This is a genomic window from Burkholderia sp. RS01 (assembly GCF_039748055.1).
Classification (GTDB): Bacteria; Actinomycetota; Actinomycetes; order Actinomycetales; family Micrococcaceae; genus Arthrobacter.
The window spans coordinates 113,286-170,956 of sequence record NZ_JBDLAK010000009.1 but is presented as its reverse complement, the minus strand read 5'-3'; the positions used below and the strand labels follow the sequence as shown (position 1 = coordinate 170,956).

The window sequence follows — 57,671 nt, the reverse complement described above, 5'->3', positions numbered from 1 at the left end:
CCGGCTGCCGCGCCTTTGTCGCGGAAGTTCACCATGATGTGCCCCGCAATGTGTGACGGCTGGGCCGCCGCATTGCTCGGGAGTGCGTTGCTTGGGGCTACGGCGTTGCTCGGGGCAGCGAACGTGATTGCGCCACAGCCTATGACTACCGCCGCGAAACTAGCTATAACGATTCTCTTCATGGGGAGTATCTTGCTTCAATCTGCACTGGCTAGATAGTGACTTCCGGAAAGTTACCCCCGCGGCCTGCCGTCATTTACTGCTAAAGGCACCTGGGCTGGTAGGCCGGATCAGCGGGACCGGACGCATTACCTAGCGCGTGGGCCACAATCTGGTGCACCACGGGGTCGTTCGGCGTCTGGTCGTGTTCGAAGACATCGGCCGGGCACTTGTCTTGGATGGTGATGTTGGTGACCTGCCGCGCGGGGCCGTTAAGGAACTGGCTGTTGTAGGGGACCACCACTTCGTCGTGGACCGTGGAGACGACGGTGTAGGAGGGCCCCGCAACAGTGTCCCCGATGGAGTTGAGCTTCTGCATGAAAGCCGACCCTGCCTGCTGGTCGGCGCAGGCGGCACAGCCCAGGCCGGTGTAGTTCGGATCCGGGACAACGCCCGGCGACGGGACGATCACACCTTCGGTGCCGTGGTTGGAGGGTGCGATACCAATGAGGTGATGAACATACTTGGCGCCGCCGAGAAAGCCCATGTAGTAGCGGGGCATCATGCCGCCTTGGCTGTGGCCCACGAGGTCCACCTTCTTGGCGCCAGTGGCGCTGCGGACCGCATCCACGAATGGCGCCAGTTCCTGCGCAGACTTGGCCACCGGGGCGGTGGCATACACTCCGTTCGTCTCGCCGTAGTTGAGGGCGAAGACGCAGTACCCGGCGCTCTTGAGGTGGGGCGACAGGGTGGACCAGTTCTTCTCCATGCTCTCGAAGGTGCCCGGCACCAGGATGACCGGATAGGGATGCGCGGCCGTTGGTTTGCAGGACCAGTCGTTGGCTCCCGGCGGGGAAATCTCAACGAGGCCTGCTTGGGCTGGAGCCGCAGCCAGGGACAAGGCAATGGCGGCGGCAGCGGTAACGGACAGGGCTCTGGTGAGCAGCGACATGAAAACCTCTTTGTTCGTGTGTCGGGGGCCGGGGGCAGGAGCAAGACCTAGTTCAGCGTCTGAGCCAGTGCTTGCCCCGGGTACTCAAATGTAGGCAGCCCGGAGTCCGGTACGGCCATGATTTTGCACGGATGTGCGCGGAAATCGGCTGTCTGGCGAAGCCTGTCTGGCCTGACGTGACTCTCCGGCCTAACCCAAAGCTACTGGTCAGTAGCTTTTATCGCAGGACGGCGGCCAGGGAGAACCGCCAGACGCATCTGCACAAACGTGCAATGCGGGTATGGCACTCAAGCAGGTCAGGGAACGTCGGATGTTGCTGCCGAGGAATTCTCCGGCGAGAGCAGGAATCCATGGAGCAGCGAGGCCGTGCCCTGCAGGTGATCCAGGGCAGCGCGGTAGGCGCCGTCCGCATCGCCGCGGAGTATGGCGTCGATGATTTCCTGATGCTGCCGGTTGGAATGCTCAAGGTTGGGCTCCAGGAACGGGATGCGGTCCAGAAGGTCACTTACCCGTGCACGCGCGTCTGCAACGGCGGCAACCAGGCTTGGCGATCCACTCACCTCTGCGATGGCCACGTGGAACCTCGCATCCTTCGGCCTGTACAGTTCCGCGGGTGCCCCTGCCACGTCAGCGAGGGTGTTCAGCAGATGGCGCCTCTGCCCGGGAGACAGCATGGCCTGCGCGGCCAGCGATGCTGCGGCCGGTTCCAGCACGGCGCGGTAGGTTAGAACGTCATTGACCTCCGCAGGGTCGAGGCCTGCAGCGCCCCTCAACTCCCCCAGCCTCCGCGCCGAGACGTAGGTTCCGCCGGACCTGCCGCGGCGGACTTCCACGTAGCCGGCCTTTTGGAGCTCCGCCAGGGCGTCGCGCAGCGTTGCCCTGGATACTCCCAGCAATTCCGAGAGCTCGCGCTCGGCAGGTAATTTGTCACCCACGCCGAAAAGCCCCAGCTTGATGTTCTGGAGCAGCCGTTCGATGGTTTCCTCGAAGGCGTTCCCATGCCGGACCGGCCGTATGAGCCTAGTGGGGACCCCAAGCAATGCCTCTTCCATAACCCCATCCTAGCGCGGTCTAATAACAGGCCTATGATTCACCCGGTTTTAGGCGTAAGCCTGGCCCATTTCGGTGAAATTCACCATCACCCTTGACTCCTTGCGGTGATGTGCACCACACTGGCAAAGGGCTTTTGGACTAATTACAGACCATTAAGACCCTTGAAAGAAGGGAAATCCCATGTCATTACGTCCCTCGGAGCAGCCCGTCAACGACGACCAAGGCTACCTCCATCACCGTCAACTCAAACGTGGAGCGGCCGGATGGGTCCTGCTGGCAGGGCTCGGAGTCGCCTATGTGATCTCCGGAGACTTCGCCGGCTGGAACCTGGGCCTGGCCCAGGGCGGCTGGGGCGGCCTGCTCATCGCATTCATTCTGATGGGCATCATGTACACGTGCATGGTGTTCGGTCTGGCCGAACTGTCCTCCGCCCTGCCAACCACCGGCGCGGGCTACGGATTCGCACGCAGGGCGCTTGGCCCGCTGGGCGGCTTTGCCACCGGAATGGCCGTGCTGATCGAATACGCTGTTGCACCGGCCGCCATCGCCACCTTCATCGGCGGCTATGTCGAAGCCCTGGGGCTGTTCGGCCTCACCAACTCCTGGCCGGTCTACCTTGTAACCTTCGCTGTTTTCGTCGGAATCCATCTCCGGGGAGTTGGCGAGGCACTGAAACTCATCTTTGCGATCACCACGATAGCCGTCGTTGCTTTGGCGGCGGTGGTCGTCGGCCTGGTACCGCACTTCAACGCGGCAAACCTCTTCGATGTTGTGCCGGACGGTTCGCCGACGTCCAGCGCGTTCCTCCCCATGGGCATCGGCGGCGTGGTGGGTGCCCTCGTATACGGCATCTGGTTCTTCCTCGCCGTCGAAGGCGTTCCACTGGCAGCGGAAGAGACCGCCGACCCCAAAAAGGACATGCCCCGCGGCATCATCGTCGCTCTCCTGGTGCTGGTGATCTTCGGAGCCCTGATGCTCGTCCTGGTTCCCGGTGCGGCCGGATCAGGCGCGATGGGTACCTCAAGCAACCCCCTCCCGGAAGCGATCCGCCGGGCTTATGGTGGCAATACGATCCTCGCCGACTTTGTGAACTATGCAGGACTGGCAGGGCTAGTGGCCAGCTTCTTCTCCATCATCTATGCCTACTCCCGGCAACTGTTCGCACTGTCCCGCGCAGGGTACCTCCCCAAGTGGTTGTCATTGACGGGTAAGAGGCGTACGCCGTATTGGGCGCTCATCGTTCCCGGCACCCTCGGATTCGTCCTGGCTGCCGCCACGGGCAACGGCGCCCTGCTCATCAATATCGCGGTTTTCGGGGCCACCGTCTCGTACGTGCTATTGAACCTGTCGCACATAGTCCTGCGGGTAAAGGAACCAGACCTTCCCCGGGGATACCGGACCCCCGGGGGTGCCGTCACCACAAGCATCGCCCTGGCCCTGGCTGCCGTTGCCGTCGTTGCCACCTTCGTGGTCGATGTACTGGCTGCGTCCATCACCGCCGCTGTGTTCGCGGCTGCGCTGCTTTATTACTGGTTCTACAGCCGCCACAGGATTGTGGCCGGCGCACCCGAAGAGGAGTTTGCACAGCTCGCGGCAGCCGAAGCCGAACTCAGCAACTGATTCACGCTCGCCGGCACTGTCCGGCGGAGAGCACGGATCACGTCCAACACCCCGATCGAAGTTATGGAAATCAAATGACCAATGAAATCGCAGTGAAAGACTCCCCGGCAAGGCTGACCGTCGAGGAGCTGAAGCAGAAGGTTGCCTCAGGTGAAATCGACACGGTGGTCGTAGCCATCACCGACTCGCTGGGCCGGTTGCAGGGCAAGCGCTGCGGCGCGAGGTCCTTCCTCGAGGACGTCCTCGGACATGGGGCCGAAGGCTGCAACTACCTCCTTTCCGTCGACGTGGAAATGAACACGGTCGATGGATACGCAATGTCGTCCTGGGCAAACGGCTACGGTGACATGGTCATGCGGCCCGACGTCAGTACGCTTCGGCTGGTGCCGTGGCTGGCGGGCACGGCGATGGTCCAGTGCGACATCCTCTGGCTTGATGGCCGCCCCGTCACCCAGTCGCCGCGGCAGATCCTTCGTGCCCAGATCGAACGCCTCGAGGCCCTCGGATACCGTGCCCACATCGGCACGGAACTTGAGTTCATCATGTTCGACGACAGCTACGAGCAGGCATGGGACAAGCAGTATGTGGGGCTGAAGCCGTCCACCCGCTACAACGTCGATTACTCCCTGCTTGCGACGGCCGGCCTCGAACCGGTCATCCGCGACATCCGCAACAGCATGGAAAGCGCCGGGCTCGTCGTCGAATCCTCAAAGGGTGAGTGCAACCACGGCCAGCAGGAAATCACCTTCAGGTACGCAGAAGCGCTCCAAGCCTGCGACAGCCACGCGTTCTACAAGAACGGTGCCAAGGAGATCGCGGGCAAGCACGGCAAAAGCATCACGTTCATGGCCAAGTACAACGAGCGGGAAGGCAGTTCCTGCCATATCCACTTCAGCCTGACGGACCTGGACGGCAATCCGGTGCTTGCAGGTGACGGTGAGCACGGCTTCAGCCCCCTGATGGAGCATTTCGTCGCGGGCCAGCTGGCAGCCATGAAGGAACTCTCGTACTTCCTGGCGCCAAACATCAACTCGTACAAGCGCTTCGTCGAGGGCAGCTTCGCACCGACCGCCATCGCGTGGGGCCTGGACAACCGCAGTTGTGCACTGCGCATCGTGGGGCGCGGCGCCGGCCTCCGCGTGGAAAACCGGGTGGGCGGCGGTGACGTCAACCCGTATCTGGCCGCGGCAGCACTGATTGCGGCAGCCATTCACGGCATCGAGAACGAGTTGCCCCTGGAGCCCGTCATGGCCGGGAACGCCTACGAGTCCACTGCCGACCGGATCCCGACGACGCTTCGTGACTCGCGCTCACTGCTGGTCACCAGCGAAATCGCCCGCAAGTCCTTCGGCGACGAAGTGGTGGACCACTATGTGCACGCGGCCGACGTCGAGCTCAAGGCATTCGACAGTGCAGTCACAGATTGGGAGCACAAGCGTGGCTTTGAACGTCTCTGATTCCTACCGGCCGAGAATCGGCCTCACCACCTACTACCAAGAGGCCGCCTGGGGAGTCTGGAAGGCCGATGCGGCCATCCTGCCCGGAACCTATGTACAGGCAGTGGTCGCTGCCGGCGGCACGCCGGTTCTGCTGCCGCCGGTAGGCACAGACTCCACAATCGTTGACCTCCTGGACGGGCTCATCATCGCGGGGGGAACCGACGTCGGCCCGGAGCAGTACGGCGCGGAGCCCCATGAACTGACCCGCTCCCAACCGGCGAGGGACACCCATGACATCGCCCTGACCAGGGCGGCGCTGGCCACAGGGCTTCCGCTGTTTTCCATCTGCCGCGGCGCCCAAATCCTCAACGTGGCCCTGGGAGGATCCCTGATCCAACACGTCCCGGACGTCAATCCGGGCGCAGCCCGGTACCAGCCGGCGCCCGGAGTGTTTGGCAACGTCGAGTTCACCACCGCGCCCGGCAGCATCAGCGAAAGCCTGCTCGGGCCACGGGCCAGCGCCCCCTGCTACCACCACCAGGCCATGGACCGGATCGCGGATGGACTGTCTGTGACGGCGGCGTCGCAGGACGGAACCGTACAGGCACTCGAGACGACAGCAGGGGGATGGGTGCTGGGAGTGCAGTACCACCCCGAACAGAACCCGGAGGACCTGCGTCTTTTCAGGGGATTTGTTGAAGCAGCCCGCAACTACCGCCAAGTACGAACGGAGAACCTAGTCGATGTCCACCAGCACGTTTGACGTCCTGAACCCGGCCACGGAAGAGATCATTGAAACGGTCCCGCTCGCCACACTGGAAGAAACGGACCGCGCCATCGAAAAGGCCGCCGTGACCTTTGAAACGTGGCGCAACGTCTCACCCGCCGACCGGGCACTGCTGCTGCGCCGCTTCGCCGCTGCAGTGGATGCCGACCTTGAGAACCTCGCCCAACTCGAAGTGATCAACGCCGGCCACACCATCGGAAACGCCCGGTGGGAGGCAGGAAACGTCCGGGATGTCCTCGCGTACTATTCCGGCGCACCCGAACGCCACACGGGCCAGCAGATACCTGTTGCCGGAGGCGTCAATGTCACCTTCAACGAACCCTTGGGTGTTGTGGGAGTTATCGTCCCGTGGAACTTCCCGATGCCCATTGCCGCGTGGGGATTTGCTCCGGCGCTTGCAGCGGGCAACACCGTCGTCCTCAAGCCTGCCGAGCTGACGCCGTTGACCGCCCTGCGCCTCGGGCAGCTGGCGCGGGAAGCCGGACTGCCCGACGGCGTGCTCCAGATCATTCCCGGCAAGGGATCCGTCGTCGGTGAGCGCTTCGTCACACACCCGGCTGTGCGCAAGGTGGTTTTCACCGGTTCAACGGGCGTCGGCAAGCGGATCATGGCCGGCTGCGCTGAGCAGGTTAAGCCGGTGACGCTGGAGCTGGGCGGCAAGAGCGCGAACATCATCTTTGCTGACGCAGATCTGGAGGCGGCCGCAGCGGCAGCCCCTGGCGGGGCCTTTGATAATGCCGGCCAGGACTGCTGCTCCCGGTCCCGCATCCTGGTTCAGCACGATGTGTACGAACGGTTCCTCGAACTGCTTGAACCTGCCGTCAAAGCGCTGAAAGTCGGGGACCCCCGCGACGAGGACGTGTTCATGGGGCCGCTGATTTCCGCCGCGCAGCACCGCGCCGTGGCAGGCTTCGTGCCTGATGGCGCGCCCGTCGCATTCCGCGGATCGGCGCCCGAAGGCAAGGGGTTCTGGTTCCCGCCCACCGTCCTGACTCCGTCCCGCGAGGACAGGGTGATGCAAGAGGAGATCTTTGGCCCGGTCGTGGCAGTAGTCCCCTTCAAGGACGAAGCTGACGCGCTCCACCTGGCCAACGACACCATCTACGGATTGTCCGGCTCCATCTGGACCAGGGACATCGGACGCGCACTGCGGGTTGCCCGCGGACTGGAATCCGGAAACCTGTCCGTCAACTCGCATTCATCCGTCAGGTACTCCACGCCGTTTGGCGGATTCAAGCAGTCAGGCCTGGGCCGTGAGCTGGGACCTGACGCCCTCAACGCCTTCACCGAAACCAAGAACGTTTTCATCTCCACCACCGCCTGAACACAAGACGAGGAAAAGCAAAATGATTGAAGTCATCTCCAACCGACTCAAAGGCCGCAGCGCAGTCATCACCGGCGGCGCAAGCGGAATCGGACTAGCCACCGCACGTCGGTTCGCATCCGAGGGGGCGCACGTTGTGATCGCCGATCTCGATCCGACCGCCGGGCAGCGTGCCGCCGAAGAAATCGACGGCCTCTTCGTCAAAGTGGACGTCACCAGCGAGGAAGAGGTCAAGAACCTCTACGCCGTGACCAACGAAACCTACGGCAGCGTGGACATCTCGTTCAACAATGCCGGCATCTCTCCGGCGGACGACGCCTCCATCATCGACACGGGCATCGACGCCTGGCGGAGGGTGCAGGAAGTGAACCTCACGTCCGTGTTCTACTGCTGCAAGTACGCCCTGCCCTACATGCAGGCGCAGGGCAAAGGGTCCATCATCAACACGGCATCCTTTGTCGCGGTAATGGGCGCAGCCACGTCCCAGATCTCGTACAGCGCCTCCAAGGGCGGCGTCCTGTCGATGAGCCGTGAACTCGGGGTCCAGTTCGCCCGCGAGGGCATCCGGGTAAACGCCCTGTGCCCCGGCCCCGTCAACACGCCCCTGCTGAAAGAGCTTTTTGCCAAGGACCCCGAGAAGGCCGCCCGCCGGCTGATCCATGTTCCCCTCGGCAGGTTCGCCGAACCTGAAGAGCTGGCCGCTGCCGTGGCCTTCCTTGCCAGCGATGATGCGTCATTCATCACCGCCTCCACCTTCCTCGTCGATGGCGGCATTGCCGGAGCCTACGTGACCCCCGAGTAGGCAGCGAGTTCACGCTGAGGGCCACGCTGGGCGTGGCCCTCAGCGCTTTAGTGGCGCACCGGTGCCGCGGTCAGGCGACCGCCGCACCCACGGCAGCGGGCGCCGGGCTGCTCCGGGTAGTCCAGGTACCGTCCGCGGAGGTCGCAGACGGTCTGGCCGCGGCCCGGCCCAAAAGTGGTGTCGACGTCGACACGCACCGCCGGGGCGACGGCGGCTTTGACGCCGCCCACCGCGAGCGCGGCGGCGAGGGGGTCGTGCATGGCGGAGCAGGCACGGCCGAAGATGCCTTCGTAGAACCGGAAGTAGTGGCCGAGCATCGCCCCCAGCGCCTGCGGAACCGGGTGGCCGGCGGCCAGCAGCTCCTGCCGGTGGCTTTCCTTCAGCACGTTGGACATGGTCACGTCCAGCGGCACCAGGGTGATGTTCCAGTCGGCGGCGAAGACATCCGCGGCGGCCTCGGGGTCGTTCCTTCGGGAGCGCCAGCCCGCGGATCCGGGTTCGGCCCGCCCGGTGTCTGTGTCGAGCCCGGCGCCGACTGCTGGCTCTGGGAATCGGCCCTGATCCGCGACGGCGGGGCCATCGGCCACCTGCAGGAGAACTTCTCCGCCGGGCCGGTCAGCTTCGGTAGGCGGCCTGACCATCCGCTTGGACACTTACCGCTGCCATTCTCAGACAATTTTGGAGGCTAGCCGCGGACGGGTCAGAAACGGTCGTCATTGACCTGGGGGGGAAGAGCGAAGCCGGGTGCTATTCTCACCCGGCTTCCCTCCTTCTGGTCTTGTGGATTTGATCGCTTTATTGCGGTCTTCCTTGATCGCCTACGCGTGGTCGTTGTCGCGCATGCGGACGGCTACAACGACGCCGGATACTGCGGTGAGCGCGGCGATGGCGGCGATGGCGGTGGGAATGCCGTAGAGGTCGGCGAGGATGCCGGAGAGGAGCGCACCGACTGCAAAGCCGCCGTCGCGCCACAATCTATATACGCCCACGGATCGCGCCCGCCAGGCAGGGTGGGCTACGTCGCCGATGGCAGCCAGCAGGGTTGGGTAGACCATGGCCGTACCGAGTCCCAGGACGATGGCGGCTCCGAGCCATGGGCCGAAGCTGTGGGCTGAGGCGGTGATTCCCAAACCCGCGGCCTGGACGATCATGCCGGTTGTGATGAACCATTTTCGGCCCCACCGGTCGGACGCGGCGCCGGTAACCAGTTGGGCGGCGCCCCAGGCTGCGGGGTAGGCGGCGGCAAGGATGCCGATCTGGCCTAGGTTCAGCCCGGCGCTGGCGAACAGGACGGGGAAGAGTCCCCAGGCCAGGCCGTCGTTGAGGTTGTTGACGAGGCCGGCTTGGCTTGCTGCTGAGAGGGACCGGTCCTTGAAGCTGGTGAGGGTAAACACCTGGCCGGTCGTGAGTCCAGCATGGGCGCTGCTGTGGGCCTCTACGTGCTGGGTGGCCTCGGTCTGGGCGTGGTGGTGGGTTTCCCTGACGGCAAGGACTGTCAGTCCAAGGCCCAGGGCGATGTAGGCGGCTCCGAGCAGGAAGGGGGCAGGGCGGAGGCCGTAGGTGGTGGCCAGGTAGCCGGTAACCAGTGCGGTCACGGCGACGCCCAGGTAGCCGGCCGCCTCGTTAAAGCCCATGGCCAGGCCGCGCCGCTTCGGGCCCACGAGATCCATTTTCATGATGACCGCGGTGGACCAGGTGAGGCCCTGACTGATGCCGAGCAGCACGTTGGCCGCCACGATCCAGGCCCAGGATGGGCCAAGGATGAGCATAAGCGGAACCGGTACAGCGGCCAGCCAGCCAGCGACGAGAACAGGTTTGCGGCCATACCTGTCGGAAAGCGTTCCGGCGAAGTAGTTCATCGCGGCCTTGGACAGGCCGAACGCCAAGATGTACGTCAGCGCGCCTGTGTACAGGTCGAGGTGGAATGTTTGTGAGGCGAGCAGGGGCAGGACGGTGCGTTCCTGGCCAAGGGTGCCGCCGACCAGGGCGTTGACGGTGACCAGCAGCATGAACTGGGCCAGGTTCTGCCGCAGGCCCAGCGCGAGCCCGGTTGAACCGGAGGCGTTCGGAAGTGTTTTGCCCGGCATTGGTTGTTCCGTCCTGGTCAGTGACATGAAGGTGGCCCGGGTGCGTTGGGGGAACGCGCCCGGGCCGGGAGCCCGGGCTGGAGGGGGGTCCTGCCCGGACGGTTTTAGGGTGGTTGGGCCTTTAGGCTGCGGGGACGCTGTTGTGCCAGGTGCTCCACGCGGCGTAGCTGCCGTCTAGTTCGACGACGTCGTACCCGGCCCGGCGCAGGGCACTGGCGGCCACGGAGTTCCGGACACCGGACTGGCAGTACGTCACGATCGTTCCCTCGCCCGGGAGCTTGTCCAGGTGCCACATCACGCGGCCCCCGCTGAGCTGGTACGAACCCGGGATGTTGCCGGCGATGTGCTCGCTGCGGTTGCGCACGTCCAGAACCATGGCCGCGTCGAAGCCCTTGAGTTCCTCGGGCTGGATCAGCTTGGGGGTGAAGGTGGGCAGCCCCTCGATGCTGGTGACGTAACCGGCGACGTTGTCGATGCCGACCCGGACCAGGTGGTCCCACATGTCCTGCGCAGCCTCCTGGTCCTTGGCCAGGAGGACCAGCGGGTTCCTGTCCGTCTCGGGGTTCACTACCCAGGCACCGTAGCTGGCCACGGACTTCCCGGCCGGAACGTTCAGCGAACGGACTACCGTGCCTTCGTGGACTTCGGAATTGGGGCGGGTGTCGATGAAGGTCAGGGTGTCCTCGGCCAGGCCTGCGGCGACCATGCCGGTCGCCAGTTCGGCCAGCGGGGTGCGTTCGCCCATGACGGCCGGGCCGACGCGGTTTTCGCGCTTCATCCGGCCGAAGTAGGCGTGCGCGTCAGGCTGTCCATCGAGGAGCTCGTCGATGAAACCCTGCTCGTCGTTGGCGGCCAAGTAAGGTCCCCACCAGGAGTAGAGCCGCTCGTAGCCCACAGTCGACGACGGGATAGCACCCAGTGCCTTGCCGCAGGCGCTGCCGGCGCCGTGAGCGGGGTGGACCTGGACATAATCGGGAAGGGTGAGGAACTTGTCCCGCAGGCTGGCGAAGAGCTGCTTGGCGCCTTCAAAGCGGGTGTCCACGCCGCCCGCTGCCTCGTCCAGCAGGTCGGGCCGGCCTAAGTCGCCGGAGAAGACAAAGTCACCGGAGAGCAGGTAGCCGGGCTGGTCGCTGAACGCGCCGTCAGTGACCAGGAAGGACAGGTGCTCCGGCGTGTGTCCGGGGGTGTGGACAGCCTGGATGCTGATGTTGCCGACGGTGATCTTGTCACCGTCGTAGAGGCGTTCGCCGTCGAATTCGTACTGCCACTCCGGTCCGCCCTCGCCGGAAACGTAGATCTTCGCGCCGGTCGCTGCGGCCAGTTCGCGGGTGCCGGAAAGGTAGTCGGCGTGGATGTGGGTCTCGGTGACGGCCACGACCTTCATGCCGTTCTTCTCGGCAAGCTCCTGGTAGACCGCGATGTCGCGGCGGCCGTCGACAACAACGGCGGTGCCGTTGGCCTGGCAGCCGATCAGGTAGCTGGCCTGGGCAAGGTCTTCATCGTAAATGCGCTCGATAAGCATCTGGTGCTCTCCTTCATGAAGGGGGTCTCTGATAACAAGTTTAGATACCCCGGGGGGTATAACGCAAGGGGACTGCCGCCAAGGTCATTTGGGCGCGGCGGCCGGGGCCGGTCAGGCGTGCTGGTGGCCGGCCTCGGCGCGGAGTTTGTCCGGGTCCAGGTTTTTCACGGCCTGGATGACTTCCTCCAGGCCCGTGGCGTTCAGGGCGCCGGGCTGGGAGAAGACCAGGGTCTTGTCCTTGAAGGCCATCAGGGTGGGGATGGACGTGATGTTCGCTGCGGCAGCGAGGGCCTGCTCGGCTTCGGTATCCACCTTGGCGAAGGTAATGTCCGGGTGGCGCTCTGCTGCGGCGCCGTAAGTGGGGGCGAACATGCGGCAGGGCCCGCACCAGGCTGCCCAGAAGTCGACAAAGACGATGTGGTTGTCCTCCAGGGTCTGGGCGAAGGATTGGCCGGTGATGTCGATGGTTGCCATGATCTGTCGTGTCCTTTCGGGCGGGTTGTGTGGTTGCCCTGCGGCGGGGGCTAGGTGGTGGGGAGTCCGGCGCGGGTCCAGGCGGTCATGCCGCCGGCCATGGTGTCCGCTTTGTAGCCGGCGCCGTTGAGGGCATCGGCGACGGCGGCGCTGCGGTTGCCGCTGCGGCATACGGCGATCACGGGGATGGCAGGGTCCAGCTCGCCCAGGCGCGCCTGCAGCTGGCCCATCGGGATGTGCAGGGCGCCGGGGATCATGCCCTCCGCGACTTCGAAGTCCTCTCGGACGTCGAGGATCCGGGCGGTGGAGCGGCGCTGTTCGGCTTCGGTGATGGTGATTTCAGCCATGATGGTTCTCCTTCGAAGTGGTTTTCGGCTGGTGGGGAGGTCCTTGTCCAGGTGTGGGTGCTTGCTCAGCGGACGGGTTCGCCGGCTTGGCGCCAGGCGGCCATGCCGCCGCGCACCGAGTAGGCGTCGTAACCCTTGGCGGCCAGGAACCGGGCTGCTGAGGCGGAGCGTACGCCGGAGGCGCAGACGGCGATCACCGGGCGGGTTCTCTGGATGCCGGCGGTGCTTGTCTGCAGCCGATCAAGTGGGACGTGCGTGGCCTGCGGCGCGCGGCCGGTCCGCCATTCCTGGGCTGACCTGACGTCGATGAGCGTGGCCCCGGAACCCAGGAGTTCCATGGCCTGCGCCACGGAGATGGTCTTGTAGGGCTTGCTGAAGGCCTTCTTGAGGGAATCGATCAGTCCCTTGGTGTTCTCCTCTGTGGATGGGTCAGGCGGTAACGGCGCCGGCGGTGACCCATGCCGCGACGGCAAAGATGAGTACCGCGAAAGAGATGCGGATGTGTTTGTCCTTGAGGCGGCGGGCAAACCGGGCGGCAACGACCGATCCCACGATGGCCGGTACCGCGAACGCCAGCGTGGTGGCCCAGTCGATGGTGTAGCCGGCGGCGTGGGCGCTGAACCCCGCCGCGGAGTTGACGACGATGATTGCCAGCGAGGTCCCAACGGCCTGCTTCATGCGCAGCCCCAGCAAGATGGTCAGCGCGGGGGTGATGAGGAAGCCGCCGCCCACGCCGAGCAGTCCGGTGAGGAACCCGACGAGCAGGCCCACCCCCACGGCCTTCGGGGCGCAGGACCGGAAGGCCCTGCCCGGCCCGGTGCTGCAGGATCCCTCGGTTTCGCGGGTCTTCATGAGCATGCGGATGCCCGCGGCCACCATGATCACCGCAAATACCAGCATCAGGATGTTGGGATCCAGCAGCTTGCCTACGGCCGCACCAGCCCAGGCTGCAGGGACGCCGGCACCTCCCACCAGTGCTATCACCGGCCAGTTCAGGCCCTCGCGGATCCTGGGGATCAGGGCTGCCAGCGAGGATATGCCCACGACCAGCAGCGAGGTAGGAATGGCCTGGGCAGCGCTCATCCCGACGCCGTAGACCAGGGCTGGAACGGCGATGATGGACCCGCCGCCGCCCACTACGCCCAGGACGATGCCGACGACGAGCCCCAGACCCAGGGCCGGGATCATGCCGCGGCGTCCTCTGTGGCCGTCTGCAGAGGAAGCTGCAGGATGGCGCTTTCGCGGGTAAGTTCCTTGGCGGCCTTGTTCCACGGCATGGCAGAGAGGGCATTGCCCATGGCGCAGGTGTTGGTCGCCGCGGAGAACGTCAGCCCGGCGCCGATGGCGCCGGCCAACATCCGGACCTTTGGGGAAACGAACCTGCCCCCGGCCAGGCCCAGCATCACCAGGGAGCCTGCGGCCAGGCGGACCTGGCGCTCCAGGTCCCAGCGGCCCTTGCCCTTGACCACGTCGCCGCCGGCAGCAGCGAAGCCGGGAACGCCGCCGGTGAGCACGTAGGCGGTGTCGAGGCCCACGGTGGCCATGCGCTGCCGGGCCTGCTCGGCGCGCACGCCGGACTGGCAGACCAGGACCACGCGGGAGCCCAGCCGGGCGGCGAGCTCGTCGGTGTGCTCGGACAGCAGCGGCAGCGGCACGTTGTAGGAGCCGCGGATGTGCATGGATTCGAATTCGGCAGCGGAACGCACGTCGATGACGACGAGGTCCTGGTGTTCAGTGATCCAGGTCTGGAGGGTTTCGGGGGCGAGTGCCGTAACGGCGACGGTGGCTTTGGAGGGGGAAGTCATAAGTGGCCTCTCGGAAGGGGTCGGGTGGATACCCCACCGAGTATTACAGATACCCCCCGGGGTAGTCAAAACACCCGTGGGGGTATATGGTTGAGGGCAGCACCCCATCGATGGAGAACCCCTATGGAATTGAACCCAACCGAACTCACGCCCGTGATCAACCGCCTCAAGCGCGCCCAGGGCCAGCTCGCCGCTGTCACCCGGATGCTCGAGGAAGGGCGGGACTGCAAAGACGTAGTCACCCAGCTGGCGGCCGTGTCCAAAGCCCTTGACCGGGCCGGCTTCGCCATCATCGCTACGGGCCTTGAGCAGTGCATCGTCCAAAAGGACGCCACCATGGACAAGAAGGACCTGGAGAAGCTCTTCCTCTCCCTTGCCTGACCAGACCCCCGTTTCAGCCCCCAAAGGAGAACCATGACGTACACGCTCAGCACGACCATCGATCTTCCATGGGACGAAGCCGTGAAGCGCACCCGGGAGGCCTTGGCAGCCCAGGGATTCGGGGTCCTCACCGAAATCGACGTCCGGTCCACGTTCGAAGCCAAACTGGGTGTCGAAGCCGCTGACGCCGTCGGTGACTACGTCATCCTCGGTGCCTGTAACCCCGCACTGGCCAGCCGCGCCCTTGCCGCCGAACCCGAGATTGGAGCACTCCTGCCCTGTAATGTCGTCGTACGCCGCGGCCAGGATGCAGGAGTCACCACCATCGAGGCCATCGACCCACAGACCATGGTCCAGCTCAGCGCTGCTCCTGCCGTCAAGGAAATCGCCGACGACGCCGGTACCCGCCTCCGGAACACCCTCGCAGCACTAAACAGCTGACACGGACAACCATGACCGCCAACGAGGGCTCACCCATGTCATCACCAGGACCGAATGATCCGGGCCGGCTCCTCCATGCAGCCGGTCCGCTTGATGCGGAATCACTGGCCGGCGTGCTGCGCAGTTCAGCCAATGCCCGAGCGGCACTTAAGCACGGCCCGGCGATCGAAGTGGTCGTTCAAGGCGCAGGTGTCCGACTGCTCACCAGACACTCGCCGATCAAAGAGGCGATCACCAATATCCGGCAACTCGGCGTAGAAATTCTCGCGTGTGCAAACAGCCTGCGCTCAGCAGGACTGGAAACAGCTGACCTTGCCGTTCGCATCGGCACTGTTCCAGCAGCAGTGGCGCACCTGACGAAACGCCAGTGGCAAGGCTGGGCCTACGTCAGGCCCTGAGCACCATCCCACCCACCTGCGCCCGGAGACACCACATGCGCGCGCGTCAATGCCGGTATTGTCGCTGCTAGACAGAACGGGACGCGCTTTGGCAGGCCAGCCTCCGATCCGATTGTTATCGCAGACAAGCTGTCAGCGCCGGACCCAAGGGCGAAGGGGCGTACGGCCGAAGACGCGGCTCGCCTGGTGGGCTGGAGCCGGGCAACGTTGTACCGACATCAGCACGCTCTTGCCGCCCGAGAGAGTACCCGTACTTAGTGCTGGTGACATCCTCATCATGGGATTGAACGGGAAACCGGACCGGCCTTGGCTGACCACTGTTACGGACGATCATTCCAGGGCAATCTGCGGCTACATGGTCTTTACCGGTGCTCCCTCAGCCCTCAACACCGCACTCTCACTGCGGCAGGCCGTCTGGCGGAAGAGTGATCCCGCCTGGGCGATGTGCGGCATTCCCGACATCCTGCACGTGGACCACGGCTCTGACTTCACCAGCAACCACATCGAACGCACGCGCTTCTTCGGCACCGTCAACACCGATTTTTTAGCCTCGCTCCCCGGCCACCTCGGCCCCGGGAGCCGCAAACCACAACCCTCCCTCGACCTTCCCCGGCTAGACCAAGCCATTGGCACATTCATTGCCACCTACAACGAAAGACCCCACCAGGAACTCGGGCATTCTCCTCGGGACGCCTGGGTCTCCGACGGCTTGCTTCCCCGGTTGCCCGACAGCCTCGAACTGCTCGACGGCCTACTGCTCACCGTGCCCAAACACCGCACGGTGCAACGCGACGGCATCCACTTCCAAGGCCAGCGCTATCTCGCCCCAACACTCGCCCCGTTCGTCGGACACACCTTAACGATCCGCTATGACCCCCGCGACATCTCCGAAATCCGCCGGGTGATCTATGCGACCAACGCGATCGAATCCCTCAACGCCCGCTACCGGCGCGCGGTGCGGGCGAGGGGCCATTTCCCGAACGATGCCGCGGCGCTGAAATGCCTCTACCTCGTGACCCGGTCCCTTGACCCCACAGGGCAGGGCCACGCACGATGGGCCACGAGGTGGAAACCGGCTTTGAACGCGTTCGCGATCGCATTCGAGGGCAGAATCAACTAACCACAAGCCAGGCCAGACCCACCGTTTTTCTGACAGACCCGCCAGCGCAGCATGGTTACTGGGTGCCGCCCCTCGGTTCGTCCTCGAGGTCCTTAGGTGCCGTGAGATCCATCTCGAGCAGCGGCACCACTTTGGACTTGGTGATGAAGCGGTGGGCCAGCCATAGAACGATGAAGACTGGCAACCCGATGTAGGAGGAAAGCACCTCCATGGTCCGTCCGGCAAGCACAGCCTCGTAGTTCTGTCCCGCGATGACCAGTATCAGCAGGGCGAACGCCAGCAGTGGGCCAATGGGGAACAGCGATGCTTTGTATGGCAGGTCGCTGACCTTGTTTCCCTGGGCCAGGAAGCCGCGCCTGAAACGGTAGTGGGAGACCGCGATTCCCGCCCAGACGATGAAGCCGCATAGGCCTGACATGTTCAGCAGCCAGGAGTAGGCTGCACCCTGACCGACGATCGCGGAGAGGAACCCGAAGAGTCCCACGGCCGCGGTCGCCATCAACGCCGGGATCGGCACACCACGCCCATTGGTTCGGCCGAAGATCTTCGGGGCCATGCCGTCGTGGGCCATGGCGTAGAGCATCCGGGTGGAGGCATACAGTCCGGAGTTGCCCGCGGACAGGATGGCGGTCAGGATCACGGCGTTCATCAAGGCCGCTGCGAAGGCGATTCCGGCGCGCGAGAAGACCAGGGTAAACGGCGATGCTGCAATATCGGACTCGCCGGAGGCCAGCAGGCTCGGATCGCTGAACGGGATCAGGCAGCCGATGATAAAGATGGCACCAATGTAGAAAAGCATGATGCGCCAGAAGACAGTGCGGATAGCCTTCGGCACTTCGCGACGCGGGTTCTTGGCTTCGCCTGCGGCGACTCCCACGAGCTCGGTGCCCTGGAAGGAGAACCCGGCAACCATGAAGACCGAGATGATCGAGACCCAACCCCCATGGAACACGTCATCGCGGTTTTCCCAGTTGCTCAGTCCCGGAGAGTTATCCCCGAGGATGCCGAAAATCATCAGCACGCCGGCGATCAGGAAGAGCACCACTGCGCTGACCTTGATCAGGGAGAGCCAGAACTCCGACTCACCAAAGGACTTCGCCGAGAGGGCATTGAGCCCGGTCAACACCAGCAGGAAGATCCCGGCCCACACCCATCCTGGGACCCCCGGGAACCAGAAGTCCATGATGATTCCGGCCGCGACCAGCTCGGCGGCCACTGTGATGGCCCAGTTGAACCAATAGTTCCAGCCGATCGCGAACCCAAAGGACGGGGAGACGAAACGGGTGGCAAAGGACTGGAAAGAACCGGCGACCGGAATCTTGGCCGCCATCTCGCCCAGTGACTGCATCAACAGGAATACCATCAGCCCGACCAGCGCGTAGGCGAGCAACGCACCGCCGGGACCCGCCTGGGAAATGGTGCTGCCCGAGGCCACGAACAGCCCGGTACCGATAGCACCGCCGATAGCGATCATCTGCAGGTGGCGGCTGCTTAGCCCGCGCTTGAGTTCGTTGCCGGTTTCGCCGGAGGCGCGATCTGCCCCTATCGCAATAGAGGACCCCTGTAGGGCTGTTTCATCGGGTTTGATGTCTACGGAAGTTCCGCTCATTGGTGTCATGCAACACCGCCAAGGGAGCTAAGAATCAGTCCTGAACCGGAGCAAAGAGCGGTTTCAGGGGTGGTGCCGGGAGCAATAGCCCGATCACTTATTTGCGTGTGGGAGCCAAGTCCCATGGTGCCTCCGAAAAGGTAGCTGCGGTGGATTAAAGCCTTCCGGAGCCCCGGTCCGGGAAGGATGGTGATCAAGCTAACACACGTGAAGGGAGCGACCTTTGGCGTGGCGAATGTTGCACGCCCCACGGGTCAAGTCCTTACGCATGGGCATGGGTTACTCGATTTGAGCCTAAGGGTTGCTGATTTGATCGTGCCCGGTAGGTAAGCAGGTCTGACGATCTGCTATGGCAGGCGGCTGCCGTTAGCCGAATGATGCCAGGGGTGTCCGCGAGCCGCCCGAACAACGCTGGAGCCCCGGCTTATTCAATCGAGATGCGCCGTTTCTGGGATGCCCTAAAGACCCCCGACCTTAAGGCCCAGCGAAGGCATAGCAGCGAAGAGACAGCCACCAGCAAAAGTATTTCTAATGCATGAGCAAATAACCCTTCACGGATTCTTACGCACTGCTAGCTTCTTCAGGAATCCCCTCATCGGAAGGAACCAGCATGTCTGTAATCGCAAACCCGGAAGTGACAACCACCCGGGCAGAAGACCTCAAGGCGCTCCCGGCATGGCAGGCTCTGAAGGCAGCCGTCATCGGACTGCAGCAGGTTCAAGTGCAGGACGGTTCCGTTCCGGAACCCGCTGACCATGACCACGCCCGCCAGAATGTCGGCATCATTACTGACTCAATCAATGACCTGCGCCCCCACCTCCCCCACGACTCGGACTACCTTGAACTGCTCGTGCAGGACTTCCAGCGGTGGGCGTCCGAGGGCTTCGCCGTGCCGGATTTCCTCGACTCATTGGTAGCCTTCCACCCCGAGCAGTGGCGCATCGATGGGCTGCCGCACCTGGTTGTGTTCCCCATGTACACGCAGAACGGCAGCACCAACCGCTACTTCGAGGCCGTCCTCATCGAGGTCATCTGGCCGTCTTTCGTCGCTGAACTGGAGGCAGCCAACTACTCCAACAAGCTGTTCGTCCCCATCAGCTTCGTCGATTTCACGCCCGGCTATGACACGAATTCAGCAGTTCTCTTCCCCGAGAGCGTGGCGGTCCGGAGCACCCCCTCCTTCACCTGGGGAGGCATCTTCGCGGACCGCGAAGCTGCCCGGTTCCGTCGCGTCCTAAAAGCTGCTGCCGGCATCACTTCCCTGGACCTGCCGGCCGACGCCGCGGAATTCATCGATGACCAGCACCTCACGGAGAAGACCTTCGTGATGTGGGATCTGATCCATGACCGGACCCACATGCGCGGTGACCTGCCCTTTGATCCGTTCATGATCAAGCAGCGGATGCCGTATTTCCTGTACTCCCTGGAGGAGCTCCGCTGTGACCTGACCGCCTTCCGCGAATCAGTCCTCATCGAGCGGGACGAAACGGCGTCCGAGGACGCCCGCAAGCACGCCAAGCTGGTCCAGTACGCCGTGATCTTCGACCGCATTTTCCGCTTCGCGATTACCGGGAACCGGGTCCGTAACTACGACGCCGTGGGCGGCCAGTTGCTGTTCGCCTGGATGCACCAGCACCGGGTCCTGCACTGGACCGATGGGAAGTTGAGCATCGACTGGAAGGACGTCGCCGGCGTGGTGGTCGAACTGGGTCTCCGCATCGAGGAACTCTACTGGCGTTCAATCGACCGGCCGAAGACCGCACACTGGCTGGCTGCCTACGAGCTCGTCTCGGAAACCCTCACCCCCCACCCGGCCTCCGTGTGGGCCAAGGGACCGGAGGCCCTTCCGCTCGAAGGCCCTCCCCGGGGTCTGACGGACCAGATCCTTGATGACGAATTCCCCCTGTCGATGTTCTACGAAGCACTGGAGAAGAAGATGTCCGCCGTCATTGAATCAACTGCCGGGATCACCGGTCAGAGCCCTGTGAAGACTGAGGGCGAGGTAGGCGCATGAGCCAGGACCTCTCTGGGCGTACGGTCGTCGTCGCCGGTTCGACAAGCGCAGCCGGCGTCGCGGTAGTCCGCACCCTCTCGCAAGCAGGGGCACGCGTGGCCGCCGTGGACATTCTTGAGGACCGGGTGCAGGAACTCTCGGCAGCGTACGGCAACGTCACGGGCTATGTCTGCAACCTCGCGGACCTGCAGGCCGTTGAGGACTTGGCGACGTCGGTCCGCAACGATCTGGGTCCCGTGGACGGCCTTATCCACCTTGTAGGAGGGTGGCGAGGCGGTACCGGCATCAAAGGCCAGACGGATGAAGACTGGGACTTCCTCCACACCAGCGTCCTCACCACCCTGAGGAACACCAGCCGCGCGTTTTACGATGACTTGGCTGCCTCCCCTGTGGGTCGCCTGGCCATCGTTTCCGCACAGTCCGCTTCCTCGCCCACAGCGGACGGCGCCGCCTATGCCGCCGTCAAGTCCGCCGCCGAGGCATGGACGCTGGCCGTGGCCGACGGATTCCGGCACCTGCAGGGAGGAAACGAAAGCCCCCTCTCCGCTCAGCACTCGGCCGCCCTGGTCTTCGTCGTCAAGGCTCTGGTCGATGACCGGATGCGCGCAGCCCAGCCGGAACGGAAATTTCCGGGCTTCACCGATGTCAGTGTCCTTGCCGACGCTGTGCAGCGGATCTTCGGCCTGGAGGCAGAACAGATCAACGGGCAGCGCCTGCCCCTCACGGCCGGCCACCTCGTGGGCGCACCGGCATAAGCGTCAGCGTTGGTACCAAAGCAGGCGCCCCGCACGTACTGGCGGGGCGCCTGCACGACCAGGCATGCCGGGGCTTCGCCTCGGACAACATGCTCAGGCCGGTGACGTGACCGCGGAGGCGAGCGCCGCCGTCGTACTTTCAGAGAACGAAAGCAGCGTCTCCACCAGGTGCGGGGCGAAGTCGCCGTCGAGCGCCAGCACCACCCGGCAGCGGGCGCCGGGCTGCTCCGGGTAGTCCAGGTAGAGTCCGCGGAGGTCGCAGACGGTCTGGCCGCGGCCCGGCCCAAAAGTGGTGTCGACGGCGACACGCACCGCCGGGGCGGCGGCGGCTTTGACGCCGCCCACCGCGAGCGCCGCGGCGAGGGGGTCGTGCATGGCCGAGCAGGCCCGGCCGAAGATGCCCTCGTAGAACCGGAAGTAGTGGCCGAGCATCTCCCCCAGCGCCTGCGGAACCGGGTGGCTGGCGGCCAGCAGCTCCTGCCGGTGGCTTTCCTCCAGCACGTTGGACATGGTCACGTCCAGCGGCACCATGGTGATGTTCCAGTCGGCGGCGAGGACATCCGCGGCGGCCTCGGGGTCGTTGGCGATGTTCGCCTCCGCCGCCGCCGTGATGTTGCCGGGGGCCAGCGCGGCCCCGCCCATGATGGTGATCTCCTCCACCAGCCGGGGCAGCTCCGGGTCCAAGCGCAGCGCCTCGGCGATGTTGGTGAGCGGGCCGATGGCGAGGATCCGGAGGGTGCCGGGGTGCTCGTGGGCGAGCCGCACCAGCATCTCCGCCGCGGTCTCGGACGCGAGCTCAACAGAGGCCGCCTCCAGCGAAACCTCGCCGATGCCGTTGGCGCCGTGGACGTGCGGCGCGCCGCCGCGGAACGTGCCGGCCTGCGGGTCGTGGGCGCCGAGCGCGACGGGGATGTGCGCGTGCCCGGCGAGCTGGAGCAGGTCCAGGGTGTTCCGGGCGCCGACGGCGGCACTGACGTTGCCGCTGACGGTGCCGATCCCCCGCACGTCCGCCTGCGGGGAGGCGAGCAGGTAGGCCAGGGCGAGGGCGTCGTCGATCCCGGTGTCGCAGTCGAGGTAGAACGGGTGGCTGGTGGGCGTGGTCATTGCGGTGGTTCTCGTTTCGTTGGTGCTTGGTTTGGGGTGGGGTGTCAGAGGGATTCGCCCTTGGGGGCGGCGACGAAGAGGCTGACGATGAACGCCGCCGCCGTGATGGCCACCGAGATCCAAAGCGCGGTGGCGTAGCCGGCGGAGGTGGCCTGGGCGGCGAACGGTGCCACAAGCACGACGCCGAGGCTCGCGCCGATACCGAAGGAGGCACCGTTGATGCCGGGCAGGGCGGCGGGGGCCTCCTTGGGCGAGAGCAGGACGGAGAGCCCGTTGATGGCGGTGAGGAAGAAGCCGTTGTAGAAGATGCCGAGGGATGCGACGGCGATCATCACGGCCACCTGGTTGTCGGCGAACGTGGCGGCGGCGATGGCGCAGGCCAGGCTCAGCCCGGTGCCGGCGCGGAGGGTCTTGATCCAGCCGCGGCGGTCGGCGAGCCAGCCGGCGAGCGGTGCCGCGAAGACGCCGATGAGCGCGGCCGGGGTCAGGAACAGCAGGGCGGAGACGGACGCGCTGAACCCGAAGCCCTCGTGGATGTCCTGGCTGAGCAGCACTACCGTGAAGTTGATGACGGCGAAGATGCCGGCCAGGGTCAGGACGGTGGTGGCGATGACGGGCCAGACCTGGCGGGAGCGCAGGTGGTGGACGGCGATGAGCGGGTGGCTGCGCTTCTTCTCGATCATCCAGAAGGCGGCGAAGGACGTGACGGTGCCGGCCAGCAGGGCCAGGGTGCTGGGGGCGGTCCAGCCGGCGGCCGATCCGCCGGAGACGAAGTAGGTGATGAAGACGAGTAACACCGAGAGCGAGCCCGCTCCCCACCAGTCCATGGCGCCGCGGACGCCCTGGGGCCGTCCCTTCGGGACGGTCTTGAGGATGCAGCCGGCGGCGACGGCGGTCAGCACCAGCACGACGACGAAGATGGACCGGAAGCCGAGGGTCTCGGCCATGAGGCCGCCGACGTAGCCGTCGACGCCGCCGATCCCGCCGTTGATGGCGGCGATGATCCCCACGGAGGTGCCGAAGAGGCGGGCGTGCAGATTCTCGCTGAGGACGATGTACGCGAGCGCGAAGACGGCGCTGGACACGCCCTGGAGGAACCTGCCGGCGACGAGCAGTGGCAGTGTGGGGGCGGCGATGCAGAGAAGGGTGCCGGCGCCCATGATGCCGAGGACCAGCAGCAGGGCGGCGCGGCGGCCGATGAAGTCGCTCCACCGCCCGATCACCGGGCCGGCGATGGCGCCGGCGAGGAAGAACATGGACTGCACGGGGGCGGCGCTGTCGGCGCCCAGGCCGAAGCTGGCGGCGATCTGGGGCAGTGCCGGGGTGACCATGCTGGCGTTGAGCTGGAAGGACAGCACGCCGAGCAGCAGCGTAGTAATGAGGAGGGCGGCGCGGCGGCCGGCGATTTGCGGCTGGTCCGCGTTTGCTTCGTTGCCGACGGCGGCTGGCGGCGAGGTGGTGACCGGGGTTGGGCTGTTCACATCAAACTCCTTTGTTCTGCAGGCGGGGTCCTGCCTTTGGGATGTGAGTTGTTATACAACCATGTATGACGAACAAGTACAACCATGACGTACACTATTTCCTAATCCAGCCGCCTCTGGCTTCACCCGATAGGACTTCCCATGAGCACTCGACTTCCTGCCGTCACCGTCGTCGGCAGCATCAACCTCGACATCATCGCCACCACGGACCGGCTTCCCACCGCCGGCGAAACCATCGGCGGCGGAATTCTGCACCAGCAGCCGGGCGGCAAGGGAGCAAACCAGGCCGTGGCCGCCGCGCGCCTGGGCGGGAGTGCCAGGATGATCGGCGCGGTGGGCGACGACGCCCAGGGCCGCCTGATGCTGGAGTCTCTTTCTGGGGCCGGCGTGGACACCGCCGATGTGGCAGTGCTCGACGGCGACACGACGGGCACCGCGCTGATCGTGGTGGACCGCGACGGCGAGAACCAGATCGTGGTGTGCCCGGGGGCGAACTCTGCGTTTTCGTTGGAGGGCGTGGAGTTCTCTGCCGACGAGACGGTGCTGTGCCAGCTTGAGGTTGGTCTGTCGGTGGTGCTGGAGGCGGCACGGCGCTCCTACGGGTTCTTTGTCCTGAACGCCGCACCTGCCATGGACCTGCCGGCGGAGCTGCTCGAGCGCTGCGATCTGGTGATCGTCAACGAGACCGAGTACGAGCTGATCCCGGCTCTGGCGGACGCGAGGCTCGTGGCGGTGACGTACGGGAAGGACGGCTCGGCAATGTTCGAGCGCGGCCGGAAGGTGGCAGAGGCACCTGCTGCTGCCGTGGCGGTGGCGAACACCATTGGCGCGGGCGATGCGTTCTGCGCTGCGCTGGTTTTGGCGCTTCGGGCGGGGCTCGACTACTCCGCGGCGCTGGCCGTGGCTAACGCTGTGGGGGCGGATGCGGTGGGTGATCCTTCATCGCAGCCGGCACTCGCTCCGCTGGAGGAGTACGTTGCCCGGGTGGCTGAAGCCGGGGTTACTGGGATGTGAATCTGGTTTTCAGGCCGGCAACGCCCGATGACTATTCAGAGGTCCGGAGAATTACTCGGGAGGCGTACCTCCAAGCCGGACACTTCACCAGCGACCACCCGTACATGAGTGTGCTGGACAACGTGGAACACCGGGCGGAGCATGCCCATGTGTGGGTGGCGGAAGCCTCCGGGACGGTGGTCGCTGCGGTGACGCTTACCTTCGCGGGGCAGCCGTACAGCGAGATCGCGATAGAAAATGAGCTCGAGTTTCGGATGCTCGCGGTTGATCCTGCCGTTCAGGGCGGCGGGGTTGGGCGTGCTGTTGTTCGTCAGGTCATCGAACACGCGCAATCACTGCCGGCCATTAGGGCGATCAGCATTACGAGTGCGACGTTGATGGAACGGGCACACGCTCTTTACAGATCCCTGGGCTTCCAGAGGGTGCCGGCCCGTGACTGGTACGTGCCCGGCGAGAACGTTCTGCTTTGGGTGTTCCGGCTGGAGCTAGAACCCTCTGTCGGTGACGGTCGAAACTGAGCCATTGTGACGGCTTGGTTGAGGCAGCAGCTCAACTATGGCCGCATATCAAGCCGGAAGATCGTAAACTGCCGCGATTAGGCGCGCACCCACAAAGCCCTAGTCCGTGGCCGATCACCGCTTCCACCGGCCTTGGTTCGTCTACTTGGAAGGCTCCGGTTGTCCCGATCGCGATCAAGTCGGTGGACGCGTGACCATCGAGTGTTCCGTGAGGGGTGGAACAAGAACCCACAAGTTCAATGCGGCCTAGGCGGACTAATTGTCGAGGAACGTGACCTGGATTCCGAGCGAGCCGAACATGCCGGTCAGCATCGCTCGCGTATTCTCGGCAGCCTGCTTCCGAAGCTCCGACTCCTCCGCGGCCGCCGTCATTTTCGTTTCGGCGAGTTGGTAGAACTCTGTTTGGGCGGGGGACTCAAAGGCATCAGCGATCCGATCCACAATGCCGCGGTCCTGGTGGTAAATATATGTCCGATCAAAATTGAGGTTGGGCTTGTCGAGTTTCGGCTCGGGCAGCCGCACAGTCACCGACTTACCGTCCGGGGATAGCGTCAGATCCTTATCGGCGAGGCCGGACAGGTCGACGTAGGTGTTGACGGTGCCCGCCGCGACGAACAGCGTCCGCTGTCCGGCGATAATGTCGGGCATCCACGCGACGTCGTCCTTTATGTCGAGCACCAGCTCAAAGTTGCCGACCGCGGCGTGGTACTGACTCAGCTCCTGTACCGATTTCAGAAGAACGGGCTGGTTCCGGTCGGTCTGGCTCACCTTAAACGGGTTGGCCCCGAACATGTTCACGACACCGAGCCCGGTTAGCGTCACCGCCGCGAGCGCACCAACCACAACCAGCGCGAAACCCTTCAAAAGCTTGCCGATCATCGGCCCCTCATCCCCCGTGAAACGCCTTGGAGCCGTTCCGATTTTTCGCCCGTCCGGCGGGTGCCGGGTGGGCTAATGCAGCCTTATTGTAACGCGTGTGCTCGAATCGAATGGCGTGTGCACGCCGAGGATAAAGTGTCGTCAGGGCTAGCCGACTAATCCCTCCCATCAAAACGCGCGAACGGTCTTACGAACAGAGCGGATCCGCACCTCCGTGGATCGCAAAAAAGCTTCCTCCGCGCGTTCAAGTCGACGTCATTCTCCCGGCTTGTTACCGGCTTGCCGTCGTGGTCTGCTGGCTGTGCCAGAATGCTCACATGAGCGAAACGACTGAAGTTGGCATCCATGTCTCCGGCGACGCAGCCGTCCTGACTGGTGACCGTGCCCTCCTGGAATCTCTAATGGCAAAGATGGACGTTGACAGCACGCGGGCAAGTCGTTTGGGGCAAGGATCTGCTGACCTCTTGGCTCAGGCGACGGGGATGGCCGCAGTAGTAAACGCCCTAGATGGAAGCTGGGTGCAGCTCACACCGGAGTCCACCCGCAGGCTGGCAGAACTTGCCCAGTTCAATCTGTCCCAGGATGGCTTTTTCAGCGGAGTCTTTCGCGGTTCCATGGGCCGCATCGATTCGTTTGCACAGTTCACCACGGGTGGCATCAACCCGGTGGCCATGGCGAACCTCGCTACGTTGACGGCAACCATGGCGTTGAGGAGCGCAGTTGCCCAGTTGGAAGATCTGGCGGAAGCCATGGACGTCAAACTGGATCGGCTGCTGGACGACAACAGAGCCAAAGCGCTGGGGGACGTGCAGGGCCTTACGGTGGTCCTGACCCGCGCATTCGAGCTCTATGAGGCGACGGGAAAAATCAGCGAAACAGCATGGTCTCAGATTGCGGGCCACGCCACGTCCCTGGCTCAGGCAAGCTCTCATGCCCTGGCCCAGATCGATACCATGACGCAGTCGCTCAACACCAAGTCGCTGGCGGAAAAGGCCGCCGCTGCGGAGACTATTGCGACCAAAGAGCTGCGCTCGTGGCTCGTTGTCCTTGCAGCGGCCCAGGCAAACCAACAGCGGCTCGAGACCCTCGAACTTGTCCACGTGCGTCAGCATGATCCCGACGCAGTTGAGGCACATGCTGCTGCCATCCGGTCAGCTATAGCCAATCGATCCGTTGCTGTCACCGGCAGGATCCAGGAGCTGGTTGATGCCTTGACCGCAGCAGCTAATGTGAGTGACTTCAATCGGGTCCGCAGCCCGCAGAAAAGCAGGATGCTGCTGGACTCTGCGGAGCGCGCTGCGGCGCTGATAGGGGTCTTCGCGCAGATTTACGGTTTGGACGGCCTGACCACCGGTGAAGTGGAACGGGAATCGTGGCGCAAGTCACTGACGGACTTCGCTAAAACCACTACGACTGCGGTGTCCTCAGGAGCCCGAGCCGTGCCGGTGGGCATCGCGAAGGTTAGTGGAGATGCTGTTATCCGCGTCGCTGGCCAGATCGAGTCGAAGAGGACCAACGGTTCGGAAAAGCTGGAGCCCGCGGAGGCTGGTCTTGATGAGATAGAGGTAACAGATTCCCGCAACGGTGACGCCAGCTAAACGCGATCGCAAATTCTCATGCAGCGCTAACCTCAATTGATGAAAAAGGAACATGCGGAGTTACCCATGGCTGAAAAAGTAAACAAAGCTGCAGCACTACTGAAAGACACGAAGGTCAAAGCAAAGGCTGGCGGAGCCAAGCTTTACTCCCTGGCCAAGGACCCGGATACGCAAGCCAAAGCGAAGAGACTGATTGAAGACGGTAAGAAAATGTATCGTGCCGCCACAAGCCCCGAGGCCAAGGAGGCCTACCGCAAAACAGCGGAGATCATTAAGAAGGCACGGAAGAAATAACACTGAACACAGGCGCTCAGGTACGCCTGTTGGTGTAAAACGCAGACGAACCGTGACCGGCCACACCGCCAAAATCAGTTCATGTTGTCGGAGCGGAGGTTCCCTCGCAGAGTTACAGGAACGCTCGGCACATGGAGGTTCAATAGCTTCCACCCAACTCCGAGCTGCGTTCGTTCGACCTCATTCGCAATGGAGCGGAGCCTGAGGCCACCTTTGTGAAGATCTTCGATTTTGCGAACTTCGTCTGCGGCGTATTTTTTGCCGTGCCGGGGACAGCCGCTTTCGTCCTCGATGTTTCCAGAAGGGGATAGCAGCAATCGAATGAGCCGAATGGCTACTTCTTTCTGATCTATCCGGATTTCTGCGGCAATCCCGGGTATGTCGAGTCCTCGCTCATAGTGATCCAGAAGCTGCACCTGCTCACTCCGAGTCCAGCGACGTTCAGTTCCGGCATAGGGGTCGAGGAGCCTGGCGCCAGAGTCATTGGTCGCGGTTCTCGTCACGATAGCCGGGGCGCTCGGCCTTGTTGGGCCATCCGAGGAACGCGGCTGCGGCACTTGATGTACCGGTTTGTCCAACCGCTGCGGGGCCTCTGGGGAGTCTTCGGTCTTCGGCGCCTCGATGCCTGTTGCCACTGCCGTCGGCACGGTTGCTCTTGGCGGCGATACTGGGCCGGGCGTGGGCGCTGAAGGCTTCGCCCTTTCCAACCGCTGGACATCCTCAGGGGCGACCTGCAGAGCCGCAGACATCGCCCGTTCCCGTCCGCGCCCGAAGAGCCACCCGGCCAAACATGCCAAGGCAACTGCCAGCAAAGATTGCTGAAAGGCGATACTGAACGCAATCCACGCAATTACAACGCCCGATACCCGCCAGCCCACCGGACTCTACCTTCGTCCGTGGTCAGGAAGCCGATGCGGCTCGCTTGAGCTACCCCGCAAGGTGCACCAACTCGCCGCGCAGTTCCATGCGTTCCGTGTCCACGCCGTACTGCAGGCCTTCGTTCAGCCGCGCGGTGACGCCAGCCGTCAGCCGTTTGCCCCCGAAGACCCGGATAGTGTCTCGGTGAAGTTCGTCCACCGAGATGCCGCCGGAGGGACGCACGATTTCGACCATGGCGTTGCGGAGCTCGACGACGCTGATGTGCTCGGGCTTGCGGACCACTTCAGGGCCGTTGGGACGGAACTCTTCCCATGACGCCTTGTCAATCGTGGCGTCCCATACGAATCCGTCAGCGTCCCGGTGGTGGGCGCTGCGGTCAAGTAGCTGCAGTACCGAGTTCATCCGCTGCGCGTTCACCTTGTTGAGGTTGAAGGCAGCGCAGGTGAGCTTTGCCAGACGCTCAACATGGATCGGCCCCTCAGCCTCCACGACGGACAGCATGGCCTCCCGGACGGCCGCGACAGACCTTCGGGACTGCAGGTTGTCCAATATGTCAATGCTTCCGAAGTTCCTTACGAGCCAGGGCTTGTAGCCTGTGCGGGCAACTTCCGCAGCGCCATCATCAGGCGTCCGGTGCCCCTCAGCCGCGTTCCGAAGCAGTCCCCCGCTAACGGCCGAGTAGGCCGCTGGAACACCTTCAGACTGCGACGAAACAGGGACATCGGGAACCACGTCAGCCGAAAGCACTTCGTCCCCGCCAGCCTCATACTCGAATGCATTGCTAGTCGAGCTGTCGGCTGCCTTAGTAAATGCGGCCTCCAGCTTGTCCAGCACCGCCTCTTTGTCGCCAATCCACGCCGGCAGCCACACACGTTCAACCGCAGGCCATCGCATCATCCGCGTCAGGACATCGCCAGGCAGCCCGTCCCGGTCTCCAGCTGTTCGCCGCGCGGCCCAAGCAGGGCTGTCCAGCAAGACCGCCATCAGCGGGCTGCCAGGCGCATCCTGCGTAGCCACACTGATGTCCACTTTGAAGTCGGACAATCCCACGTCAGTGGCAACAATAAAGCCGCGGTCCCGGAGCGCGTCGGCGATCTCTTCACGGTGAAGGTCCACCGCAGGGCTCCGGCGTCCGTCATGGGGCAGGGCGCCCGTCCCCTGCTCGGCGAGATCCAGGTAGGAGCGCAGGTGCTTTATACCCACGGAACTCGTATCCTCGGCTCGCAGCTCTGAAGGGCTGAAGCTGGAAAACACAATCACCTGCCGGCGTGCACGCGTCACGGCCACGTTGAGCCGGCGCTCTCCCCCTGCACGGTTCAGCGGGCCAAAGTTGAGCGGAAGGTAGCCCCTGTCGTTCTTGCTGAAGCCCGTCGAGAAGAGGATGACGTCGCGCTCGTCGCCCTGGACGTTTTCGAGGTTTTTGACGAACAGTCCCTCGGGATCTTCGTCGAGAGCCTTGATAATCCGTGCGTCGTCCGTGTCTCGGAGGAGCCCCTCAATCAACGCCCGCTGCTGCAGGTTGAAGGTGACTACGCCAACCGACGGCGAGTGGCTGGCACCGTTGAAGTGCTTCCGCACCTCCTCCACGATGGCGGCCGCCTCAACAGGGTTGGTGCGAAGCACTTTGGAGGGTCCCGAGCGATGGAACTGGCCGTCGACGCGCACAAAGTTAACGCCGTGACCGTCTATCCTCGGGTTGGGTGCGCCATGCGACGGGCCCGGGAACGATGAGAGTTTACTGTCGTAGTACTGCTGGTTGCTGAACGCAATTAAGGACTCATCCTGGCTGCGGTAGTGCCAGGAAAGCCACTGCCGCGGGACCCGCGCCTCGACACACTCGGAGAGAATCGATTCCATATCCTCGACTGCGGTGATCTCGCTCTCCACGTCGTCCAGAGAATCGCTGGACGACTCTGCAAATGACGTGGGCGGCATCTGCTTGCTGTCACCCACGACCACCACTGACGCGCCGCGCCCCATGGCGCCGACGGCATCTGCGACACGGATCTGCGAGGCCTCGTCAAACACCACGATGTCGAAGAGATCCGCTCGCGCCGGGAAGAAACGCGCCACCGAATCAGGGCTGACGAGCGTGCAAGGCATGATCTGTGTGATCAGGTCCGCATAGCCTTCCATGAGCTTGCGGACGGTGAGGCCACCGCGTTGTCTGGTCAGCTGTCGTTGGAGCTCCCCCATACGGCCGGACGTCGAGGCTGAGGATACTTGCCGGGAATTTACGACGCCGGCGGCCAGGTTCCGCTTCAGAAGGTCCCGTACCAGCGTGGCTCGCGTCGTGAAGCGGTCGATGGTGCGTTCGTGAGAACTGGCGTCGAAGTCCTGCAGACCCGTCGCCAGCTTCCGTTCTTCAAGAGAGCTCTCGGCGAGTCCGCGCTCGAATGCCGTGGCTGCGTCATCGGCTTCCAACCCACCATCCAGTATCGCCGCCCGGACGTCGGGGAGGCCCAATGATCGCAGCGGCTCCACGTGGTGCAGCAGCTCAAGCCACCGGTCCATGCTGCGGGATCCTGTGGCGTCGAGGGCACGTGCACCACGAGTGCTCGCCCAGACTTCCAGGAATGGAATGGCTCCTGTCCACCGCTCCAGCTCAGTGGCGTCAACGGCAGGAATTTCGGTGAGTGCATCCCACGCAGCGGCCAGCTCGTACAGCCACGCGATCACGTTTTCATGCACCGGTCGGCCAGTTTCGAGGAACCCGCGCAGCCGGGTCTGAAACGGGGCCCCGTTACCGGCGCTTGGTTGGACAGCCTGCGCTGCCCACCGCAACCAGCCGAGCCTGCGGTTGAGAGCCTCCTTGGCAGGCTCAGTCAGAGGGTTCCAGCCCTCTGGGACAGCCACACCGGGGATGCCATGTGCCTCGGCTTGGAGACCACGGATCTGATGCTGCGTATTTGCGAGATTCTGCAGCAACGGTACCAGCTCCTTCGGCCGGATCTCGGCACCCGGGTGCATGACGGCGTCGAGCTCGGCGGCCACCGCAAGCAGCCTTTTCCTGCGGCCGAAGAAGCCGCTGGCCGCGGCCTGCTCGGCGCGTCCGAGAATCTCCGGCAGAGGCAGATCCATGGCTTCCGGCCGGACTTTGTCTAAACCGGGATGATTCACAGCGGCGAACGCTGCCACCAAGTTTTCAAGGTGCTGCGCTCCGGCTGACCACTTACCGGACCTAACGTCGTCCAGTGTCCCAACTGGGACACTGCGGTCTTCAAGGAGGGCAGCAAGGACGCGAAGCTCCGAGGAGGACGTCGCCGACGCCGCAACTGAAAGCAAGTCATCAACTGAACGGATGGCGTCGAGCGCTGCATCGATGCGACGGCCTGCATCCGTAATCCGAGGGGCGTCAACCCCATCCGGTGCAGTCGCGATGAAGCGCCACGGATGGTTCTTGGCTGGCCGGGCCCGGTCGGTGAATTCGGGCAGCTCACGAAGCAATGCACGCACCGGCTCGAGGACCGTGTCATTGGCAGTGGACGTGAACTGCGTAGTCAGCGGGAGCGTAGGGTCGCCGGGTTCGAAAGTCAGGGTCTTCGTGCGGGCGCTGTAGAGCGACAGTTGAGCCCCGTTCTCCTCATGGAGGTGGCCGGCGTAGCGAATGAGTCCCCTGCGTGCAGCCGCCAGGTCCGTGGAGGCAGTGTCCAGCCGCTGCTGATCAGAACTGAGGCTGAGTTCCAGCGCATGCTTGATCTGGGCGCGGACCATGGCCGGTTTGCTTCCCTTGTCGTGCAGGTCAAGGGAGAAGGGCCCCATGCCCACCTCTTCGAGACGCTTCTGGACGACATCAAGGGCTGCCCGTTTTTCAGCAACGAAGAGGACTCGTTTGCCTTCGACGATGGCTCGCGTCAGTAGGTTGGTGATGGTCTGGGACTTGCCTGTTCCTGGAGGTCCTTCCAGCACAAACGTCTGGCCCGCGACGGCGGAGGCGACGGCCTGCAGCTGGGATGAGTCCGCGGGGATCGGGCATGTCGCGGCAAGAGCGTCGAGGTCAGGCTCCTCAGCTGCTTTCAAGGGATCCTGGAAGATCTCGGTAGGGCTGCTGATGAGGTGGTGAACGAGACGGTTTTTCCCGAACTGCTCCCAGCTCTCGTCCAGGTCTTTCCAGAGCCGGAACTTTGCGAACTGCAGCATGGACAGATCAGCTGTGTTCTCCACCCGGAAAGCGAGGCCCTTGGCGGAGACGGCTTCCCTGACGGCATGGAAGGCGGCGTCGAGGTCAATACCGGAACCGTCTTCTGCCGGTTCGGACAGCCCTGGAATCTTGAGCCCTTGCGCTTGGGACAGCTTCTCCAGCAGGCAGTAATTCGGCGTTGACTGACCCGTCTCGTCAAGGGTGACCCGATAGAGGCCCTGCCTGCCGGCGGAGGTCAGGTTCACGGGTACCAGCACCAGCGGCGAGCGCAGGGTGCGGCCATCGAGTTCCCAGAGAAGGCTTCCCAAGGCCAGGTAAAGGTTGTTGGCGCCGGTCTCCTCCAGCTGGGTTTTCGCTTTGTACGCCAGGCCACGCATCTTGGCGTTGTAGGCGTCCTCAGTGACCTCTGCAAACACGGCCTTCTTCGAGCTCAGCAAGGCGATCAGTTCGTCCTGAGGAAGGTCTCTGCCGAACCGGATCCCGCGTTCCTGATGGATGGCGCTGAGCTGGTTGGCCGGGAGAAGGCTGACGGGAGTGCCGTTGTTGATGAGGTCTTCAAACCTGCCCAGCCATGAGCTGGGAACTGCGAGCGGGAAACGGGCTGTGTCCGTGAAGTTGATCAGTCGGTTGCGGAGGCTGAGATCAAGGAGGGCGTTCTTCCACTGGGTAACCCGGGGCGGAACGCTCGACGTCGGACGGCCGGGCGCCGCTCCCCGGCCGTGTTTTTCGGGTACTACTGGCGCTGTCTTGGCTTCCGGGATGTAGTTTGTGACTATGAGCGCCCCGGTCTCGTTGGTTGTGCGCGCGGGTAAAGGATAAATTCCATCCAATCGCGCCCGCCGGACGTCGGTGACGGCTTGGATCTTGTCCTGGCCCGTTTCGATGTAGTCGGCTTCAGGGCTGCTCCGGAGCAGTGCCGGCGTGATCGGGTGGCTGCCGGTAAGCATGGTGGTCTCGACCAAGCCAATGAAGCCGCGCTGGACAAGGCTAACGAGTTCGAGGGCGTCGTCAGAGGCGGCTGTTGGCAACGTCATTTCTTCGCGCCAGTATCCGAGGAAGGCGTGCCCGTCCACAACCCACAGGAGCGGCGCGATTCCGCAGAACTCCAGCGCTGCTGCCATCACCACGGTGGTGTCGAGACAGGTGCCTAAGCGGCCCTCAAGAACCTGGGCTGGTGTGCGTACCTGCTGGCCCTGCAAGCCCCAGCTGGCGGGTGGCATGCTGTACCGGATGTCGCGTTGGCTGGCTGCCTGGGCCAGAGCGAAGACAATTTCGTCCACGCGCTCTGCGCCTTCTGTGTAGCCGTCCAAGCTGCTCCGGCCAGTAGCTTTTCCAAGGGCATCAGCGGCTTCGGAGACAAGCTTGGCAATAGCTGGATGATGTGGCTGGACGAAGGCTGCCAGGAATTCGTACGAGACGAGTCCCTTGCCCGCGATCCAGAGCTGGGCCGGGAGGAGCTGCAGACTCGCTTCTCCCTTGCCGATTTCGGCGGCTTCCGCGCCGGCGGCAGCGGACTCGATCGTTACCAGTACGCGCCCTGGCTGTTTGTCGTTGAGTTCATACATGGTCGTGGCGGACACATGCACGTCAACGTCGTCTAGGACCATGGCCTGGCCAGCCGCAAGATCCACGTATTGCTGGAAGCCTTCTGAAATTTTGCCGGCGCTGGAATGGACCTCTATCCGAACGACGGCGCCGCGGATCTCAACACCGGGATTGGTGATTTTGATCTGCCGCACGAATTTGAAACCGTTATGCACCATGGCGTAGCTGAGCGACTCCGCTGCCGTGATCTCGACGCTGACCGCATGCTGCAGGAGCTTGTGGTTTTCCGCGTCGGGCTGGCCGACGGGCTGATCAACTTCGCTTCCAACGGTCGTCTCTGTGGCTGCGGGGACTAAGACGACTTCTCCGCGCGTCTTGAATTCGTCGAGAAGAACGCTAAGTTCTTGCGCTGCGCCGGTTAGCTCCAAGTGCTTGGCTAGCCTCCCAGCAGTATCGAGCGCGCGGTAGGTGTCTGCGTCGTCGAATGCCTCGTTATGGGCCCAGAGATTACGGGTCTGGCGGAGCTCGGATGCATAGCTGCGGGCGTCGTGGGCGAGGTTGAAAGGATAACCAAGGGATCCCAGGGGTTCCGTCATCGTCCGGAGCTGGACGCTCAAATCCTGGGGTGAGTAATTGCTCGCAGTTCTACCTGCGGTGGCGTCCTTATGCTCTAGAATCCTGGGCCAAGCCACACCCGGCGCGAGTGGTGCCAAGACGGACTCAATATATGAGCCCAGCCTGCTCGCCACAGTGTCCAGAGCACGGCCGACGTACTCACGGTTGGAATGCCCCATTGTGTTCCCCCATCTTCGGCGACTGCCGACCATCAACTCAGCTCAGAGTAGTGTGCCCTGGCACATCCCCCAACCCCGGCAAATGGCGGGCACTTAGCTTGAAGGATAAAGCAAGGTACCGACGATCCAGTCTGACGCTTTGAGCGAGGACCTCGACAGCCGTCGGCAGAGGGAACGCGCCCTTTCATGGCCGGGAGAAGTCGGGAAGAAGAACGTCCCGGGCCCCCGGCGGAAGTCGCTAAGAACAGGCCTGCTACTTCCCCAGTAACTTTGGCAGGTAGCCCTCACCAACTACCGGAATTCCATAGCCGCGTGCCTTCTTCGCTTTGCCGGACAGGCTGTCCGGATCTGCCGCAACCAAAAGCTTGACGGCTTTGGTGATCGCCGGATGAGGGACAAACCCCGCAGCGCGCAGGTCTGCTTCGATGTCATCACGATCACGAGACATCTCACCCGTCAGAACGACTTTGTCACCCGCGGCCAATTTGAGAGATTGCACTGCCGCGCCCGTTTGTTCGTCCTGCCCGACGACGGGCGCGGCGAGTCCCTGAGCAACGGACTCTGGGCTGATGTCAAGGAGCTCGCCGACAATCCGAAGGTCAGCTGCCTCCTCGTCAGTAATGACTCCGTCATCCCACGCTGCCGCCAGCATGGCGATCATGTACGTGACGTGTAGCTGTTCAGCAATGCTTCGGCTTATGCCCAGCGAATCGGCAAGTTTCACAAGCCCATCCGCCTCCGACGCCGAAATTTGCCGGTCCAAGAGTGCCCTGTCAAGTGTTGCAAGATATGCGCTGTGTTCATCAGGGCCCGCAACATCCGGCAGTCGTTTCACCAGCCGCTCCAAGAAGTGCGCTTGGGGCTCATTTCCGGAACGTCGAAACGCCTGCGGCAAACGTTTTGGGTTCACAGCCGGCCACGAAGCGAAGTAAGCCCTATCCAAGGCCGAGAACCATTCAGGGTTCTCCCCATCCATACGGATGTAGTTGCTCAGGACATGTGCAGCCGCCTCAGCGTCATCACCGGCCGAGTGCGCGTTTCTCAAATCCAGCCCGAAGCTGTCGCAGCAGTCCTTCAAGGAACGGCCTGCGCCAGGCAGATACTGGCGGGCAAGCTTCATCGTGCACATGCAGTCGTGGACTTCGAACGGCAATTCCAATCCCGCGCGGCCCATTTCGTGTGAGACGAAGCGGTAGTCGAAGTGCACGTTGTGCGCGACCAGTACACGGCCGGCCAACAGCTCCATCACATCATGAGCGATGTCACCGAAAACGGGTGCATGCAGGATGTCGGCAGCCCGAATGCCATGGATATGCTGTGGTCCCAAGTCGCGCTGCGGATTCACCAGAGTTTCCCAGCGATTACTGACGGTGCCGTCTGGTTCTACGTGCACCACAGCGATCTCGGCAATGCGATGGCTCCCCGGAAAGAGTCCTGTCGTTTCCACATCGACGACGGCGAATCCTGCGTTCATGGTCTTGTCCCCCACTACGACAACTGCACTTTCCGGGTGAACTTCTTGTTCTCCCTTGGGTCACTATTGCACTTGGCTGTGACAACTTCGGGTTTCGCCATAGCACCTGCCGGCTTGTGATCCCCTCGACCAACGCCACGACAATCCTTGAGACCCCGGTATCTGGATTTGTCCCAACGCCGACCTACAGGCCCCGCACGCGATCGCACCGTGGCTGGTGGTCTGGGATGACCACAAAGTGGACAACAACTCGGCGGACGAGATCCCGGAAAAGAACGTCACCGAACGCCTCGCCAACGACCGCACCATAACCGCGCTGCTGAACGGCTTCCAGAACTTGTCCCAGCGCTGGGACATCCGGGCCAGCAGGTCTCCGCCACATCACCCAGGGCTGGGTGGACGCAAACGTCCGCAACGTCCTGGTCGCCGGCGACGTGCAACGCAACTGGGCCAACGACGTCAAGGTGGACTACAGGGACCCCGCCTCCCCCGTGGTCGGCTCCGAACTGGTCTGGACATCCATCACCTCCACCGGCAACGGCACCGGCACCACGGTGGATCCGGTGATGCCCTGGAACCCGCACCTGAAGTTCTACAACGACAACCGCTGCTACGTGAACACGCGCCTCACCAAGGACGCGATGACAGCTGACTTCAGGGTCCTGGACTACGTCACGACGCCGGGATCCCCCGTCAGCACGAAGGCCTCCTTCGCGATCCAGGACGGCGTGCCGGGTCGCCAAGTAGAACCTGTCGACACCCTCGAAACCCCATCCGAGTTCGCTCGGCTGTGGGTTCCGTCGATGTTTGAGCGGTACGCTCCTCTGAAGCTGAAGAACGATGGGGGAAGCATCATGGTGGAACTGAAACGCATTTATTGGGGTCGGCAGGCGCTGCGATTGACATACTCAGCCGTGCTGGTGTGGCTAAGCATCTCGGTGATCCAGGCGCTCCTGCCAAAGCCGAAAGCGGTGTCCGTGTCAGGGACCGGGATCTCCGCCGCAACCGAGGTCCTGCGCGGGATGTTGGACAGCGTTCTGGCCGCGGTCGCCCTGCCCGGCGCGTTTCTTGTCGTCCTGCTCATCGTTGCCGCCATCCTCCACAGCCAAGACGTCCGACGCCGGGACCCGATAAGGCGCTTCACCCGCCAGCAGCGCCGCGAGGGCATGGCCCGCGCCGCTGGCCTGTGTGAGATGGAGGCAGCGTTCCGGCGCCGTTGCTCGCGGGCTGCCGAACACGGCGACCATTTCTATCCGTGGTCCAAGGGCGGATCCACCAGCCTGCAGAACTTCGTCGCCGCCTGCGCAAGGTGCAATCGGAGAAAGGGCGCCAGGATACCTTCGCCAGGCCGACAGGAACGGATTCAACGACGACGGCGGGACTACGTTCTCGCCGACGGTCCCGTTAGCGTCGGCGAACGGCAGCCGCTCCCCTGAACGACTGCCGCCTCAAAGCCTAGGCTCATATGGGTTGTATGAAAACGGGAGTGGAAACCGTTAGGCTCGGGCCTGTGCACGACCAACCCCTTCCGAGACCTGAATTCCCCGGCACCGACTCCTCCGATGACCAGTCCGGACATCCACTGTGGGCCGATGACTCAGCGGTTGAGACGCCGCCCACCGGCCGACCGAAGCGAAAACTGCCGGTTCGTGACGAGGGCATCAGGTCGCTCGCACATCTATATCCCGTGGTGGCTGCACAATGGGATGAAGCCAAGAATTCATTCCCTCCATCTCACGTGCGACCGGGGAGCAACCGCCAAGTCTGGTGGCTATGCGACAACGGACATTCGTGGCGTACGGCGCCATTCGTGCGAACGAAAGGTCACGGCTGCGCCGCCTGCAGGGGCATGAAAGCGAGCGGCCTCGACAATCTTGCTCTAGCTAGGCCGGACCTTCTCCCGACCTGGCACTACCAACGCAACAAGTCCGAACTCGGTATTGGGCCGGCAGACGTGTTGCCGCAGTCCAACAAGAACGTGTGGTGGACCTGCCCAAAAGACAGGCGCCACGAATACGCCGCTTCTCCTGCCTCGCGCTTCCGCGGCCGTGGGTGTCCCTTTTGCGCCGGGAAACAGGTCAACGAATCCAACAGCGTGGCTGGAACGCGACCCGTTCTGGCCGCCGAATGGGATCCAGCAAACACCAAACGGCCCGATGAGGTGTCCAGCGGCAGCGACTACAAAGCTGCGTGGATCTGCAGAAATGACGAGTCGCATAGGTGGACAGCCGCCGTGAGCTCCAGACCTGCTAACGGAGCCGGATGCCCGCTCTGCGATGGAAAACGGCCAACAGACAGCAACCTTCTGGACCCCAACCGACCCAAGCTAGCTATGCAGTGGCACCCCACAAGGAACGAACCGTTGACGCCTGCAATGGTGACGGTTGGTAGCAGTCGCCGAGTTTGGTGGGTATGCCCTAAAGACTCCACCCACGTTTGGGCAACGACTGTACGTGCCCGTGCGCTGGACGATGACGGCTGCAAATGGTGCGCACCCGTCATACGATCCAGGTTTGACATCGCCCTGGCATGCGAGTTTGCGGCAGTCTTTCCTCTGGATGTGGATCCCGTCAAACAGGAACGTCTGGACTTAGGCCACAACAGACCGCACAGCGTCGACATCCTGATCAAGACTTTGCGGATTGCCGTCGAATTCGACGGCTCGTACTCACACCATGGCAAAGCCCACGAAACGCGTGACAAGCGAAAAACAGAAAGGCTAATCGATGCCGGCTATAGGGTCGTTCGCATCCGGGAAGAGCCGTTGCCGCTGCTGGATCCTGAACATGATGTCTCAGTCGAACGAACCCGCGTTCCAGATGCAAAGGCCATTACGAACAAGGTCTTGCGCCACTTGGTGAATCTGGGCTGGGTAGGCCCTGAGGCCACAGGCTCTTACCTCAACTCGCCCGACGCGTGGGCAGCCGAGCTCGCGGACCACATCTACCGATCCTTGCCTTCGTTTGAAAAGTTCGTTCCATTGAGTGCCAAGGCCGCCCGTAATCGAAGGGCTTCCGAGCAAGCAGGGTCCGACAGGTTGTTCTAAGGATGAGTTGCGGCTGGATGGCTTCAAGAACTCCACCCAGCGCTGAAACGTCCTGGGCCAGCAGGTCTTCTTCGCCGAGACGGACCGGAACGCCGCGCCGGAGATCGACGACGTCTCCATGGACGGGTGGGACGGCTACGCCGCCTCGCGCCGCCGCATCACCCAGGGCTGGGTGGACGCGAACGTCCGCAACGCCGTGGTCCTCACCGGCGACGTGCACCGCAACTGGGCCAACGGCCCCAAGGTGGACTAACTTCACCTGCCTCAACTATTGTCGGCTCGGATCTGGTCCGCAAACAACGTCCCCGCCGCGCCTACAACTGAGCAAGGGTGGCTTCTAGAACAGGCACTGGCTGAGTGGGACATATCGGGCGCCCGATATACCTTCTCACACGAGGGGAAGTCGTCCGAGGTACTTCGACAAAACCCGCGCGAACGTGGCTCCCGTTGTCACGAGCCACTCCACGAGTTCCTGTGACTGAGTCTCGTCCAGGAAGTCGCCGGGACGGCTCATGACGCCTTGCGGTCAGGTTTGTCGTCCCGCTGGAGAGCGAACCCGAAATCGGCTTCGATGGCGTCGCGCTGGGCCAGCAACTCCGCATAGAGGTCCTTGTCGTGGTCGATCCAGAAGATCGTGGCGACGAGCTTCTTTTGGGAGTTCACTTGAAGCAAGATCTGCCCATGGGGATCTCCGATCCTCACCTCATACCAGTTCTGTGGGGAGGGCTTGCGCCAAGCGCCGATGTTCGTGGCGTTCGCAAGGCCGTAGTCACGTACCCGTTCGAAGAACGCAAGCTGGGCATCCTTCACTGACACCTCCTTTCCGGATCTGGCAACAGGCTTAATCTTCGTGCGGCGTGCGGCGACGGCATCCGCGTCGACGTCGAGGCCGGCGGCTTCCGCGAGCTCTTCTGCGCCGATGAACTGCTCAGGATCAGCGTGTCCTTCTGCATCGAACGTGAGCCCTTCCTCCGCAAGCACCAGGCGCGGATCGTCGTCGCGACCAGGTTCAGTCCACCGGAAACCGGGCGAGATCGTTCCGCCGCTCTGAAGGACTCGCCAAGCGTTAGCCATTGGGAAGTTCGCCACAATCGCAGCCAGCGGCTGGGCCCAAGTGCCGGCAACGATCGCGACGTCGCCGTAAGTAGTCCAGCGCCCTGCTGGAATCTCGGCGACGATTGCGGCAACTTGGCTGCGCAGGCCTGATGGCTCATCGCCCACAGCGATGATGCTTTCGTCTGGGCCTGGCCAAAGCTCAATAATCTTCTCGGCTAGCTCAGCGCTACGTGCGCTGATCTCGTCGACCCCCCATCTGGCGTGCGCAGCGATTGCCTGGTTCATCGACACCCCACTCTTCGCGAGCAACTCGCGCTTCTCATCGAAAGGCTTGTTGCTGAGCTCGCTGTTGTACCCGCTGAGAGTGAGGTTGCCGAGAATGTGCACGACACGCTCGTGTTCGTAGTTGATGTCGGCGTCCGCGCTGAAACCCTGCGCAAACGCGTCGCGCACGGAATCAATCATCGTTTGGGGTAAGACGTGTTCGATAGTCAGGTGCTTTGGGTCCAGGTCGACGATCTCCTTCGGCCGGTAGGCCTCTTCAAGCCACTGCAGAATGAGCTTTTTCTGCGCCCCACGACCCTGCCAGTAAAAGGCAATCGTCTGAGCGGCCTCCCGAACCTGCTGGTCAGTTGCGAAGTACTTGCGGCCACGGGACAGGTATTCGCGCAGCGCGACGTCGATGAAATCCGCGTCACTGATCGCAGCTACAGCCTGGAGAAGTGTTCGGTTCAGGTTAGCGGTGGCGCGCCCGATGACCACACGCCGCACGAAGTAGGACTCCAGGTACGTCAGCGCTCGCACGACCTCATCGTTAGCAGCCGTACCGGCAGCGCGGCGGGCAAGGATCTGCATCACCACGGGATATGCAGTTGTTGAGCCCCAGTCCTTAATCCTGGTGAGGCGACGGCGTATCTCAGCGTGTTTCTCCTCCGCAGGTTTAAGAATTGTCGCGAGCACGTCGCCCAGCTCGGCGATACGGACTATCTCAGCCTCTACCTCGTCGATGGTCTTGAGCTTCTCAAGCCGATGTTGCTGTCCGACGTATGTATTCGACTGCTTCGCCCGTTCATCGCGCTGAGCGAGATCGAGCCAGAACAACAGTTCGAGGTTCGCTGAGTCGAGCTTCCTCTCCAGAGGAAGCCAAATATTGTCGTAGACCATCTCTGCGCGATCACCGAGCCGCATGAACAAATAGTTCTTGAGCAGGTCACTCTGCGTCAGCCTAAGGCCGGTGTTATTCAAAGACTCAAAGATGCGGTGGGCGTTGTCGGACGGTTCAGCTGTGACGACGACGAGCGCCAGACCGCGCACGACGGCGGCTTCGAGCAGCTCAAGATCGTGTGGGTCATCAGGGTCATCTGCCGCCGCGATCTTCGAGCGGAAGAATCGGTACGCGTCCCCAACGGCATCCTCCCCGCCAGCCTGAGGCGCACGGTTGAGCACCGCCATGTAGGCGGGCCGATCTGCCTGAGTCGGCACGATCTTGAGTGGCTTTCCGGTGTCGAACACGTTGATTAGGTACTGCGCGTCGATGCCACTCGCCTTATCCTTATCCCCGGTCTCGAATAAGTGATCGCGGAGTGCAGCCAGAAGGAGGGTCAGTGTGGTCAGGCGCTGCTGGCCGTCGACGACAAGGAACTTGTTGACGCCGATGGCGCCGAAGTCAGGACTGCTTGCCAGCACGAGGGAGCCGATGAAGTGTGAGGCCTTCGGATCGTCGCAAAGAGTGCGTTCCAGCTCCACGACGTCCGACCACAGCTGGTCAAGCTGCTTCTTGCCCCACGAGTACACGCGTTGGTAGAGCGGAACTTGGTACTGCTTCTTGCCCTCCAGAACACCCGCCAGAGTCCCATTCTCCGCTCGAACCACACGCGCCTCCCTGGGTCTTAGTAGTAATGGAACGACACTACAGGGAGAGGTCGTCGTGTGCCTCAGCTGCCGCCGCGGACCCCCGCCGGAGAGCCCCCGGGCCGGTTCCCCGAGTTCTTCTTACCTTTTGCGACACGAGCTGCTGCCGGAGGATCTGCCGTTGGGACGACTCTTCCCCGCGGCCTCAGGTAGCTGCCGGTGTGAGAACACCCAACATGTCTGCGTCACTCGTCTAGTGCTTTCACGAGCGCGTCTTGAGCGTCGCTATAAAACAAGAACGAAACTTTAGTTGCAACCTCGTCGCTGACGTCAAGGAGTTGCCGACGAGCCGATACGGGAAGCAGGAGCGCCGACGCGCCCTTCTCCATTGCATGCTCGGCGAGAGCGGCCGCGTTGAGCACAGTCTCGACGCCACCGCCCAGCGAGAGATTACCGACCGTGATCAGGCCGCCACGAACGGATCGCTGAAGCATGGAGGACGTGAGTGCAAGAAGGATCGGCAAGCCAAGCCCTGCTCCCGATTTCGCCGCGTCAAGTGCCCGGACCTGCGCTGTGAGGTTGTGTTCGCGGGGATTGCGTTCGCCGACGAGAGTGCGTGCTTGGGCAATGAGGTTTTGCTCCGCGACTTTGAAGCTTTCGCGGAGTGGAGCTGGGGCTGCCTGGTTGAGCAACCCGGATGCCCCCGCACCTGGAGTGTCCGCCGCCTCAATGCGGTAGAGGCCTGGGCCGATCCCTCCGCCGTCCTCGGCGATGGCCCACACTTGACCTGGCGGGAGTGGGTCCAAGCCGATCGAGTCAGGGCTTGCGAGCTCCGGGGTTGATACGAACTGTTCAACGCCTTCGCCGATCCGGTAGCCGAACTGGGTGTTGCGGAATTCTGCCGTACCGATGCGTCGTTGCTGTTCCTTGACACGACGCCGACATTCGAGCGCGATGCGGACTGCCCACTCCAGGTCCTCATCGGGGATCTGCGCTTCGGCATCCGGATAGACCAGCTTCAGTAGACCGTCGACCGTCTTATTGACCGCAGACAGGTCCCGCCCAGAGAGGGCATCGGAATAGTTAACCCGTCCTTGGACGGATGCCAGCCGCGATTGGTCGCGGAGGCGGGACCAGCACTCGGAGAGGAAGTCGCTCACTAGACCGAAGTGGTGAGTGAAGTACGAAGGGTTGAGTTTCGGGACGTCCCACCCCGGTAGATACGCGTGGATTCGATCCATGAACGCCGTGTCATCGCGCATCTCAGGCGGAAGGGGCGAGAGTAGATGACCGATCCTCTGCTGGTGAGCGACATCCACTTCGAAGTTTCCGACAAGAACGATGGACCCATCAGCTCGGATCGACTCTCGGCCACGGGAGAACTCACCCGACTCCATATAGCCCTTCATGATGTTGACGCCGTCCTTCTGGTCAAAGGAGACGCCTGAGACCTCGTCAAAGCAGACGACGTCGTACTGGGCCACCAGCCCGCGTTGGCCGGTCGCATTGTTGACGAACATTCGGGCGACGGTCGCTTTGCCACCACTGATGAGATGGGCGTACGGCGAGACTTGCTGGAACAGGTGTGACTTGCCGGTACCGCGAGGTCCCAGCTCAACCATGTTGAAGTTGCGCTGGACGAACGGGACCATCCGTAGCAAGAGAACGTCTTGCTCGCGGTCCGTAAGTTTCTCCGGCTCGAACCCCACAGACCGGAGCAGGAGGTGCTTCCACTGCTCAGTCGTGAAGCGTGAGCGGCCTTCAGCCAAGCGAGCCAGTGAATCGCGGGTCGAGAGTTGGATCGGACGAAGCGACCCGATGGCGAAGGGCTTTCCGTTGTTCTCATCGGCTATGACGGCGTCGTAGTAGAGGTCCACTTCGGCGTAGAAGCCACCGGTGAGCATGCGTTCGTTGTCACGGACTACGGCGTCGTCGATGCGGACGTCCTTGAGACCGAGACTCGGCAGCTCGGCGAGGTATGCATTCGCCTTGGCGTCCAGCCGTGCCTTGACCAGGTCGATGAGCTTGATCGTCATGCGTTCGCGAGCACGGGACTTGAAAAGCTCCTCCTCCCCGGCCCGTACGGTGCGGTCGGCGAGCAGCCGGCGCACGATCTGCAACCCCTCTTCGATCTCTTCGGGGTCGGTGGTGGCGCAATAGCGACCGATGAGGAACTCACCGACGTAGGTCGGTACCGGGTAGGCGCCTTTGAACTGCTGAGCGAGGTCCTTACGGACCACATACCCCTCAAAGACCGACGCCGCCAGCTCGTCGATCGGGTCGAGGATGATCGCTTCGGTCATTCGGCACCTCCTACCGTTGTTTGGTGCTGTGCGATAACCGCACCGTCTGGCCCGATCAGCACAGCGTATGCCGTAGTGCCATCAGCCGCCTGGTCCTCGTCGACGAGCAGCTTGATCTCTCCCGGCTCGGATGGCGGCTTCGGGCCACCGACTGTGCTGCTTGGGTCCCCGGGGGACAGCCGAACCTCTGCCACGACATCTGCCTGCGCGGGCTCAAAATCAATGCGACAGCGCTGCCCCGTCCAACGGATTCCCTCGATATGTGCGGGCCCCGTTGCACCCTCTCGGGCAGAAACTTCGATGACCGGGATGACGCACTCTTGCGGGCTCAGGCCGCCGTGCTCGTAGTAGGTTCCAGCCTCGAAGGCAGCGGCTCCAGGCGCGCTGATCATGTCGACTGACGCATCCCAGGTCCACGGGATGATCGGGAAGTTAGGCCGCGCCGCCCCGGCCTTCAGCCGAGCGACTCGCGGCTTGCGGGCGGCGTCGCCTTCTGTGACCGCGAGGGGCAACGTCACCTTCAGCGCAGGACCCGCTGGCAGGACGAAGCCGTGGTCGGTCACGACGACGACGTGTCGCCAGCCTGCCGCGAGAAGACCTCGGATTCGTTCTGCAACGAGATCGAGCTGCTGATCGACCATGTCGGACAGCGCATGCCCGTGGTCGTGGCCGAGCGCATCGATGGTGTTGGTCTGGGTCCAACCAATGCCGTTGACCTGTCCAGTCTCAGAGGACTTCCAGTCGAGATACTGGACTCCCGCGTCGGACAGGGCTGCCCGGAAAACCTGCCCCTTCACCGAGCGCCCTTGGGCATCGGCCGCATCGAACGCTTGGCCGGCCCCGAATGTGGCTGTCACGGGCGCAACGGCCGGCTGGCCCGTCGGGGTAACGGTGGGGAACGCTGCAAGACGCGGGGAGATGGCGGTGTCTAGGGATGCGAGCCGCTTCGCAAGCCGTTGTGCGAGGTCGAATCGGAGGGCGTCAACGAAGACGACACAAGTGCCTGCTTGGACATCGAGGCCAACCTGGCCCTTGTATCCGGAAGTCGCCGCAGCCTGGAAGGTGCGAGCAACTTGTTCTACCCAGGGGTCGTAAATGAGTTGGAGCGCCTTGCGCACAGCGCCACGGTCTGCTGCGGTCGGCGAGGTGGCGATGGCGCGGAGCGCCAGGTCATCGGCCTTGTAGCCGTCAGCCGCGTACCAAGTCATGAGGGAGGGCACATCAGTCCCCGTTGCGCCCGCGGCAGTCAGATCTACAAGCTCGGCTAACAAGCCCGTCGCCCGCGCTAACGGGGCTTGCCCGAGCTCGCTCCAGATGCTCTCCTCGCGGCGGAGGTGGACGGTAGCCAACTCCCGCACCGATGCGCGCACCTGATCGGGGTTGTTACTAACGGCCAGGGCGGCGAGAGACTTGCGGAGGCCATCCTCTTGCTCAACGTTCCACGAAGGCCAAGAGTCTGGATGCGGATCGGTGCTGCCGAAGAGATCACCTTGGGGACGAGCCTGATCGAGTGTGGCAGGAATGTTGGGGTAACGACGAGGGTTGTCCGAAAACCGAGCCCACGCGTCACCCCAAGCGCCTTCCCGGGTCCCGAGACGTGCGGCAGCAATGAGGGCACCATCCTTGGCTGGATCAAAGTTGTACGTCGTGCGACACACCGCGACGAAGGCGTTCCAACGAGCTCCCTGAAGTGCGGTGCGAGTGCTGTCGGGATTGTCCAACCACTCCAGCAAGGTGCGGACGCTGTCGGACATGACGAGTGAGTGCAGCCGTGCGGCATCAAGGCGACCCATGCGGCGTAGCTCGTCGACGTCCTCTGCGAGCAGACGGTCGAGCACGCTCTCAAGCGCCGACCTCGTCTTTACATCCCCCGCGAGATCCAGGCCAACTCCGCTCTTCGAGCCCAGGAAGGACTGTGGCGTCCATGGGGTCTGCCCATGCGCGGACGGCCACCAGTTGGAGCGGAGTGCAACTTCAACAAGGGACGACACCGCCGGGTCGGGGCTGGTGACGTCCGAAAGTGAACTTCGACCGAGACCCGGCAGGTAGATCACCCACGGGTTCTTGTCGCTGTGCTCGGCTAGATGTGCTGGGAGGTCCACCGACTCCGAGGTTGCTAAGACCGCGCGAACCCATATCGCGGGCCCCTGGGCTTTCGCGGTGTCATAATCGCCCAGTACGAGGATCGGGACGGCCTCTTGGAGAAGGCCGATCACCGGCTCCCACGCACGATCCGGATCAGGCCAGAACACGGCTGCGGGGGGTGCACCCGAGTCCGCGTTGTATTTCGCTGCGTCGCGCAGAGCGTGCGCAACAACGGCTCGCACCACGGTCACAGTTGCGCTCCTGCCAGCCGTCGTGCCTCACGGCGCTCCTCAAGAGTCGGGTGAAGATCGTTCATACGCTCGGACCCGTCAGCGTTGGTGCCCTTGTCCTTGTTCCAATGCAAATTAACCTTGGAACGCAGTACTCTGGCCGTGACGAATGGCCGGATATTGAGGCGCACACCGTCGTTTAGGTCAGGGTGCCAGCCGATCGGCTGCTCATGCAGATTTTTCCATCGCACGTAGACGTCATGTATCGGAGCGCCCTCGAGGATCAATTTGAGGCGCCGTTGGAGGTCCTCGGCGGCGGTAAGGCGCGTGTCCGCACCCGCCCGCCCCGCTTCGGCCTCGTGCCTCTGCCGCTCGATCCACGCCCCTAGGACTCCGAAGGTAAGCTTCTCTAGTGTTGGATGGTCGAGGCGGTGATAGTTCACGATCGCGGAGAATCCGTCTTTACGGCCGTCCCAGACGTGCCACAGGAACGGGCGGTTATTGAAGACCTTGACGTGCTGGGCGAAGAAGGCATCCCGTAGCCAGTCCTCCAATCGACCGTTCTTGCCGCCGGCTTCCGTGACCAGCGCGCGTTCACGGGTGCTTGACCACTCATCCCTGTAAACGACTGCGAGTAGCGCCCGCAGTCGACTAGCGAGGTCGGGCTCGCCCGCAAGTGATTGCAGCGCGGCGATGCCGTCGCTGTCGGCGAAATCATCGAGGTGGTCCGGTTCCTGGTCCGGCCAGCGGAAACCAAGCAGACGGGCTACCGCGACCTGCAACGGCATGTCCGAGGTTTCGACTTGCCCCTTAAAGAGCCACTGGGTGAGGTCCTGTGACGCTGTTGGTGGCAGTGGGCCCGCCTCGATAGCGATGTTCTCCCAGCGCTCCAAGTCAAACGGAACTTTCGGCAAGCTGGAAACTGTGGCGATGACTTTCTGGTTGATTGCCCGAACGGAACGTGCGTACTCAGGCGACTGCATGAAGTGCCATATCGCCGGCAGATGACCCACATCTTTGGGAATGAGTACGGCAGCCCCGTCGAGAAACAACTCGCCAAAATAGATTGTTGTGGGAAAGGTTCCTGCCCGAGATGCACAGATTCCTTGGCCTCCCCATGCTCCACGGCCCCGGATCCAAGAACCTTGGCGTCCATCCCCGAGTCGTTCCGTGATGAAGTCATAAAGTTCGCCTGTGCCGTCTTGCCATTTCAGGTACTCAGAACGCCCACTGTAAGGGGAGCTGACTGACACTGTTCCGACTATCCTCTCCCACCCGGGTTCTTGGCGGGCGAATTCCCAGAACTTCCGTGCAAATCGGTTGTTGTCTCCTGTGGAGATGCCGAGATGGGCAGTGCAGTAATCACTCAAATAGTGCTTTGCTTGCGCTGAACGGAAAGTGATTGCAGAGTTCGGGTTGTTCTGCTGGGTCGCTCCCGTTGTGATGAAAGGGGGTTCTGTCCGGAGTGCATTCCCACGCTCGTCCGGTCGGTGCTCCGAGACATCAAGCATGTACATCGCGTCGCTCGGTCGGCCTGGCACGTGGATTGAGAGAATTGGTTTGACGACCTCGCCATTAAGTTCGGCGAAAGAGTTGGGCCCCAACTGAGCCATTACTGGAATTTCATGACCCCGGAGTGCCTTCATACGGAAGGTAATATACGGCTTCAGATACAGCCAGTTGTTCGGAGACACGAATGCCATCGCTCCGCCAGGGCCCAAGCGACTCTTGAATGCCGCAATGAACGTCGTTGCCAGTTCGGCGGCAGCATCCGGCCAACCCGCCTTGCAGTGCCCGAGGAGAATTGGGGACATCTTCTGGTCATTGAGGAACGGCGGGTTCGTCGCCACCAGCGTATACGTTCGGGACAGTAACCCGGCGGCGTGCACGACGTCGTCGGCCGCATGCCCCAACACTGTCTCGTGGCGCTGTTCAGCCCGCAATATCTGACCGAGAGCGGTCCTAACCGACTCCCAGCCAGCGCCCACGTTCAGATCGCGTCCGAATAGGGCGTCACCAGCGTCTGACGACTTGGGGGCAATGAGCGACCCGAGGGTGTCAGCGTTCCGGAAAAGGGAGTGAAGCCCCACGAGCACTCTTCGGAGCTCATCGTTATCACCGGCGTGGGCTTCCCACTCGCCTCGTGTTCCACGAACTGGCACACCCGAACAGGTGATCTGTGGCGCGGGGAGGTCGCGGTACCCGCCTTGTTTCCAGGCTTCGAGTGCGATGTTGAACGTGGCCAGCTGAGTGCAGCGGGGGTCTAATTCCAGTCCGTAGAGGTTGTCTCGTAGCACCGCGTCCTGTGCCTCGACCGGCGAGAGCCCTTCTTCCTCAGCCCTCATACGCCAAAGCATGCCGAACATGGCGACTAGGAAATGTCCTGATCCGCAGCAGGGGTCCAGAACGGTGACCTCGGCGGCGGTCTTTGGCCATTCGGCGAATGTTCCGGCGGCGGGTGTGCCATCGTCAAGGCGGCGGAGGTACTCCCATGAGTCGACCAGCGGGGAATTGGGGTGCCGGTCCGCCCACCACGCGCCGAGGGAATTCTCCAACAGGAAGCGGACCATGTAGTTCTCGGTGAATAACTGTGTCACTGGTGAAAGGTCGGCTCCGCCGATCTTGACTCCCGACTCGTTGACGCGCTTCTTTTCCGCCGTCTGCCAGAATTGGTAGACCCAGCCAAGGGCGTCCTCGGTGACGAGTACCTCTCTGGGAAGGCTGAGGAGGATCCGTTCAAGTTGAACTCGGTGCTCGGTAGCGATTCGAACCTGAACTGCAGGATCATCTAGTCGGAAGACACCTGGAAGGATCTCGGACGCGAAGCGAGCGGCGACTGACCAGCCGTCCGGCTCACCGAGGTCGTCCGCGAGGTCCGCGCAATCTTCTAACGTGAGGGACGTATCGCGAAACTCGGGGTGACGCAGGAGGCCATTGGCTTCGAGGAAGCGTGCGAATAAGAGGCGATGCCACTGCTCGTAAGCAACCTCGCGGACCAAGTTGGTCAGAGGTGCACCCGTTCGCACAGTGTCGTCTCCGAGTTGTCGTGCTTTCTCGCGCAGGGCGAGCCGCAAGACGTTGTCACCGCCGCTAAGGTAGGACGGGCGGGTCGGCTCAGCGACAGCAAGAGCGTGCAGCGCATCTGCGGCCGCCTTCTCCGCTGCCGTACGGGCACGTTGAATGGTTGTGTCAAGGTGGCGACGCTGGTCAGCGTTGAGAACGTGTCCCATCAGCCCTTCACCATCACTGTGTTGTGGGCGGCGAGTGCCATAGTGAGGCGTACGCGAAGGTCGGTGAGGTATGCGTCGATCTCGTCTGCGTTGCTTAGGCTGGCTGCAGGAACAGTGACGATGCCGGCCTTGGGTGCGCTCAGTCGGACTGCGGCCTCAAGCGCCTTAGAGGCTCGCGCGGGCACTGCGTCGAGAACAGCGTCCCAGGACGAGAGCGGACGGTGCTGAACCGCTTTCAGTACAGCCTGAGCGTCGCTGAGCTCTGGCTTCGCCTCAGGTGCAAGGCTGTACTCGGCGAGGAGTTGCTCCTGCTTTTCCGGATGGAGTGCAGACCAAGCCTGCTGGTGCAGTAAGCCGTCAACCGCGAACTGGCGGGCCTTTTCCAAGGACTCCGCGGCCTGGTGGACCGCGTCACGCACAGCACCGGCGAGATCGGTCACTATGGGACTGATCTGGTCGGTGTCCGCGAGCAGCTCCCGAGTGCTCTCGAAGGCCTGGAGCCGCGCGCGCGCCTCGGCTGCACTGTGGAGGCCTCCAGCGGCTTCCGAGAGAGCTCGGGCAGTTCTCAGAGCCTCAAGCCTAGGTGCGCGACGCCGCTCCAGCGTCCGCAATCGCTCGGCGAAGTCCGCCAGTTCGTCTTTTACTGTGAGGAGCGCGTGTACGCGGTCGTTGCCGGATGCGCTTCGCACTGCCTCGATGCCAGTAGGAAGAGCGATGTCAGGCAACGGGGCTGCCCCAGCGAGGGTGGTGGCCCGCTCGGCGAGTTTGCTCACCGCTTGCTCGGCCGCCAGAACCAACGTTTCGTTGTCAGCCTGCACCTCGAGTCTGTTCAGGAGGCTCCGAGCCGCGATCTTTTCCGCCGCCTTGAGGACTGTCGACTCTCGCCTGAGATGCACTGTACCGAGTCTGGTTTGGGACAAGACTTGGTGCCTGGTCGCGTCGGAGCCGTTGATGGTGGCTCTGATCAGTCCGTTGTCGAGCAGTACCCCGATCGCTGCCATGAGGGCCTCGCGCGGCCAACCGAAGGGTGCAAACAAGACAGCCTTCTCGACATCGCTGGCGGGAGTGCCGGCGCCCCCGATCCTGCTGAGGACTTCCTTCACGACCGGATGCTGCTCGGGATCGGCGTCGTAGCCGACGGTCTTGAGCGCATCTGCGCCCGAACCCTTCTTAATTCGGTCGAGCACCTGCGGCCAACGCGAGTCGTCCGCGACATCGAACTTGTCGAAGAGCCGCGTCGCTGCCGACAGGGCACCGTTCTCAATGCGGTCACGAAGAGCGATGCCCGCAGGGGCAGACCCACCGCCAAGCATGACGCCAGCCTTGCTGAGGATGTCTCGGACGTAATCTCGGGCCTGCGCTTGGGAACGGGCGAGGCGGGACTCCATCGCACGCCGAGCCTGCTTGCCCTCGTCGTCCTGCGGGAAGCCCTGTTGGTCGAGCGTTCGCTGTGCAGCCATCTGGTTACGCAAGGCCGTGGCGAAGGCCGCAGTCTGGGCCCTGGGCAGATGAACGAGCACGATCGGAGAGCTGGAGCCGAGGCCACGGGCGAGATCTTCAAACTGCTTGGCAGTGATTCCGTCGTCCCACTCCGAGCGCAACCAGACAGGAATGTTGCCGGTGGCGGGAGGCTGGGAGGGGTCAGTGTGGAGGGTGATCTTTCTTGCCTCCTTAGCCCGGCCCTGACGGATCGAGGCGGGAAGGGCCTTCTCGACTTCCAAACGCAGCATAGAGTCACGCTCCGTGCTGATTTCGCTATCGGTCAGTTGAGCCGAATGACGTCGGAACGCCTCGTCCCAGGTTCTGCCAGCCGCCGTCTGGAGTCGGTACTCGTTGCCGTCTCGCTGGAGAATTCCCTCCTCCGTGAGTGCGTCAAGTGAGGCGGGAATATCTTGGCGGAGGCGTGCGCCATCATTTGCGAGGTCCTCTACAAGGAGGTCCACGAGATGGTCTGCCGTTGCCCGAACACCGATGTCAACAGACTTTGACGTCGGAAGCAAGCTGATGAGGTGGACCAGGCCGAGGATGCGTCCTCGAAGCGGGTCCTTTTGTCCCTGCTCATGAATCAGGCGCTGGGTCTCCTTCAGGAGCAGGCCAGCACCGTTGAGATCTTCATGCTTCGCTGAATAGAGGTAATCCGCCCCGACCACCGTACCGACGGGCTTCAGTGCAACCAGACGATTTGCGTCATGCACGATCCGAAGCTGGGACCTGAGCTGCCCAGCCCGGCCCGCATCAGCCTGGCGAAGAACGCTCTCCCAAAAACGACGGCGGCTGGGAAGGAGCGGATAATCCTCAGACAGATCCTTGTTGTCCTGTGCCGTGTGCTGAATCTTGCTGCCGACGAGCTGCCGAGAGATTGGGCCTGCGGCGTCGGCCAGAGCCTTGTCGAGCCCCGGTCGCTCGGCAGGCTCCTTGTTGAGCAGCACACGCCGAACAACTGCATCAACGTCCTGGTTTTTGAGGACAACCTTGACGGTGAAACGGTCCTGGATCTTCTGCAGCGTGGCGTCAGCGGTGAGCTCTTGCTGACCGGTCGCGACGAATAGCACCCGTCCATCGAGCTCGCGCGAGACAGACTCGACAAGGTTCTGCACCTCCATCGCTCGACCGCCGTCGCCGCTGATGTACTGCTGGACCTCGTCGAGCACGATCAGAGTCGGCGGGATAACGCCGCCACCAACGTGCTGGAGAACCTTCCGAAGTAGGGCGATCGTCTCGTTAGTAGACAGTGAGCGCGCATCCGGTGGGAATTGACTGCGCAGGGCCTTTCGCACGTCCGCGCCGGTTGTAGCGAAACCGGGGTCGACAGCGAGGATGGCGTCGGCAAGTCGGGCGCTGAGGTTGTACTCGCTCAGTTCCTCGACGAAGTCCCCGCCATTGGCTTCGACGTGTGCTCGAACTGAATCGAGATCGCCTTTGCCGGCAAGCCAGAGAGCTACCTGTGCGGGTTGGACGCGAGTCGGCAGGCCGGCAGCACCAAGGACGATGGACACGAACACCGAGTTGAGGGTGTCACCGCTCCGATCCAGCGCGCCCGCCGCAGACCAGGGTGCAATCCCGTCGCGCTTGCCGATGGTCGTAAGTTCGAGGAGTTGGTCCTTGAACCCTTGAGGAAGATTCGCCAGGCCTCGAGCTGAGGCTCCGGTCGGAAAGGCGGTGTCGGCCCACAGATGCTGGAGCACTCGGACGAGGTGCGATTTGCCGCTGCCGTAGAAGCCCGAGACCCATACCGCTGGCTGGGTCGTGCTTCCGCGGTGACGGATGTAGGAGTCGAGGATGCGCTCAAGGCCGCGCTCATACTCGCCTTCACAGACAAAGCTTGTGAGCTCGTACTCAAGAACCTTCCACTGATTAGCCCCGTCAGGCCGGTCCACGTTGGTGACCCCGTCATTCGGGATCTCGAAGTCGAGCGGGCGGCGAGTGAAAAGCTCGTTGTTGATGGTCATGTGATGGCTTTCTGGGGGTCAATGACGCGGGCGCGATAGTTAAATCCGTCGCGGGCGTCGAGCAAACGGAACGAATGTGTGCTGGGGTCGTGGAGACCTGGGAACAGGACAAGGAGTCGCCCGTTCACTTCCTCATCGATCGCCTTGATGACGCTCGACGCTCGGAGGAACGGAAAGATCGACCCAATCCCCACGAGAATGACGACGTCGTTCGTTGAGGCTGCCGTGAGTCGCTCGCGAACCTCGGAGACGAGATCGGACTCGAACTGGTCAATGATGGCGGCCGTGAGATCGCTGGGTTCCTCGAAGAACGCTTCGGCGTAGCGATGCCGGGCGAGCCAACGGCCGAGGTTGTCAGTTATGTCTATCTGGTGCCAACCATGGCCGGCTTCGCCAGTCGCCAATTCCAGTCGGGGCAGGGCTGCACGCACCGAACGCTCTAGATCCGGCGGGTAGACGAGCATCCAGACACGTTCGCCTCCGGACAGGCCAGCCCGCCACGGGAGGGTTAACTCTGCGGCATACGCATCAAGGAGGTCAGAGACGCGGCTCATCCGCGAGTCCCGTCGAAGAGTGGGAAGCTGAGGTCGACCACGTTCCCAGCGACCAGGAGATCGATCAAACCCTGCTTGTGGGCCGTCTGCAGAGCACTTAGCCCGGTTCCAGGTGGAAGGTCGAGCAACGCCGCCCAAGGCGTTTCGAGGACGCTCACACCACGATTGCCTGAAAGGTAACCAAGGAAGGCCGCGAACGCGACGGCCGCCGGAAACGACTCGACCGTCTGCCTGACCTTTTTCGTCCTCCCGACGAGATGGCCGGTCTGCGTCCAGCAAGCGCCCGTGTTGCGCCCTGTCTTGCCAAGGGTTTCCCCAGAAAGTTCCGCCTCGTAGACAGCAGTCACAGCCTTCGTTAGGTCGCTGGAGGTGACGATAGAGCCGACGGGCGCTTGTTGGATCGCTGGAAATGAGGCGCGCAAGATGCCATCGCGCGTGAATGCTAGGATTCCTGCGAGCAGCGGGCGGGCCTCTGGATCGACGTCCCAAAGGCGACGCATCGCCGCGAAGTCAGGTCGTTCGGGATCCAAAAAATAGAGTTCACGCAGGTGGCGGAACGAGCGTTGGCGGCCGGTATGGGTCGGGCGCCCGAGCACATTCTCGTCGACGACTGCTTCGCGATAACGCTCATGGGGCGCGTCCGCCGGAACGACCCGCAGGAGTTCGATCAGATGCGGGATGCCGATCGTATGGCTGGCCGTCGTACGCAGTGACCCCAGGGCAAAGTTACCCTCGTGAGCATCGGAAAGGGTCATGCGTCAGTGAACTCCCGTGTTCTATAGGTGCTGCGTGGAGCCCTCGCCCCACCAACGCGATCGTCTGCGAAATACATCCCTAAGGTTAGTGGAGTCCGCCGTCATTTTCTGACGACACGATGGAGTCATGAGGAACCTGTGACAGTCACCGGAGCTGGCGGCCATATTCGCAGCTTCATGTGGCCGGCTGGCTGTGGTTCATGATGGTCACGCGCACCTGGACTTTCTGCTGCGGAAAGGAGACCTTTCGCTCTGCGTGGGCTGGAGCATCAACAAGGTGGCCGCCAAACCGAAGGATTTGGCCAATATTGTCGCAGCTTCGCAGTCGCTGGGGTCCGTGTGCCCTATCGTCACAGTGGGGCCAATTCGTGGTCACGAAGGCCCCCACCACCGCAAACCGTTCGCCACCAGTGCAGAAGCGAGTCCATAAAGCACATGACTTCCCTGATCTCCTGGCTGGATGCGTCAACCGAGGAAAACTCGAAGATGCGCGAGCTCGTCAAGCTCTTCGGCACGCTGGAAACCACGGACGACCTCGGCATGGGCCAGCTCCGGGATGCGATCAGCAACAGCCTGTTCCCAGGCACCTCCGTCCTGCACCTCGGCGCCCGCTACATGATCCTTGTCCCTTGGTCATACCTCACTGCACATCGCGGGACCAGAAACCCAGATGACCTACGGAAGCGATCTGAGGAATCAGAGCGGCAGCTAATCGGCCGGTTAAAGGAGCTAGGCGAGGAAAGCTACATCGGCCGCGACGCCGGCCGGAACGTGCGGCAGCTTCCTTCGTCGGCTTACTGGTCGGCGCTGCGCCGCTACGGGATCGTGAATCCCGAGACAGACCGCTCGGCCGTCGCGCAGCTCATGTGCGCAGACACTCCCTCCCCTGAGGAAGGTGGGAACGCCTACTGCATCTGGGACCCGAGTCTTCCGAAGCCGCCGGAAGGCTTCCCGCAGTCCGACGAAAATGGACTGAAGTTGTCCCACGAAGAAGCCCGCTGGCTCCAGGAACGCATCCTCACCACCTGCCCGGGCACCATGCTCGCCCACGTGGTTGGGTCCGAAGTCAGCCCCGAGCGCAGTTTCTGGGCTCCCTGGCTGGACCCGGCGTGCCGCAGCGCGGAGGGCGAACCCGCGCAGTGGCTCAAGGACGCTGAAGCGTTCTCCTTCATCCACAACGGCGCCACGATCCTTTACCAGCACCTCCTTGCCGAGCTCTCTGCCGGCGTCTTCTCCGCTGGAGCGGACACTATGCGGCCAACGCGAGTGCTCTTGGAAGCGTGGGAGGACCAGCGCGACAGCAAGCGCGACCTCCTCGCCGGCTGGGACGTCGACGATTACCTCAGCCGCGCCAGGGCACTGAACCACAGCATCAACAGCAACACCGCCGACTTCGCGGGGGCCATGCTTACGGCAGCCCTGAGTCCCGGCAAACTGAACGACAACGCAGACTTTCGTGCCGCCGTCGAAACCCGGGAGAAGTTGATGAAGAAATCCAACTCGCGGTTCCGCAACGAGCGCCGGCTCCGAGCCTGGCAATCGCCAACGCAGGTCGCCTCTCTGTCCTTCCGCTGGGCACAGGTCCGCAGGAACGTCCTGGACATCCACGCTGGACTCGCACTGGAAGGTCAGTCACATGCTTGAGGCAGCAAACAGGCAGGCGCTCACCCAGCAGCTGCGCCCGCCGGCCGGGTTCCGGCTCTCCCACGCCGTCGGCACCACCTTCACCCTGGACATGACCAGCGCCCTGTCGGTACCGCTGAGCTTCGTGGCAGGTTCCGGAGAAGAATTCACCAATCCGGTGGCGGTTCTCAGCGCACTGCGCAAGGTCTCCGACCGTGTGGACATCTTCTGCCAGGCAGGCCACATCAAGGCGCCCTCGGACGCGTCGGACCTGCTCGCGTTGCTGGAGCCGATGGTCCATCAGGTCAGCGTCAAGCGCGGGCTGTTCCACCCCAAGGTCTGGCTCCTGGAATTCGAGAACGACACCGAGCGCCGCTACCGCTTCCTGTGCAGCAGCCGCAACCTCACCACCGACGCCAGCTGGGACCTCTTCGTCCGGCTGGACGGCGAACCTGTGCAGGGCACCCAAGATGCCGGCCCGGACAGCGGCCCACTGGCGCGCTTCATCGCCGGACTGCCGGACCTCTGCACCGTGAAGCCCGACGCCGCCAGGCTGGCCAGGGTGCGCGGCCTCGCCTCGCGGCTGGAGGACGTCCGTTGGGATCTGCCGGACGACATCCACCGCCTGGCCTTTCGGCCGATGGGCATGGGCGAAGAATTCGAGCAAGGATCGATCGTG

Annotated in this window: 44 protein-coding genes and 3 pseudogenes (2 of these 47 cut by a window edge); 22 read left to right on the top strand and 25 right to left on the bottom strand. The window is 63.1% G+C overall.

What is annotated here, in order from left to right:
• From ABFP37_RS10720 to ABFP37_RS10710, 3 genes are all read right to left on the bottom strand, one after another.
• Positions 1–35: the start of a S8 family serine peptidase gene (locus tag ABFP37_RS10720; protein ID WP_347033568.1), read on the bottom strand. It extends 1,090 nt beyond the left edge of the window; 35 of the gene's 1,125 nt are visible here — the first part of the coding sequence; the start codon lies at positions 33–35; its stop codon lies off the left edge, out of view.
• A 227-nt stretch (positions 36–262) separates the two neighbouring features.
• A complete protein-coding gene (locus ABFP37_RS10715) occupies positions 263–1,111 on the bottom strand; it encodes an alpha/beta fold hydrolase (RefSeq protein WP_347033567.1) in 849 nt (282 codons plus the stop codon).
• Positions 1,112–1,407: 296 nt separating this feature from the next.
• Positions 1,408–2,163, bottom strand: coding sequence for an FCD domain-containing protein (locus ABFP37_RS10710; RefSeq protein WP_078027641.1), 756 nt, complete (start codon positions 2,161–2,163; stop codon positions 1,408–1,410).
• A gap of 181 nt (positions 2,164–2,344) precedes the next feature.
• Between ABFP37_RS10710 and eat the strand changes: the two genes are divergently transcribed.
• From eat to ABFP37_RS10685, 5 genes are all read left to right on the top strand, one after another.
• A complete protein-coding gene (gene eat, locus ABFP37_RS10705; RefSeq protein ID WP_078027642.1) occupies positions 2,345–3,784 on the top strand; it encodes an ethanolamine permease in 1,440 nt (479 codons plus the stop codon).
• A 74-nt stretch (positions 3,785–3,858) separates the two neighbouring features.
• Positions 3,859–5,241 carry a glutamine synthetase family protein gene (locus ABFP37_RS10700; RefSeq protein WP_078027643.1) on the top strand — a complete coding sequence of 461 codons (1,383 nt, stop codon included), beginning with the start codon at positions 3,859–3,861 and terminating at the stop codon, positions 5,239–5,241.
• Entirely contained in the window at positions 5,222–5,986 is a 765-nt protein-coding gene (locus tag ABFP37_RS10695; RefSeq protein ID WP_347033566.1) for a gamma-glutamyl-gamma-aminobutyrate hydrolase family protein, read from the top strand. The genes ABFP37_RS10700 and ABFP37_RS10695 overlap by 20 nt, the downstream gene beginning before the upstream one ends.
• Positions 5,967–7,334, top strand: coding sequence for an aldehyde dehydrogenase family protein (locus tag ABFP37_RS10690; RefSeq protein WP_347033565.1), 1,368 nt, complete (start codon positions 5,967–5,969; stop codon positions 7,332–7,334). Before ABFP37_RS10695 ends, ABFP37_RS10690 begins: the two co-directional genes overlap by 20 nt.
• A 22-nt stretch (positions 7,335–7,356) precedes the next feature.
• The gene (locus ABFP37_RS10685) at positions 7,357–8,136 is read left to right on the top strand and encodes a 3-oxoacyl-ACP reductase (RefSeq protein ID WP_347033564.1); all 780 of its coding nucleotides are present in this window, start codon (positions 7,357–7,359) and stop codon (positions 8,134–8,136) included.
• 47 nt (positions 8,137–8,183) lie between these two features.
• On the opposite strand, the gene ABFP37_RS10680 is transcribed toward ABFP37_RS10685, so the two are convergent.
• The 8 genes from ABFP37_RS10680 to ABFP37_RS10645 form a co-directional block, all read right to left on the bottom strand.
• Positions 8,184–8,777 carry a nucleoside hydrolase gene (locus ABFP37_RS10680; RefSeq protein ID WP_347033563.1) on the bottom strand — a complete coding sequence of 198 codons (594 nt, stop codon included), beginning with the start codon at positions 8,775–8,777 and terminating at the stop codon, positions 8,184–8,186.
• Between the two features lie 177 nt (positions 8,778–8,954).
• Positions 8,955–10,223, bottom strand: coding sequence for an MFS transporter (locus tag ABFP37_RS10675; RefSeq protein WP_347033562.1), 1,269 nt, complete (start codon positions 10,221–10,223; stop codon positions 8,955–8,957).
• 121 nt (positions 10,224–10,344) lie between these two features.
• Positions 10,345–11,745, bottom strand: coding sequence for an MBL fold metallo-hydrolase (locus tag ABFP37_RS10670; protein WP_347033561.1), 1,401 nt, complete (start codon positions 11,743–11,745; stop codon positions 10,345–10,347).
• Positions 11,746–11,856: 111 nt separating this feature from the next.
• Positions 11,857–12,219, bottom strand: coding sequence for a thioredoxin (gene trxA / locus ABFP37_RS10665; RefSeq protein ID WP_078027649.1), 363 nt, complete (start codon positions 12,217–12,219; stop codon positions 11,857–11,859).
• A gap of 50 nt (positions 12,220–12,269) precedes the next feature.
• Entirely contained in the window at positions 12,270–12,566 is a 297-nt protein-coding gene (locus tag ABFP37_RS10660) for a rhodanese-like domain-containing protein (RefSeq protein WP_078027650.1), read from the bottom strand.
• Between the two features lie 65 nt (positions 12,567–12,631).
• Positions 12,632–13,039, bottom strand: coding sequence for a rhodanese-like domain-containing protein (locus ABFP37_RS10655; protein ID WP_347033560.1), 408 nt, complete (start codon positions 13,037–13,039; stop codon positions 12,632–12,634).
• On the bottom strand, positions 12,996–13,754 hold the full coding sequence (locus tag ABFP37_RS10650) for a sulfite exporter TauE/SafE family protein (protein ID WP_347033559.1): 759 nt from the start codon (positions 13,752–13,754) through the stop codon (positions 12,996–12,998). The genes ABFP37_RS10655 and ABFP37_RS10650 overlap by 44 nt, the downstream gene beginning before the upstream one ends.
• Positions 13,751–14,371 carry a rhodanese-like domain-containing protein gene (locus ABFP37_RS10645; protein ID WP_347033558.1) on the bottom strand — a complete coding sequence of 207 codons (621 nt, stop codon included), beginning with the start codon at positions 14,369–14,371 and terminating at the stop codon, positions 13,751–13,753. Before ABFP37_RS10645 ends, ABFP37_RS10650 begins: the two co-directional genes overlap by 4 nt.
• 123 nt (positions 14,372–14,494) lie before the next feature.
• Here ABFP37_RS10645 and ABFP37_RS10640 point away from each other — a divergent pair, with 123 nt between their 5' ends.
• From ABFP37_RS10640 to ABFP37_RS10625, 4 genes and pseudogenes are all read left to right on the top strand, one after another.
• Entirely contained in the window at positions 14,495–14,752 is a 258-nt protein-coding gene (locus ABFP37_RS10640; RefSeq protein ID WP_062071535.1) for a metal-sensitive transcriptional regulator, read from the top strand.
• A gap of 33 nt (positions 14,753–14,785) precedes the next feature.
• On the top strand, positions 14,786–15,193 hold the full coding sequence (locus ABFP37_RS10635) for a DUF302 domain-containing protein (RefSeq protein WP_347033557.1): 408 nt from the start codon (positions 14,786–14,788) through the stop codon (positions 15,191–15,193).
• 11 nt (positions 15,194–15,204) lie between these two features.
• Positions 15,205–15,591, top strand: coding sequence for a DsrE family protein (locus ABFP37_RS10630; RefSeq protein WP_347033556.1), 387 nt, complete (start codon positions 15,205–15,207; stop codon positions 15,589–15,591).
• A gap of 265 nt (positions 15,592–15,856) precedes the next feature.
• Positions 15,857–16,711 (top strand): annotated as a pseudogene (locus ABFP37_RS10625) (Mu transposase C-terminal domain-containing protein); the annotation flags it as partial.
• Between the two features lie 55 nt (positions 16,712–16,766).
• Here the strand turns inward: ABFP37_RS10625 and ABFP37_RS10620 are convergent.
• Complete coding sequence (locus tag ABFP37_RS10620) at positions 16,767–18,320, bottom strand: amino acid permease (RefSeq protein ID WP_347033555.1); 1,554 nt, start codon at positions 18,318–18,320, stop codon at positions 16,767–16,769.
• Between the two features lie 610 nt (positions 18,321–18,930).
• On the opposite strand from ABFP37_RS10620, the gene ABFP37_RS10615 reads away from it, so the two are divergent.
• A complete protein-coding gene (locus tag ABFP37_RS10615) occupies positions 18,931–20,334 on the top strand; it encodes a DUF6421 family protein (protein ID WP_347033554.1) in 1,404 nt (467 codons plus the stop codon).
• Complete coding sequence (locus tag ABFP37_RS10610) at positions 20,331–21,089, top strand: SDR family NAD(P)-dependent oxidoreductase (RefSeq protein ID WP_347033553.1); 759 nt, start codon at positions 20,331–20,333, stop codon at positions 21,087–21,089. Before ABFP37_RS10615 ends, ABFP37_RS10610 begins: the two co-directional genes overlap by 4 nt.
• A 93-nt stretch (positions 21,090–21,182) precedes the next feature.
• On the opposite strand, the gene ABFP37_RS10605 is transcribed toward ABFP37_RS10610, so the two are convergent.
• Entirely contained in the window at positions 21,183–22,193 is a 1,011-nt protein-coding gene (locus tag ABFP37_RS10605; protein ID WP_347033552.1) for a nucleoside hydrolase, read from the bottom strand.
• A gap of 44 nt (positions 22,194–22,237) precedes the next feature.
• Entirely contained in the window at positions 22,238–23,674 is a 1,437-nt protein-coding gene (locus ABFP37_RS10600; RefSeq protein ID WP_347033551.1) for an MFS transporter, read from the bottom strand.
• 141 nt (positions 23,675–23,815) lie between these two features.
• Here ABFP37_RS10600 and ABFP37_RS10595 point away from each other — a divergent pair, with 141 nt between their 5' ends.
• Together ABFP37_RS10595 and ABFP37_RS10590 are read left to right on the top strand one after the other, a co-directional pair.
• Complete coding sequence (locus ABFP37_RS10595; RefSeq protein WP_347033550.1) at positions 23,816–24,688, top strand: ribokinase; 873 nt, start codon at positions 23,816–23,818, stop codon at positions 24,686–24,688.
• 104 nt (positions 24,689–24,792) lie between these two features.
• A complete protein-coding gene (locus ABFP37_RS10590) occupies positions 24,793–25,206 on the top strand; it encodes a GNAT family N-acetyltransferase (protein ID WP_347033549.1) in 414 nt (137 codons plus the stop codon).
• Positions 25,207–25,461: 255 nt separating this feature from the next.
• Here the strand turns inward: ABFP37_RS10590 and ABFP37_RS10585 are convergent, their stop codons facing one another.
• Positions 25,462–26,085 carry a DUF4230 domain-containing protein gene (locus ABFP37_RS10585; protein WP_347033548.1) on the bottom strand — a complete coding sequence of 208 codons (624 nt, stop codon included), beginning with the start codon at positions 26,083–26,085 and terminating at the stop codon, positions 25,462–25,464.
• A gap of 317 nt (positions 26,086–26,402) precedes the next feature.
• Between ABFP37_RS10585 and ABFP37_RS10580 the strand changes: the two genes are divergently transcribed.
• A complete protein-coding gene (locus ABFP37_RS10580; protein ID WP_347033547.1) occupies positions 26,403–27,683 on the top strand; it encodes a hypothetical protein in 1,281 nt (426 codons plus the stop codon).
• A 39-nt stretch (positions 27,684–27,722) separates the two neighbouring features.
• Positions 27,723–27,977 carry a hypothetical protein gene (locus ABFP37_RS10575; RefSeq protein WP_347033546.1) on the top strand — a complete coding sequence of 85 codons (255 nt, stop codon included), beginning with the start codon at positions 27,723–27,725 and terminating at the stop codon, positions 27,975–27,977.
• A 927-nt stretch (positions 27,978–28,904) separates the two neighbouring features.
• Here ABFP37_RS10575 and ABFP37_RS10570 read toward each other — a convergent pair.
• Positions 28,905–35,336 carry a DUF4011 domain-containing protein gene (locus tag ABFP37_RS10570; RefSeq protein WP_347033545.1) on the bottom strand — a complete coding sequence of 2,144 codons (6,432 nt, stop codon included), beginning with the start codon at positions 35,334–35,336 and terminating at the stop codon, positions 28,905–28,907.
• A gap of 253 nt (positions 35,337–35,589) precedes the next feature.
• Positions 35,590–36,810 carry an exonuclease domain-containing protein gene (locus tag ABFP37_RS10565; protein WP_347033544.1) on the bottom strand — a complete coding sequence of 407 codons (1,221 nt, stop codon included), beginning with the start codon at positions 36,808–36,810 and terminating at the stop codon, positions 35,590–35,592.
• Between the two features lie 160 nt (positions 36,811–36,970).
• Between ABFP37_RS10565 and ABFP37_RS10560 the strand changes: the two are divergent.
• The 5 genes and pseudogenes from ABFP37_RS10560 to ABFP37_RS10540 form a co-directional block, all read left to right on the top strand.
• A pseudogene (locus ABFP37_RS10560) lies at positions 36,971–37,114 on the top strand (alkaline phosphatase D family protein); the annotation flags it as partial.
• A gap of 73 nt (positions 37,115–37,187) precedes the next feature.
• A pseudogene (locus tag ABFP37_RS10555) lies at positions 37,188–37,454 on the top strand (alkaline phosphatase D family protein); the annotation flags it as partial.
• Positions 37,452–38,246, top strand: coding sequence for an HNH endonuclease (locus tag ABFP37_RS10550; RefSeq protein WP_347033580.1), 795 nt, complete (start codon positions 37,452–37,454; stop codon positions 38,244–38,246). The pseudogene ABFP37_RS10555 and the gene ABFP37_RS10550, both read left to right, overlap by 3 nt.
• A gap of 1,124 nt (positions 38,247–39,370) precedes the next feature.
• Entirely contained in the window at positions 39,371–39,856 is a 486-nt protein-coding gene (locus tag ABFP37_RS10545) for a DUF559 domain-containing protein (RefSeq protein WP_347033543.1), read from the top strand.
• A 52-nt stretch (positions 39,857–39,908) separates the two neighbouring features.
• Positions 39,909–40,109 carry an alkaline phosphatase D family protein gene (locus tag ABFP37_RS10540; protein ID WP_347033579.1) on the top strand — a complete coding sequence of 67 codons (201 nt, stop codon included), beginning with the start codon at positions 39,909–39,911 and terminating at the stop codon, positions 40,107–40,109.
• A gap of 135 nt (positions 40,110–40,244) precedes the next feature.
• On the opposite strand, the gene ABFP37_RS10535 is transcribed toward ABFP37_RS10540, so the two are convergent.
• The 8 genes from ABFP37_RS10535 to ABFP37_RS10500 form a co-directional block, all read right to left on the bottom strand.
• The gene (locus ABFP37_RS10535; protein WP_347033542.1) at positions 40,245–40,370 is read right to left on the bottom strand and encodes a hypothetical protein; all 126 of its coding nucleotides are present in this window, start codon (positions 40,368–40,370) and stop codon (positions 40,245–40,247) included.
• On the bottom strand, positions 40,367–42,784 hold the full coding sequence (locus ABFP37_RS10530) for a DUF4268 domain-containing protein (protein WP_347033541.1): 2,418 nt from the start codon (positions 42,782–42,784) through the stop codon (positions 40,367–40,369). The genes ABFP37_RS10535 and ABFP37_RS10530 overlap by 4 nt, the downstream gene beginning before the upstream one ends.
• Positions 42,785–43,008: 224 nt before the next feature.
• Complete coding sequence (gene brxL / locus ABFP37_RS10525) at positions 43,009–45,066, bottom strand: protease Lon-related BREX system protein BrxL (protein ID WP_347033540.1); 2,058 nt, start codon at positions 45,064–45,066, stop codon at positions 43,009–43,011.
• Entirely contained in the window at positions 45,063–47,402 is a 2,340-nt protein-coding gene (gene pglZ / locus ABFP37_RS10520; protein ID WP_347033539.1) for a BREX-1 system phosphatase PglZ type B, read from the bottom strand. Before pglZ ends, brxL begins: the two co-directional genes overlap by 4 nt.
• On the bottom strand, positions 47,399–50,611 hold the full coding sequence (locus tag ABFP37_RS10515) for an N-6 DNA methylase (RefSeq protein WP_347033538.1): 3,213 nt from the start codon (positions 50,609–50,611) through the stop codon (positions 47,399–47,401). Before ABFP37_RS10515 ends, pglZ begins: the two co-directional genes overlap by 4 nt.
• A complete protein-coding gene (gene brxC, locus ABFP37_RS10510; RefSeq protein ID WP_347033537.1) occupies positions 50,611–54,060 on the bottom strand; it encodes a BREX system P-loop protein BrxC in 3,450 nt (1,149 codons plus the stop codon). Before brxC ends, ABFP37_RS10515 begins: the two co-directional genes overlap by 1 nt.
• Complete coding sequence (locus tag ABFP37_RS10505) at positions 54,057–54,614, bottom strand: BREX protein BrxB domain-containing protein (protein WP_347033536.1); 558 nt, start codon at positions 54,612–54,614, stop codon at positions 54,057–54,059. Before ABFP37_RS10505 ends, brxC begins: the two co-directional genes overlap by 4 nt.
• Complete coding sequence (locus ABFP37_RS10500) at positions 54,611–55,369, bottom strand: hypothetical protein (protein WP_347033534.1); 759 nt, start codon at positions 55,367–55,369, stop codon at positions 54,611–54,613. Before ABFP37_RS10500 ends, ABFP37_RS10505 begins: the two co-directional genes overlap by 4 nt.
• Positions 55,370–55,804: 435 nt before the next feature.
• Between ABFP37_RS10500 and ABFP37_RS10495 the strand changes: the two genes are divergently transcribed.
• The gene (locus tag ABFP37_RS10495) at positions 55,805–57,013 is read left to right on the top strand and encodes a DUF6361 family protein (protein ID WP_347033533.1); all 1,209 of its coding nucleotides are present in this window, start codon (positions 55,805–55,807) and stop codon (positions 57,011–57,013) included.
• A protein-coding gene (locus ABFP37_RS10490) for a phospholipase D family protein (RefSeq protein ID WP_347033532.1) crosses the window boundary here: on the top strand, positions 57,006–57,671 show its start. The gene runs 1,215 nt beyond the window's last position; the window shows 666 of its 1,881 coding nt (coding positions 1–666); the start codon lies at positions 57,006–57,008; the stop codon falls past the right edge of the window. The genes ABFP37_RS10495 and ABFP37_RS10490 overlap by 8 nt, the downstream gene beginning before the upstream one ends.

Coding starts and splice junctions, on each gene's coding strand:
- brxC (WP_347033537.1), bottom strand. CDS start 54,060: ATGACCATCAACAACGAGCTTTTCACTCGCCGCCCGCTCGACTTCGAG.
- ABFP37_RS10610 (WP_347033553.1), top strand. CDS start 20,331: ATGAGCCAGGACCTCTCTGGGCGTACGGTCGTCGTCGCCGGTTCGACA.
- ABFP37_RS10535 (WP_347033542.1), bottom strand. CDS start 40,370: ATGAGCCGTCCCGGCGACTTCCTGGACGAGACTCAGTCACAGGAACTC.
- ABFP37_RS10650 (WP_347033559.1), bottom strand. CDS start 13,754: ATGATCCCGGCCCTGGGTCTGGGGCTCGTCGTCGGCATCGTCCTGGGC.
- ABFP37_RS10620 (WP_347033555.1), bottom strand. CDS start 18,320: ATGAGCGGAACTTCCGTAGACATCAAACCCGATGAAACAGCCCTACAG.
- eat (WP_078027642.1), top strand. CDS start 2,345: ATGTCATTACGTCCCTCGGAGCAGCCCGTCAACGACGACCAAGGCTAC.
- ABFP37_RS10550 (WP_347033580.1), top strand. CDS start 37,452: ATGACAGCTGACTTCAGGGTCCTGGACTACGTCACGACGCCGGGATCC.
- ABFP37_RS10605 (WP_347033552.1), bottom strand. CDS start 22,193: ATGACCACGCCCACCAGCCACCCGTTCTACCTCGACTGCGACACCGGG.
- ABFP37_RS10590 (WP_347033549.1), top strand. CDS start 24,793: ATGAGTGTGCTGGACAACGTGGAACACCGGGCGGAGCATGCCCATGTG.
- ABFP37_RS10570 (WP_347033545.1), bottom strand. CDS start 35,336: ATGGGGCATTCCAACCGTGAGTACGTCGGCCGTGCTCTGGACACTGTG.
- ABFP37_RS10515 (WP_347033538.1), bottom strand. CDS start 50,611: ATGGGACACGTTCTCAACGCTGACCAGCGTCGCCACCTTGACACAACC.
- ABFP37_RS10675 (WP_347033562.1), bottom strand. CDS start 10,223: ATGCCGGGCAAAACACTTCCGAACGCCTCCGGTTCAACCGGGCTCGCG.
- ABFP37_RS10670 (WP_347033561.1), bottom strand. CDS start 11,745: ATGCTTATCGAGCGCATTTACGATGAAGACCTTGCCCAGGCCAGCTAC.
- ABFP37_RS10680 (WP_347033563.1), bottom strand. CDS start 8,777: ATGGTCAGGCCGCCTACCGAAGCTGACCGGCCCGGCGGAGAAGTTCTC.
- ABFP37_RS10565 (WP_347033544.1), bottom strand. CDS start 36,810: ATGAACGCAGGATTCGCCGTCGTCGATGTGGAAACGACAGGACTCTTT.
- ABFP37_RS10635 (WP_347033557.1), top strand. CDS start 14,786: ATGACGTACACGCTCAGCACGACCATCGATCTTCCATGGGACGAAGCC.
- trxA (WP_078027649.1), bottom strand. CDS start 12,219: ATGGCAACCATCGACATCACCGGCCAATCCTTCGCCCAGACCCTGGAG.
- ABFP37_RS10715 (WP_347033567.1), bottom strand. CDS start 1,111: ATGTCGCTGCTCACCAGAGCCCTGTCCGTTACCGCTGCCGCCGCCATT.
- ABFP37_RS10690 (WP_347033565.1), top strand. CDS start 5,967: ATGTCCACCAGCACGTTTGACGTCCTGAACCCGGCCACGGAAGAGATC.
- ABFP37_RS10630 (WP_347033556.1), top strand. CDS start 15,205: ATGACCGCCAACGAGGGCTCACCCATGTCATCACCAGGACCGAATGAT.
- ABFP37_RS10710 (WP_078027641.1), bottom strand. CDS start 2,163: ATGGAAGAGGCATTGCTTGGGGTCCCCACTAGGCTCATACGGCCGGTC.
- ABFP37_RS10580 (WP_347033547.1), top strand. CDS start 26,403: ATGAGCGAAACGACTGAAGTTGGCATCCATGTCTCCGGCGACGCAGCC.
- ABFP37_RS10685 (WP_347033564.1), top strand. CDS start 7,357: ATGATTGAAGTCATCTCCAACCGACTCAAAGGCCGCAGCGCAGTCATC.
- ABFP37_RS10660 (WP_078027650.1), bottom strand. CDS start 12,566: ATGGCTGAAATCACCATCACCGAAGCCGAACAGCGCCGCTCCACCGCC.
- ABFP37_RS10640 (WP_062071535.1), top strand. CDS start 14,495: ATGGAATTGAACCCAACCGAACTCACGCCCGTGATCAACCGCCTCAAG.
- brxL (WP_347033540.1), bottom strand. CDS start 45,066: ATGACCGAAGCGATCATCCTCGACCCGATCGACGAGCTGGCGGCGTCG.
- ABFP37_RS10595 (WP_347033550.1), top strand. CDS start 23,816: ATGAGCACTCGACTTCCTGCCGTCACCGTCGTCGGCAGCATCAACCTC.
- ABFP37_RS10575 (WP_347033546.1), top strand. CDS start 27,723: ATGAAAAAGGAACATGCGGAGTTACCCATGGCTGAAAAAGTAAACAAA.
- ABFP37_RS10645 (WP_347033558.1), bottom strand. CDS start 14,371: ATGACTTCCCCCTCCAAAGCCACCGTCGCCGTTACGGCACTCGCCCCC.
- ABFP37_RS10700 (WP_078027643.1), top strand. CDS start 3,859: ATGACCAATGAAATCGCAGTGAAAGACTCCCCGGCAAGGCTGACCGTC.
- ABFP37_RS10585 (WP_347033548.1), bottom strand. CDS start 26,085: ATGATCGGCAAGCTTTTGAAGGGTTTCGCGCTGGTTGTGGTTGGTGCG.
- ABFP37_RS10500 (WP_347033534.1), bottom strand. CDS start 55,369: ATGACCCTTTCCGATGCTCACGAGGGTAACTTTGCCCTGGGGTCACTG.
- ABFP37_RS10505 (WP_347033536.1), bottom strand. CDS start 54,614: ATGAGCCGCGTCTCTGACCTCCTTGATGCGTATGCCGCAGAGTTAACC.
- ABFP37_RS10495 (WP_347033533.1), top strand. CDS start 55,805: ATGACTTCCCTGATCTCCTGGCTGGATGCGTCAACCGAGGAAAACTCG.
- ABFP37_RS10615 (WP_347033554.1), top strand. CDS start 18,931: ATGTCTGTAATCGCAAACCCGGAAGTGACAACCACCCGGGCAGAAGAC.